This window comes from Streptosporangium sp. NPDC003464, assembly GCF_053588315.1.
This window is the reverse complement of record NZ_JBSFPS010000025.1, coordinates 1-54815: the sequence shown is the minus strand read 5'-3', so window position 1 is coordinate 54815 and position 54815 is coordinate 1. Positions and strand designations below refer to the sequence as shown.

The window sequence follows — 54815 nt, the reverse complement described above, 5'->3', positions numbered from 1 at the left end:
GCGCCAGTCCGTGGCCATCGCCCGCGCCGTCCACTTCGGCGCCCGGGCGCTCATCCTGGACGAGCCGACCTCCGCCCTGGGGGTCAAGCAGGCCGGGGTGGTGCTCCGCTACATCGCCCAGGCCCGCGACCGGGGCCTGGGGGTCGTCTTCATCACCCACAACCCCCATCACGCCTACCCGATCGGCGACCGGTTCCTGCTGCTGAACCGGGGGACCAGCCTCGGTGAGTACGGCAAGGCGGACATCACCCGAGAGGAGCTGACCGCCCTGATGGCGGGCGGGGCAGAGCTGGAGCAGCTCGCCCACGAGCTGGGCCGGCCTGCTCGGCCCCGGAGGTGACCATCTCGATTTTTCGCGTTCAGCAGCCATCTCATAATTCCCCGCAAAGCTAATTGTATCGGCCCAATTCGCGGAATTATTATGGTCGGAATTCTCCGCGCATCCGGAAAGTCTCGCGTACATTCGAATCCATGGCGCTCCTGACTTCCACCACTGATCAGTCACGACTGCGGGCCGTCTCCGCGGTGGCCTCGGCCGTGCTCGTCGCGGGCCTGATGGCGACGTCCGCGAGCCCGGCCCACGCCGCGCCGGCGAACGGCCCGGCGGCCCGACAGGAGAGCGCGGACGCTCCCCGGTGCGGTTTCTTCGTCAATCAGGTAAGAGAGACGCGATTCGCCGTATACGGCCATTGCGGGCCGACGACCATTCTCGTGCATGTCGATGTCAGTGGGGGCGGTAGTACGAACGACTACCACCTGTGCGTCGGCCCCGGAAACACACTCCTGGGCTTTTACGGCAACATACTGAACGCGTACTACATCGGTGGAGCAGGGTGCCGCCGGGGCGACCGGACAGGGCACACCCCTCACTGAGGCTCTCTCCACGATCACTCCAGGGCGGCATCGATCCATAGACTGATCGCATGTCAGCCACTGATCTCCAGCGCATCGCGGCCTTCCGCGCGTCCTTCGCCCGGCGTCAGGCCGCCGCGGTGATCGAGATTCCCGGCGGCGTGGCGGTCCTGGACCAGGAGTACGCGGCATCCCGCGAGCACAACCAGCTCGTCATCGAGGGGCCGACGGCCCCCTCCGACCTCCCGGCTCTGGCCGATAAGGCACTCGGCCACCTGCGCCACCGTCGGATCACGGTCCTCGACGACGCCGTCGGCGCCTTCTGCGCGCCCGCCCTCACCGCAGCCGGCTATGCCCACGCGATCGAGCTCGTCATGACCCACTCCGGCACCGCTCCCGTCCCTGGTGCGCTCGCACAGACCGTCGCCCCCGCCGACCTGCGGCCCGCGATGATCCGCCAGCTCCGCATCTGGATGCCCCAGGCCGATGACGCTGTTGTCCACCAGCTCGCCGACCGCCGAACAGCCCGGCTCCGCGGTGCCGAGCAGGTCCGCTTTCTCGCCGTCCGCGACGAGAACGGCACTGTCGGCGCCTGGGCCGACCTCTACCTCGACGCGGCCCAGGGGATCGCCCAGATCGAGGACGTCGTCACCGCCGACACCCACGTCCGGCGCGGTTACGCGGACATCATCCTCGGCACCGCCCTGCGACACGCTTCGGTCCACGGCCTGGTCTTCCTGCTCGCCGACCCCGACGACTGGCCGCACACCTGGTACGCCCGCCGGGGCTTCAGCCCGATCGGCCGCTCGCATGTCTTCACCCGCGCCGAAGCCGGGAGCTGAGCGGACCTCAGCCTCGTGACGGTCCGGTGTCGTTGCCGAGAGACGCAGAGCCTCCGGTGGGGACGGGCGTCAAACCGATGGTGAGCGGCAGGCCGGCGGTCACTCGTCGCCGGGGCACCGCGGGCGCCCCGGCGACGGTGGACACGGTGGGTCAGACCTGCTGGTCCAGGATGCTCGTGACGGAGCCCCAGTCCGCCTGGATGTCGCCCGTCGTGCGCCAGAGGTTGCCCGTCGACATCCCCCAGGTCCAGACGCTCTCCTCCCCCCAGTTGCACAGGCTGTGCACGATCGGGCGCCCGGTGGCCGCCAGCGCGTCACGCATGGCGGTGACGTCGCAGCCCGGTGATCTTCATGGCGACCGGCCGACCCTCGGGCTCGCCCGCCTCCGGCGCGAGCGTCTGCGCGAGGTCCTCGGCCGGGTCCGCCTGCTCGGACTTGGGCCGGGGCTTGGTGAAGGTGACGCTCACCCGGCGGTTGCGGCGCTTGCCCTCGTCGGTGTCGTTGCCGTACAGGGGGCGGCGGGAGCCGTACCCGCGAGCCTGGAATCGCACGCCCCCACGTGTCAGCAGCGCCGCCAGGGCGCTCTGTACCGCCTGGGCGCGGCGCTGCGACAGCGGGTCGTTGACGGCGTCGGTGCCGGAGGAGTCGCCCTCGGGCGCCGCGTCGCTGATGGGCACGTCCGGCATGGGCGGACCCACCGGGGTGAGGACCGTGGCGGTGGAGGGGCTGCCGGACGGGGCGGGCAGCACCGCGTACACGGTGATCGACCGGTTGGGCTCGATGAAATAGCCGAGATCGTCGCGCTCCTGGTCGCTGCACAGGCAGGGGGAGCCCTCCGGCTGGTACGGCAGGGGCCACACGCGGGCCGCCGTGTCGAGGACGCCGATGCCGGAGGCCCACAGGAGCCGGCCGGGCGTGGCGCGGATCCCGCCACGCTCGGAAGGCCGGGCATCCATCAGCCGGGAATCACCGCCGTGGCCTCGACCTCGACCAGTTGGTCCTTGTAGCCGAGGGCGGCGACGCCGAGCAGCGTGCTGGGCACGTCGTGCCCGCCCATGTACTCGCGGTAGACCGCCCAGGCGGCGACCAGGTCGGCCTGGCGGGAGGAGGCCACGTACACGGTGGTCTTGGCGACGTCGGTCAGTGACGCGCCGGCGTCCTCCAGGGCGGTCACGAGGTTGCGCATCACCTGGTGGGTCTGGCCGGCGTAGTCGCCGACGGCGACGGTGTTGCCGTCGAGGTCGAGGGGGCACGCACCGGCCACCCAGATGGAGCGCACGGGCGCGTCCGCGACGGCGGCGTAGGCGTAGTCGACCGCCTGTGTGAGGCGGCTTCCGCGGATCAGGCGGACGCCAGAATTAGTAGGCATTCGCATATGATCTACATTGGCTTATAATCTGTCAACGCGTACCATTACTCCATGACAGACCGTCGCGACCTCGCCGCGATGCTCCACCCCCTGGTGCAGTCGCTCATCGCCGCCGAGCAGCCCGTGCTGGCCGCGCACGGGATCTCCATGTGGGCGTACGCGGTGCTCGCCGCCCTCGAGGACAACGCCGTGCGCACCCAGGCCGCTCTGGCGGAGGCGATCGGCGCCGACAAGACCCGTATCATCAGCACCCTCGACAGGCTGCAGGAGGCGGGGCTCATCACCCGCGATCCCGACCCCCGGGACCGGCGGGCACGCGTCCTCGCGATCACCGCTCGGGGCGGTGAGGTCTGCCGATCGGTACGGGCCGGCATCCAGGCCAACGAGGACCGCCTGCTCGCCCGGCTGCCCGAGGGTGAGCGCGAGAGCTTCCTGCGCGCCGTACGGACGCTGTCGCGGCTCACCCGCGAGGAGATCGTCAGCGGGACCGATCCGCGTTAGCCGCGCCGGTGCCGCGGCAGCAGCAGGCTGACCGCCGCGATGGCCAGGCCGAGCCCGGCCGCCATGAGGAAGACCAGGCCGTAGCCGGCGGCGAGGGCGTCGGCCGGGGAACTCCCGCCGGCCTCCGACGCGGCTCTGGCGCCGGCGGCCGTCGCGAGCACCGCCAGGCCGATCGACCCGCCCACCTGGCCGGCGGTGTTGGCCAGGCCGCCGATGATCCCCGCGTCGCCCTCGGGAACGTCGGCGGTCGCCGCGGCCATGAGGGTGGGGAAGGTCAGCCCGATGCCGACCGCGACGAGCAGCGTAGGACCGAGCACGCTGGTGACGTAGCCGCTGTCGGCGTGGGCCAGGGAGAGCCAGCCGAAACCGGCCAGGAAACAGGCGCTGCCGGCCAGCACCAGGGGCCGCACGCCGGTCCGCGGCAGCAGGGCGGCGGCCCATCGCGCGACCACCATGAACATCACTGCCGCGGGTGTCTGCCCGAGCCCGGCCTGGAGCGCGCTGAAGCCGAGCACGTTCTGCAGGAAGAGCGAGGTGAAGTACCACATCGCGATGGTGATCGCGCCGAACAGCAGCAGCATGCCGTTGCCGACGGCCACCCCTCGGATCCGGAACAGCCGCAGGGGCATCATCGGCTGGGCGGCGAAACGCGCCTCCACCACGGTGAAGACGGCGAGCAGGAGCAGGCCCGCCACCACCGGCCCGACGACCAGCCCGGACGACCAGCCGTGATCGGCGCTCTGCATGACCCCGTAGATCAGCGCGGCCAGTCCCGCCGTCCCCGTGACCGCGCCGGTGAGGTCGAGCGATCCCCGCCGGCCGGTCCGCGCGCCGGCCAGCGACATCACGGCCACCACGATCAGCACCGCGCCGATCGGCACGTTGATGAGGAAGACCCACCGCCACGACAGGCCGGTTGTGAGGGCACCGCCCGCGACCGCGCCGGCCATCCCGCCCACACCGCCCGAGGCGGACCACGCGCCGAACGCCTTGGCGCGCGCGCCCGGCTCGGTGAAGAAGGTGTTGATCACGGCCAGCGTCGCCGGGGCCATCATGGCCGCTCCGACGCCCTGCGCGACGCGGGCCGCCACCAGGACCTCCGGAGTGGTCGCCAGGCCGCCGACCAGACTCGAGGCGGAGAACAACAGCAGCCCGGCGGCCAGCATCCGGCGCGGGCCGGCCAGGTCGGTGGCGCGGCCGCCCAGCAGCATGAAGCCGGCGAAGGCGAGCAGGTAGCCGTTCACCACCCAGGCCAGGCCGGTCGGTGTGAAGCCGAGGTCCTCGCGGACCGAGGGCAGGGCGACGTTGACGATGGACGCGTCCAGGATCACCATGAACTGGCAGGCACACGCCAGCGACAGGACCAGCCAGGCGGGGCCGGCGTGCGGCCTGGCCCGCTGGGGTGCGGTGCTGGTGCTTGTCATGACTTCCTCCTCGTCGATCCGCCGCTCACGCGGTGCGGGAGGTTGTCCCGGCCATGGCTTCGCGGGGGTTCCCGTCGTCCGCGGCGGCGCGGCCGTCCCCCAGCAGCCGGATCGTGATCCGGGCCAGCCGCCGTCCCTGGTACCTGGCCGCCTCCAGTGCCGCGGCGTCCGGGCCGTCCCCGGTCGGGCCGGTCACGAACGACGTGCCGTAGGGGTTGCCGCCGGCGGCGTACACGGCCGGATCGGTGAATCCGGGCGGGACGATCAGTGCCCCCCAGTGGTAGAAGACATTGCCCAGCGACAAGATCGTGGCCTCGCTGCCGCCGTGCCGGTTGAACGCCGAGGTGAATGCCGTCACCGGCTTGTCGGCCAGTCCCCCTTCCTGCCACAGCCCGCCGGCCTGGTCGATGAACTGCTTGAGCTGCGCGGCCGGCGCGCCGAACCGCGTCGGCGTCCCGAACGCGAACGCGTCGGCCCACGCCAGGTCCTCGACCGAGGCCTGAGTGATCGACGTGGTGGCGTCGGCGTGCCGCCGCCACTGCGGGTTCTGGGCGATCGCGCTGTCGGACGCCAGTTCGGCGACCCGCCGCAGCCGCACCTCGGCCCCGGCCGAGGCGGCGCCCTCGGCGACGGCCTGCGCGAGTGCGTGCACATTGCCTGTCGAGCTGTAGTAGATGACGGCGACCTTCGCGGTCATATCGGCTCCCTCGATGTCATGTAAGATTAGTTACGCGGATAAATATTACGCACATAACTAATCTGGTCAAGGAGAGCCCATGGACTTCGAGCAAGCCGACGCCCTCAACCAGGCCATCCGCCTGCTGAGCCTGCGCCATCGGGCCAGGGCCGCCGCGCTGCTGGCCCCGCTCGGCCTGCACCCCGGGCAGGAGGCGCTCCTGCTCGAACTCGCCCGGACCGGCCCGATGATCCAGGCCCAGCTCAGCGAGGCGCTCGGCTGCGAGCCGCCCAGCGTCACGCTCATGACGCGCAAGCTCGAAGCCGCCGGCCACATCCGTCGCAGACCCGCCCCCTCCGACAAGCGCGCCAGCGTCGTCGAACTCACCGACAGCGGCAGGGCGCTCGCCGACCAGGTCAAGCAGCTGTGGTGCGCCCTGGCGGAGGAGACCGTGACCGGTCTGCCCGCCGAAACGGTGGCGGAACTACCCGGCGTCCTCAAGACCTTGACCGGCAACGTGGACACCAGGCGCCCCGCCCCCCGTGCGGCTGCCGGCGCGGTCCAGGCGGGTGAGTCCTGAGCTGTTCGGGGTGCGGGAACGGCGGAGGGCGTTGACGGCATGTCTGTGCCGGCAGGCATCGGCCGGCGTCGCGTGGAGCCGCCCGGGCGCCGGACCTCCTACGATGGATCTACTTTGTAAAGGGGAGGGGGCGCTCCGGTATACCCATACCGTGTGAAGACAACCACTCTGCAAGGGAGATGTGAAAGTGGCACGCGAAGCCGCCTGGGCGGTCATCACCGCGATGTACGACGCCTACGGGCGTGGTGACCGGGCCGGGATCGACCGGCTGCTGCACCCGGAGGCGACGATCTGGGACTCGGCGGACCCCACGCTGATCACCAGCCTGGCGCAGCTGGACAAGGTCCGGGACGCCCGGCCCGCCGACGGCCCGCAGGAGACCGGGGTACGCGCCCACGACGAGGTCGTCGACGTCTGGGGGGAGACGGCGCTGGCCCGCTACCTGCTCCGCGTGGACTTCGCCGAGGGCGAGCCGGAGATCGTGCGGACCACCGCGGTGCTGCGGCTCGTCGAGGGGGAGTGGCTCATCGTGCACATCCATGAGAACACGGTCTGACCTGCGGATATCCTGAAGCGGCAGGGCCTGCTGCACGCCTGGTGCCCGGTCCGGCGGGCGGAGTGCACAGTTCTTCCGGAGGGGGCTGGACCTATGGTGCGGCAAGACTTCGCGCCCCCCTCCCGAGGAGCCCCATGACCGCCACCGAAACCCGGACGCTGCCCATCGGCGCCGCCTTCGACCGGATGCCGTTCACCCGCAGACACGTCCTGATCGCGCTGGCGCTGTTCGTCGCGTTCGTCATCGAGTCCTGGGAACAGCTCGCCCTCATCTACGTGTCCGGAGATCTCGGCACGGCCTTCGGCGTCGACGAGGCCGGGATCGGACTGGTGCTGTCGGCCGTCGCGTTCGGCATGATCCCCGGCGCGCTGGTGTGGGGGCCGGTCGCCGACCGGATCGGCCGCCGGCCCGCCTGCTTCTGGTCCCTGGCCGCCTACGGGGTGATCGCGCTGGCCTCGGCGTTCGCGCCGAACGTGGAGACCCTGATCGCGCTGCGGGTGGCCTCGGGGCTCGCCCTGGCGGGTGTCTACACCGTCACCTTCCCCTACTTCCTGGAGCTGCTGCCCACCAGGAGCCGGGGCCGGGCGGCGGTCTACCTGTCGATCGGCTGGCCGATCGGCATGCTGGCCGCCATCGGCGCCTCGGTCTGGCTGGGCGACCTCGGATGGCACGTGGTCGTCGTCGCCAGCGCGGTGGCGGGCCTGTGGGCGTTCGCGATCAGGGCCTGGGTGCCCGAGTCGCCCTACTGGCTGGCCGCCAGGGGCCGCCAGGACGAGGCGCGGGCGGTGCTGCGCGCGCTGGGCAGCCCCGACGCCGACGCGGTCTTCACGGTCACCACCGAGCGCGCCGGCCACCCGCTGGACCTGCTGCGCGGCAGGCTCCGCATGATCACCGTGGTGATGCTGCTGCTCAATTCCGCCTTCAACTGGGGTTACTGGGGCCTGCAGACCTGGCTGCCCACGTTGCTGCAGCAGAAGGGCCTGAGCATGGACGCGAGCCTCGGCTTCGCGGCGCTCAGCGCGCTCATGATGATCCCCGGCTACGTCAGCGCGTCGCTGCTCACCGGACGCTTCGGCCGCAAGAAGGTCTTCCTGGTCTACGTGGTGGCCGCGGCCCTCGGCGGGCTGGGTTTCGCCACCGCGTCCACGATGACCGGCCTCTACGTGGGCAACTTCGTCCTGTCGTTCTTCAGCCTGGGCGCCTGGGGCGTGTGGAACACCTGGAACGGCGAGTTCTACCCGACCGCGCTGCGCGGCACCGGCTACTCGTGGGCGACGGCCTCCCAGCTGGTGGCCACCACCGTCGCCCCGTCCGCGGTGGGGGTGCTGCTGGCCCACGCCACCGGCTTCACCGCGACCATGCTGGTGATCAACGCGTTCATGGTGGTGACGGCGCTGCTGGCCGTACCGCTGCCGGAGACCGAGGGACGCGGCCTGGAATGATCCTCGGTGTCGATCTCGGAGGGCCCGCGCCGGTGGTGGCGGCCGTCCGGGACGGTGCCCTGACGGAGCCGGCCGGCGCGGCCCGGGCGGTGTCGGTCGCGGTGGACCTCGACACGGTACGGCGGGCGCGGGTCGCGGCGATCAGGGTCGCCGGGCCGTGCCCGCCGGGCCTCGGCCCCCTGGTGGGCTGGCCGCCGGATTCGGGGGCGGCGACGGTCGTCCGGGGCGGTCACAGCCTCACCGGGCGGCCGATCGCCGAGCTGGACGTCGGCGCGGTGGCCCGCTTCGCCGCCGGATGCGGCCTGACGGACTTCGCGGTGACCGCGACCGGCTCGCCGGTGGTGGCCGATCACGAGCTGGCCGTCGCGGAGATCATCACGGCCGAGGTGCCCGGGGCGCGGATCACCCTGTCGTACGAGTTCGGCCGGGCCGGGCTGCGGGAGCGGGAGAACAGCGCGATCCTGAACGCGGCGCTCGGCCCGGAGGCCGACCGGATCGCGGACCGGATCACCGGCCGGATGGCCCGTGACTTCCCGGGGACGCCGCTGCTGTTCGCCAGGACCGGGACGGGCCTGGTCTCCGCCCCCTACTTCCGCCGCTACCCGCTGGTCTGCTATCTGGGCGCCTTCACCTGCGCGCTGCGCGGCGGCGCGGCGCTGGCCGGGCTGGCCGACACCGCGGTCCAGGAGCGGGGGACGAGGGTGCGCACCGGTCTCGTGGCCGGGGGAGTACCCAGGACCGGGGGGCGGCGCGACACCGGCGTCCCGGTCAACGTGCCGCTGCCGATGTCCGTGCAGGCTCCGGGGGGCGTCGCGGTGGGGCCCCGCGCGCGGGAGGCGGGCCCGGGCTGGCAGGTGCCGGAGCGGGCGGAGCTGGCCGTGGCCTACGGGGCGGCGCTGGCCGGGCCCACCGCCGAGGTGGAGCGGATCGTGCACGCCCGGGGCCGCGCCGAGCTCGACCGGGCGATCGACGACGCCCGCGACGAGGCGCTGACCCGCGTGGTGAGCGCCGGAGCGGCCCCCGGATCCGCCCGTGTCGCCACCACGGTCGTGAACCCGCTCTCCTACCTGCCCGACGGCCTCTACCGGGTGCAGGTGAAGGCGGAGGGAGCGCCCCCATGAGCCACCGTCTGCGTGGTGACGCCGGGAGCTCCATGGTGACGCCGGGAGGGGGATCGGCGTGATCGACTCCGGCTCGCTCGCCGCCTTCGCCGCCGGGTCGCGGCTGTTCGCCACCGGCGCGGCCGATTCGTCCTTCCAGGTCGCGCTCGACTGGGCCGCGTCGGTGCTGGGCGCCGGGGTGCCGGTGGTCGACGCGGGAGCCCTGCCGCCGGAGACGCTCTGCGTCGCGGTCAGCCTCTACGGCTCCACCACGGCGCTCGGCGAGCAACTGCCCCGGGGGGACGAGCCCCGCCGGGTGGTCCACGCGCTGGAGCGCCGGCTCGGCCGGCGGGCCGGCGCGGTCGTGGCGCTCAACCTGGCCGCGGAGAACGCGCTGCTGCCGGTGATCACCGCGGCGCTGCTGGGCGTGCCGCTGGTGGACGGCGACGGCACCGGGCGGGTGTTCCCGCTGATCGAGCAGACCACCTACACCCTGGGCGGGGTCGCCGCCACGCCGCTCGAACTCGCCGGTCCCACCGGGGACCTGGTCGGGCTCGACACCGGGTCCGGCCGGGTGGAGGAGCTGGCCCGCCCCCTGGTCCTGGCCCTGGGCGGCTGGGCGCTGGCCGCCTGTTACCCGATGCCCGCCGAGGTCCTGTCGCGCGTCGTGGTCCCCGGCACGGTCGGCCGCCTGCTGGCGGCGGGCGTCCCGGGTGCCCCGCGTTCCCTCGCCGCGCCGTACGGCGTGCGGACCCTGTGCAGGGGCCGGATCGCCGAGGTGGGGGGAAGCACCGGCTACGGCGGGGACCGGTCGCTGCCGTCGCTGCCGTCCAGCATCGTGGTCCAGGAGACCGAGGGGCTGGGCAGGCTGGTCCGGCTGGAGGCGCACAACGAGGTCGTGCTCGCGCTCGCCGACGGCGCGGTGGCGGCCATGGCGCCCGACCAGATCTGCATGATCTCGACGCTGGACGGGGTGGTGGTGGACGTCGACAAGGCGTATCCGGGCCTGGAGGTGGAGGTCATGGTGGTGCGGGCCGCGCCGGTCTGGCACACCGAGGAGGGCCGGGCGCTGGGCGGGCTGCGGGCGTTCGGGGTGCCGTTGTGAGGCGGGACGGGAGGTCGGGGGAGGCGCGATGGCCGAGCTGAGGGAGCGTCCGGGGTGGGCCACCCCGGTCACGGTGGCCGAGTTGGTCAACGGCGGCCCACTGGCCGGGGCCCGGATGTACGGCACGGGCGAGAACCCGGTGCGTCAGGTCCGCATCGTCGACGACCTGGCGGTGTTCGGGGCGGTGCTCCCGCACACCGCGGTGGTGCTGATCGGCGCCGCCGCCAGCGGCGGCTGGGCGGTGGAGATGGCCATGCGCCGGGCCTGGGAGCAGGCCGCGGCGTGCGTGATCACCTCGTCGGCGGGAGGGCTGGCCGGGTCCGGCGCGGTGCTGGCCGAACGGCTCGGCGTAACGGTGATCTTCGTTGACGAGGATCCGCTGGTGACAGCGGTGCGGGTGGCGTCGGCCGCGGCCCGCCCGGAGGCGGCCAGGACCCAGCTGGTGGCCCGCTGCGCCACCCGGCTGGCGGAGGCGGGAGGGTCGGCCCGGCGGGTGCTCGGGGTGCTCAACGCCGAGCTGGCCGGGACCGCCGTGGCATTCCTGGATCCCTACGGTTCGCACCTGGCCGGCCGCCGGGGACAGGGGAGCCCGCTCGCGGAGGTGGAGGTGCCCGACGCGGAGGGCAGGCCGCTGGGGGTGCTGGTGGCCTGCGGTCCCTTCCGCTCGCCCGGCTGGCCGTCCGTGGTGGGCGCGGTCCTGTCCCTGGCGGCCGCCCCGCTGGCCGCCTGGGCCGCCACCGGACGGCTCGCCGCCGAGCGGGACGCGGCCGTCCGGTCGGCCCTCGCCACCCGGCTGCTGGCCCAGGCCGCCTCGCGGCCGCAGGCCCCCGCGGTGGCCGGGGGCGGGACGGTGACCGGCCAGGACGCGGGGACGGCCGGGCCCGCCGGCGACGGGCCCGGCCCGGGTGAACCGGATGAAGCGGCCGGTGACGAGAGGGCGGCCGGTCAAGGGGCGGGCGGACCGGTCGGCGGCGCGGGGAGCGCGGGCGACGGGCCCGGTGCGGAGGCGGACGGGGCGCTCGCCCGCGCGGTCGCCCTCGGCTGGCCGGTCGGCGGGCCGCTCACCGGATACGCCGTCCGGCCCGTCGGCGGCGGGCGGGACGAGACCGGGACGGCCGGATCGGTCATCGCCACGATCCTCGGCCCCGGCCCCGTGCTGTCGCGGGGCGGGAGCTGGGCGGGCTGGTCGGACCTGCCTCCCGACCGGCTCGCCGGCCGCCTGGCCGAGTGCCTCGCGGCCATGCCGATCCCCTGCTCGGCGGGGGTCGGCGCCCGGGTGCCCGATCTGAGCGGCATGCAGGAGTCACTTCTCGGGGCGGAGGCCGCCGCGGCCGCCTCCCCGGCCGGCGAGGTCGCCCGCGCCGACCGGCTGGGGCCGGCCAGGCTGCTGGCCGCGCTGCCCGCCGGTGTGCTCCGCGCCCAGGCGCGGGTGATCCTCGGCCCGCTGCTGGAGGTGGACCGGGAGGGGACGCTGCTGGAGACCCTCGCCGCCGTCCTGGACGAGGGAGGGGCCTCCCGCGCGGCCGAGCGCCTCGGCGTCCACCGCAACACCGTCACCACCCGCCTCGACCGGATCCGCGCGGCCGGCTTCGACATCGACGACCCGGCCTCCCGTCTCGCCCTTCACCTGGCCTGCCACGTGCTGCGCTGACGGCCCCGGGACGGGCCGGCGGCGGTGACCACGCCCTCGGCGAGGTCGCGGGCCGTGGCCGAGCGGTCGCGGAGTCCGGCCGGGCCGTACCCGCCGCCGCCGCCCGACTCGCAGCGCAGCACGTCGCCCCTGCGGACCGGCAGGGCGTTGACCTTGAGCATCTCGCGCTCGCCGGCGGTGCCCGGGTTGAGGGTGACCCGCGGCGGGGCCCCGGCACCGCCGCCGGCCAGCCCCCAGGCGGGCGTGACCGAGCGCTCGAACCACAGCGACAGCGAGGTGTCCGCGTCGAACTCGTACTCCCGGACGACGCCGTGGCCGCCACGCCAGCGGCCGGCGCCACCGGTGTCCGGACGGATCTCGTACCGGGTGACGCGGACCGGGAAGAGGGTCTCCAGGACCTCGATCGGCATGTCGCGCAGGGAGCCGTTGACGCTGTTGATCAGGCAGGTCTCGCCGTCGCCGCCCTCCCAGGCGCCCCAGCCGCCGACGGTCGCCTCCTGGGAGACGTACAGCTTGCCGGTGCGCGGGTCCACACCGGACATCTGGACGATGAGGGAGTCGCCGTAGCTGGCAGCCGCGGCCCTGCCGGGCAGCGCCGGGGCCAGGGCCCTGACCACCAGGTCGATGACCAGGCCCAGGTGGGAGTAGTAGTACTGGCAGGCGGCGGGAGACTCGGCGGCGAGCATCGAGCCGGGGCGGGTCGCCACCGACAGCGGGCGGAAGGAGCCTCCGTTGAGCGGCACCTCGCCGCTGACCAGGAGCTTGTAGGCGACCCGGACGGCTGCCACGGCCTGGGCGGCGCCGCAGTTGACCGGGCCGGTGGCCTGGTCGGCGCAGTCGGTGAGGTCCACCGTGACGTTCTCGCCGGCCACGGTCACGGTGACGTTCACCGGCAGCGGGGTGGCCAGGTCGATGCCGTCGTTGTCCAGGAACCCGCCGGCCCGGTAGACGCCGTCGGGGACGGCGGCGATCGCGGCCCGCTCCAGCCGCTCGGTCTGCGCGAAGATCTCATCCCGGGCGGCCGTCACCGTGTCGAGGCCCCAGCGGGAGACGATCTCGGCCAGGCGCCGCCGCCCGGTCGTCACGCAGGCCACCTGGGCCCGCATGTCGCCGAGGGTGGCGTGCGGGAAGCGCACGTTGCGGGCGATCACCTGGTGCAGGTCCGCGCAGGCCGCGCCGTCCTCGTAGATCTTGACCGGGCCCAGGCGCAGCCCCTCCTGGAAGATCGAGGTGGAGTCCATCGACCCGCCCGGGTCCTTGGAGCCCATGTCCAGCCAGTGCGCGCGGGAGGCGGCGAAGCCGGCCAGCTCGCCGTCGACGAAGATCGGTCCGTAGACGGTGACGTCGTTGAGATGCGTACCGCCGATGTAGGAGTCGTTGAGCATCCACACGTCGCCCTCGCGCCACACCTGGCGGCCGTGCAGGCGCTCGGTCTCGCGGGTGCAGACCTCCAGGTTGCCCAGGAAGATCGGCAGGCCGGAGGACTGGCCGAGCACGTTGTGGTCGCGGTCCAGCAGGGCGACCGCGCAGTCCTTCGCCTCGTAGATCACCGGGGTGTAGGAGGACCTGATCAGGGTGGTGTTCATGTCCTCGGCCGCCTGCAGCAGCGCGCAGCGGATGATCTCCGTGGTCACCGGGTCGATCATTTGGCCCCTCCCACCTTGATGACCAGAAATCCGTTGTCGTCCACCGAGGCCACGCAGCCCGGCGGGATCACCGTGGTCGCCGTCTCCTCCACGACGATCGCCGGGCCGGTGAGCTCCCCCTCCAGCGCGCCGCGGCGCAGCACGGGGGTGGGATGCGCCTCGCCGTCGAAGATCACATCCCGTACGGTCCGCGGCCCGTCGTCCGGCTGGGCGGCGTGGGTGGCGGCGGCCCGGGGGAAAACGCCGAAACCGGTGCTGCGCAGCGCCACGAACTCCACCGGCGCCTCAGGGGTGGCATGGCCGTACCGCCTGGTGTGCGCCTCGGCGTAGCGGGCCGCGATCCGCTCCGGGAAGCCGGGCGCGCCCGGCTCGTCCGCGCCTTCCAGGGGGATGGTCAGGGTGTAGTCCTGGCCCTCGTAGCGCATGTCCACCGCGTGCTCGACCCGCATCCGGCCGCCCGCCACCCCCTGCCCGGCCAGCGCGTCGAGCGCCTGGGCCTGCAGGTCCGCCAGCCGGGCCGCCATGTCGGCGCCGTCCAGCTTCTCGCCCGCGCGGAAGTAGGGGTGGCTCAGGTCGCGGCGGACGTCGGCCTCCAGCATGCCCCAGGCCGAGAACGCGCCGGGGAAGCGGGGGATGACCACCTCGGAGACGCCGAGCTCGCGGGCGATGAAGACCGCGTGCATGGCGCCGGCGCCGCCGAAGGCGACCAGGGCGAACTCGCGCGGCTCGACGCCGTGCTCCACGGTGAGGGTCCGGATGGCCTGGGCCATCTTGGCGTTGGCCACGCTGCAGACGCCCTCGGCGGTCTGGAGCGTCTCCAGGTGGAGTTCGTCGGCCAGGCCGGCCACGGCCCGGTGGGCGGCCTCGACGTCCAGGGTCATCAGCCCGCCGGCGAACCAGGCCGGGTCCACCCGGCCGAGGACCACGTTGGCGTCGGTGACGGTCGGCTGGACGCCGCCCCTGCCGTAGCAGGCCGGCCCGGGGACGGCCCCCGCCGACTCGGGGCCGACCCGCAGCGCGCCGGCCTCGGCGTAGGCGATGGAGCCGCCGCCCGCGCCGATCGTGTGGAGGTTCACGATCGGCATCAGCACGGGGAAGCCCTCGACGCGTGCCTCGGCGCTGATGTCCGGCCTGCCGTCGACCACCAGGGACACGTCGAAGGAGGTGCCGCCCATGTCCACGCAGATGGCGTTGGGCCGGCCCAGGAGCCGGGCCGCCGCGACGCCGCCCATGGTGCCGCCGACCGGACCGGACAGCAGGGTCTGCAGCGGCCGCCGCATCGCGTAGGAGGCGTTGACCAGGCCGCCGGAGGACTGCATGACGTGCACCGGGACCGTCAGGCCCCGCTCGGCGAACCGTTCCTCGATGCCGGCCAGGTAACGGCGGACCACCGGCCCGGTGTACGCCTCCAGCACCGCGGAGGAGGTCCGCTCGTACTCGCGCCATTCGCGGGCCACCTCGTGGGAGAGGACGACGAGGACGTCCTCGCCCAGTTCCTCGGCCAGGATCTCGCCCGCGCGGATCTCGTGGGCGGGGTTGACGTAGCTGAACAGCAGGCAGAGGGCGACCGCGTCGAAGCCCCCGTCGCGGGCGCGCCGGCCCGCGGCCCTGACGGCGTCCTCGTCCAGGGGGACGATCTCCTCCCCGCGCCAGTCCAGCCGCCCGGCGACCTCCACCACGTCCGAGCGGGGGACCAGCGGCTCGGGCTTGCGGTAGCGCAGGTCGAACATCCGGTCCCGGTTGCCGCGGGCGATGCGGTAGACGTCCCGGGCGCCCTCCCCGGTGACCAGCAGCACCCGGGCGCCCTTGCGCTCCAGCAGCGCGTTGAGCCCCTGGGTGGTGCCGTGCACGAAGAAGGAGATCTCGGCCGGGTCGTCCACGACCCGGCCCAGTGCGGAGAACACGCCCTCGGCGAGGTTCCCCGGCGTGGTCGGCGCCTTGGAGGCCACCACGCCGCCGGTCCGTTCGTCGTAGCGGACGACGTCGGTGAAGGTGCCGCCGATGTCCATGGCGGTTCGGAAGCTCATGCGGCGAAGGTATGCCAGGGCGCCGCGCCGCCCCTGGGCGCTCCGCACAGCCCGGGCCGTCCGCCCGGGCGATCCGCCCTCGCCGGTAGCCTGTCGGGATGGCCGCGCCGTACCTCACGTTGGAAGACGTCATGGAGCACGAGATCGAGATCAAGCGGTCCCGCTTCATCTGCGCGCTCGCCCCGGCGGCCTCGGAGGAGGCGGCCCGGCGGTTCGTGGCCGGGCGCAGGCGGCTGTACGGCGACGCCACGCACAACTGCTCCGCCTACGTGATCGGCGGGGACCGGCTGGTCCAGAAGGCCGACGACGACGGGGAGCCCGGCGGCACCGCCGGGACCCCGATGCTGGAGACGCTGCTGCGCCGCGGGCTCGGCGACGTGGTGGCGGTGGTCACGCGTTACTTCGGCGGGGTCAAGCTGGGCGCGGGCGGTCTGGTCCGGGCGTACGGCTCGTCGGTCGGCAAGACACTGGACCTGACGCCCCTGGTCGAGATGGTGCCGGCCAGGGTCATGTCGGTGACCGTGGACCATGTTCAGGCCGGGCGCCTGGAGAACGACCTGCGCGCCTCGCCGTACGAGGTCAGGGAGGTCGTCTACGGCGCCGAGGTCGGTTTCCGGATCGCGGTGCGGGAGGCGGAGCTGCCCGTCTTCCCCGGCTGGGTCGCCACGCACACGGCCGGCCGGGCGGAGGTCGGGGCCGGGGAGAGGGTCTATCTCAGGAAGATCTGAGCCTCCCCGGCGAGGGCCGGGGCGGCCTTCCGCCGACCGGCCGCCTCCGGGGCAGCCGCCCGGCCGGGCGGAAAAATATGGGATGGATCACAGGCGATCGCGGAACTTTACGGCGACCGGCCGGTCGGGGCCCGCCCGGCCGGGGACGGCGCCCGGTCCCCGGGCCGGCCCGCCGTCCGGCCGGTGGCGGCAGGTGGGGCGCTGACGTGCGGGAACCCCGGGGACCCCCTGATCACCTGCGCGGACGGTCCGGATATCGGGACCGCGCGGCCGGGACCTGAGGTTTTCCGCACCCCGCGTGGTGGGGTGCTGCGGGGCGGGTCCGACGGTCGCCCTCATTTCTGGCGTATTCAAACCTCTTTAGCCTTGTCGCCATGAGTGCAACCAACGTTGGCGGGATCGCCGGGTGGGCGATCAATCTTATGGAGACCCTGGGCGCGCCCGGGGCCGGGGTGGCGATCGCGCTCGAGAACCTGTTCCCGCCGCTGCCGAGCGAAGTGATCCTGCCGCTGGCCGGGTTCACCGCCAGCAAGGGGAACATGACGTTGTTCGACGCCGTCCTCTGGACCACCCTGGGGTCCGTCGTCGGCGCGCTGGCACTCTACGGGATCGGGGCGCTGCTGGGCCGCGAACGGGTGGTGGCCATCGCTGCGAAGCTGCCGCTGATCAGCGTCTCCGACATCGAGAAGACCGAGGCCTGGTTCGCCAGGCACGGCAGGAAGACGGTCTTCTTCGGCCGGATGATCCCCATCTTCCGCAGCCTCATCTCGATCCCGGCGGGGGTCGAGCGCATGCCGATCACGGTCTTCACCCTCCTCACCACGCTGGGCAGCCTCATCTGGAACACGGCCTTCGTGATGGCCGGCTACCTGCTCGGGGAGAACTGGTCGCTGGTCGAGGACTACGCCGGGATCCTGTCCAAGGCCGTGCTGGGCGTCGTGGTGCTCGCCGTCGTGGTCTTCGTCGTGGTCCGGCTGACGGACCGGCGCAAGGGGAAGCACCACGCGTAGCGACGAACGGGGTGACAAGGGCCCGCCGGGCGCCGGCCGGACCGGTGCCGGGGGTCCCGGCGGCGCCGGCAGGCCACGCGGCGCCCGTCCGGCCCGATCCGCACTCCATCGGAACCGGTAAGCAGTAATACTGATAACCGCGGACGAGGCAGAGGGAGAATCATGCGGATCGGCGAGCTGAGCCGGCGGAGCGGGGTCCCGATCCCCACGATCAAGTTCTACATGCGCGAAGGCCTCGTCTCCCAGGGCGAGCGCACCGGCCCCAACCAGGCGCAGTACGACGAGGACCACCTCAGGCGGATCAAGCTGGTGCGGGCGCTGGTCGAGGCCGGCGGCCTGTCCATCGCCGCGGCCCGCGAGGTGCTCGTGTTGATGGACTCCCAGGTCACCGACCTCGGGGTCCTCGGCAAGGCGCAGTACGCGCTGACCCCGCGCAAGGAGGAGCCCGCCGAGCCCGACGAGGCGGGGCGGTGGGCGGCCGGCCGGGTGGAGGAGTTGATCGACGGACGTGGCTGGGCGGTGAAGCCGACCAACCCCGCCCGGCGGACCCTCGCCGACGCGCTGGCCGCGCTCCACCGCCTCGGCCAGGAGGACTTCGCGCCGATCCTGCGGGAGTACGCCGAGGTGGCCGAGCGCCTGGCGGCCGTCGAGGTGGAGGCCATCCTGCGCCGGCCCGACCCGGCCGCGATGGCCGAGGCGGTAGTGGTGTGGACCGCAGTCGGCGACACGGTGCTGGGCTCCCTCCGGCGGCTGGCACAGGAGGCCGAGTCGGCCAGGAGGCTCGGCCCGGCGGAGGGATGAGCGGCGGCTGTTTCAGCGGCCGGCGGTTCAAAATATGTGAATACAACGTGACTTCGTCGGCCAAAAAGCCTTCCCGGGCCGTTCAATATCCCACGCCGACAGGCCGTGGGCCCGGGGCCGGGTGAGAGGATCTAAGAGGCCGCGAGCCGGTGGCGGCGGAGGGCGACGGGGGGGAGAGCTCATGGGTCGGCCGGAGAAGGAGGCTGGCATGCCATGGACGGACCCCTGCGCGTAGTCGCCTCGGCGCTGGCGGCGACGTCGCTCGCGGCGGCGGGATGCGGCAGCGGCGCCACCTCGCAGGCCCCACCGGCGCCGCGGACCCCTCCGGCCACCGGGACCTCTCCGGCCACCGAGACCGCGCCGTCCGCGCCGGCCACCGGGACCGCTCCGGCCGCTCCGTCATCTCCGGCGTCCTCGTCCGCGCCGGGCCGTCCGGTCCCCGGCCGCTCCCTTCCGGCGACCACCCCCGAAGAGCGCACTTCGGCCCTGGTCCGCCCGTCCATCGTCTACATAAAGACGAACTGGTCCGGTTATCTCCGGAACCTGTCGACCGGGAAAATATGGAAGAGCCGGCTCATCGGGTTCACCTCCACCTGCACCGGATTCGTGGTCAACCCCGACGGATACATCGTCACCGCGGGCCACTGCGTCGATCCCGGTATCGATGGCGCTTCCCGCATATTCTTCGACACGGTGATAAAAGAGGAACGGAAAGAGGGGAACAAGCACACCAAAGAGGAGCTGGACAGAGAGCTCGTCGGCGACTGGGTCGTCGAGGGACAGACGGCGGGGACGCCGGCGGACCGGGAGGTCCGCGTCCAGCAGGGCGTCGACTCCCTGGACGCCAGCGACTACGTGCAGAAACGCGCCCGCGTGCTCATGTTCGAACCCGTCGGCGAGGGAGACGTCGCGCTGCTGAAGATCGAGAGCGAGAACCTGACGGGTATCGAGGTCGCCCCGGAGGGCGTGGTCGAGATAGGGCTGCCCGTCCTCGCGATCGGCTACTCCGGCAGCAAGAGCAGGGTGACGGACCGGACGCTGGAGCCGAGCAACAAGGACGGAAAGGTCAGCGCGCGGGACACCAGGGGAGGGGTGCCCGTCTACGAGATAAGCGCGCCGGTCTCGGACGGCATGAGCGGAGGACCCGTCGTGGAGACGTCCTCCGCCAGGGCGATAGGGCTGATCAGTTTCAACCTCTCGGAGGAGAGGCAGCCGTTCAACTTCGTGGCCTCCTCCGCGCTCATCCGGGAGCTCCTCGGCCGGAACGCGGTGCGGAACGACATCGGCGCCACGGGCAGGCACTACCGCACCGCGCTGGAGGACTACTGGGCCGGCGACTACGCCGGGGCGATAAGGGAGTTCGACGCCGTCCTCACCCTGGTCCCCTCGCACCGGCAGGCCCAGGAATACCGGACCAGGGCCGTGGCGCGCATGGCGGAGCGGTCCGGCCCTTCCCCCTCATGACCCGGACCCCCTCCCGCGCGGGAGGGGGCGGGCGTCCCCGGCTCCGTCCCCCCGCGCCGCATCCGCGTGCGCGCGGCGCTCAGCCCTCCAGGGCGTACTGCATCACCCGGAGCTTGGCCTGGGCCTCGGCGAGCTCCGCGGCCGGCACGGAGTCGCCCATGATGCCGCAGCCGGCGAACAGGCGGGCCCGGCGGCCCTCGATCTGGGCGCAGCGCAGCGCGATGCCCCACTCGCCGTCGCCCCGGGCGTCGATCCAGCCGACCGGGCCGGCATAGCCGGCGCGGTCCATGCCCTCCAGCTCGCGGATGACGTCGAGCGCCGTCCCGGTGGGCGTGCCGCCGACGGCGGCCGTCGGGTGCATGGCGGCCACCACGTCCAGGACCGAGGTGCCGGCCGACAGGCGCCCGGTCACCGGGCTGGCCAGGTGCTGGACGTTGGACAGGACCAGGAGCTCGGGCTCCTCGGGCACCTTCAGCTCCGAGCAGAGCGGGGCCAGTGCCTCCCGGACCGACTCCACCGCGCAGGTGTGCTCGTAGCGGTCCTTGTCCGAGGCGAACAGGGCGGCGCCCCGCGCCATGTCGTCGGCCTCGTCGGTGCCCCTGGAGACCGTGCCGGCCAGCACCAGGGAGTCGACCGTCTCACCGGTGCGCCGGACCAGCAGCTCGGGGGTGGCGCCGACCAGCCCGGCGCAGGAGAAGGTGTAGCAGCCGGGATAGCGGGCGGCCAGGCGCGACAGCAGCAGGCGGACGTCGATCTCCCGCTCGGCCGTGGCGGTCAGGTCACGGGCGAGCACGGCCTTCTCCAGGCGCCCCGACCTGATCTGCCGGACGGCCCGCGCCACGGCGTGCTCCCACTCGGGAGCGGTCAGGCTGCCGTCGCCGTAGCGGATCCTGCCGGGGTCGCGGAGCGGGGCGACCAGGTCGAGCCGCTCCTCGCCGAGGGTGGTCAGCCAGGCGCGGCCCTCGCGGCGGGCGAGGACGACCTGCGGCACGACGAGGACCGAGCCCGGGGCGTCCGGGTCGAAGGTGAACGAGCCGAAGGCGAGCGGGCCCGAGCCGGGGGCGCCCACGTCGTCGTCGACGTGGGCCTCGCCGAAGGTGGCCGACAGCCAGTCGCGAGCCCACTCGAAACGCCTGGGGCCGGGTGGCACAGCCACACGTGCGGCCTCTCCCCAGGCCACCAGACCCTCACCGTGCCTGATCCAGGCATAGGGGGCGGCCTCGGGAAGTCGCGCGAGCAGGTCGCCGGGGTCGCCGACGAGGGTGGTTCTCACCACGAGGGGACGGTTCAATCCGAGCGCGACACTCACCCGGAACACTCTATGCGGGAAACTGAACGTGTTCGGCGGGTGTCCCCCACTCTGCACGCCCGCCACGCTCTGTCAAGAAAGCCAAGGCACTCGGTCAATGGAGGGCACCGCGCTGTCCTGCGGTGATACATCCGATGCAGACCCGATCTCTCAGCCGGAGGTGCCATGGCCTGCAAGACTGTGACCGCATTCACAGGGATCGTGGTGTCCACGGTCACCTGGGCGATCCCTCCGGCGGCGCTCGCCGCCGAGCCGTGGCACCCGGTGGTGATGGCCGCGGTCGGAGACTCGATCAGCGCCGGGTTCAACGCCTGCGGCTGGTACGTCCCCTGCCTCGGCCGCTCCTGGTCCTCGGGTGACAGCCGGTCCGTCCAGAGCCACTACACCAGGCTCCGGAGCCTGGACGACGGCATCGCCGGGCACAACGTGAACCTCGCCGTCCCCGGCGCGACCAGCGCCGACCTCCCCGGGCAGATGGCCAGGGCCGTCGCCGCGCGCGCCGACTACGTGACGGTCCTGGTCGGCGCCCAGGACGCGTGCATGTCCGACGAGCAGCGGATGACCCCGGTGGCGCTCTACCAGAGCCGGGTGGCCGCGGCGCTGCAGCGGTTCCGGGAGGGGCGGCCCGCGGGCAGGGTGTTCCTGGCCAGCGTCCCCGACCTCAAGCGGTTGTGGCGCGTGGGCAAGGACAACCTGGTGGCACGCGGATTCTGGGCGATCGGCCGGATCTGCCCCACCATGCTGGCCAAGCCCACCTCGACCGCCCCGGCCGACCGGGCCCGCCGCCAGCGGGTGCACGACAGGGTCGCCGCCTACAACGCCGCCCTGGCCAGGATCTGCGCCGCCTACGGCCCGACCTGCAGGTTCGACGGCAACGCCGTCTTCACCGCCCCGTTCACGCTGAGCCACGTCAGCAAATGGGACTTCTTCCATCCCAACGCCGCGGGCCAGGAGCTGATCGCGGAGCGGACCTTCCAGGCGATCCGCGACTGGGCCGAGGGGCCCGTGTGGGAGCCGGCGGAGCCCTGAGCCCCGGCCGGGCCGCCGGACGGGTGGTCCGGTCTCGAGCTCCGGCCGGGCCGTCGGACGGCGGTCCGGCCGGATGACCGCGGCGGCGGCCTACAGCCAGCCGTTGTGCCGGGCGCTGCGGGCGGCCTCGATGCGGTTGCGGGTGCCGGTCTTGCCGATCGCGGCGGACAGGTGGTTGCGGACCGTGCTCTCCGCCAGGCGGAGCCGGAGCGAGATGTCGGCGATCGTCGCGCCGTCGGCCGCGGCGGCCAGCACGTCCCGTTCCCGGCCGGTCAGGGGGTTGGCGCCGGTGCTCAGCGCGGCCGCCGCCAGGGCGGGGTCGATCACCTTCTCGCCCGCCAGGACCCGGCGGACCGCCGTGGCCAGCTCCTCGACCGGCCCGTCCTTGACCAGGAACCCGGCTGCCCCGGCCTCCATCGCCCGGCGCAGGTAACCGGGCCTGCCGAACGTGGTCAGGATCAGCACCCGGCAGCCGGGCAGCCGGTCCCGCAGCTCGGCGGCGGCGTCCAGGCCGCTGATCCCCGGCATCTCGATGTCCAGCAGCGCCACGTCGGGACGTGTCCGCAGCGCGGCGGGGACGACCTCGTCCCCAGTGCCGACCGTGGCCGCCACCTCGATGTCCTCCTCCAGCTCCAGGAGCATGGCCAGCGCGCCGCGCATCATGCCCTGGTCCTCGGCCAGCAGTATTCTGATCATGGAATCGTCACCCTCAGCAGGAAGCCGTCCCCGGCGCTCGTCTCCAGCGTCCCGCCCAGGGCCACCGCCCGTTCGGCCAGGCCGCGCAGGCCGTTGCCGGAGCCGGAGCCGCCGGGTCCCCGGCCGTCGTCGTGGATCTCCAGGATGGTCCCGTCCAGCCTGATCTCACAGGTGCGGGCGGCGCTGTGGCGGATGACGTTGGTCACCCCCTCCCGTACGGCCCAGCCCAGTAGGGCGTCGGCCTCCGGGGCGAGCGCCGCCGCGGGAACGGCCACCGTGGCGGCGATGCCCGCCTCGGTCAGAGCCGTGCGCGCGGCGGCCAGCTCGGCGGACAGGCCACGGCCGCGGTAGCCGGTGACCGCGGCCCTGACCTCGGTCAGCGCCTGTCGGCCGATGGTCTCGATGTCGGCGGCCTGCCGTGCCGCCGCCTCCGTGTCACGGGGGGCCAGGCGCCGTACGGCCTCCGCCTTCACCACCATCACCGACAGCGTGTGCCCGAGCAGGTCGTGCAGGTCCCGGGAGAAGCGGAGCCGCTCCTCGGCCACCGCCGCGCGGGCCAGCTCCTCACGGGCCTCGTGGAGCTCGGCGATCACGGAGAAGAGCTTCAGGACGACGCTGACCACCAGGCCGCCCGCGGCCGCCCCCCAGACGGCCACGGAGATCTGCTCCCCACCGGCCCCCGCGCGCCACATCAGCAGGACCATCGCGGCCGTCAGCGCCACGAGGACGGTGTAGGCCGCCCTGCCCCGGACCACCACCCCGCAGGCGATGGTGGTCAGTGGCGCCAGGTAGAACCAGCTCTCCACGGACCGGGCCAGCAGGAAGGTCACCAGGAGGAGCGCGGCGAGCGCGACCGCCGCCGCGCCGCGACGGTCGCGGAAGGACAGGGCGACCGACAGCGTGTAGAGGGCGGCGAAGGCGGCCAGGCACAGCGCTGCCGGGACCACCGGCCGGGCCGTCCCCTCGACGAGGTCACGGACCGGCGGATAGGCGAGCAGCAGCCACGGATAGAACGCGAGCTCGCCCGGTCCCCGACGCTTGCTCTTCACCGGTCATCCCTATCACGTGAGGCGCCGCCGCGTGTGGCACCGCTGTGTGTGGCGCCGCCGTGTGACGCGCCGCCGCGTGAGGCGCCGCCGTGTGAGGCGTCCCGCGCGACCGGGCGGCCGGTGGGGTCAGCGGGCCGCAGGGCCCGCGGGCCCCGGACGCCGTCTCGCCGGCGGGGCGCCGGCCTCCCCGGCGCTTCCGGGTACGGAGGACAGCGCGGCGTACCACGCCGAGGCCATCCTGCCGTAGCCGGTGCGGTTGGGATGCACCCCGTCGGCCAGGTCGGCGGTGGTGACGGCGGCGTGCATGTCGACCAGGTGCACGTGCCCGCCCGCGGCGGCCTTGCTCCGGACGATGCCGGGGATCGCGGCGTTGTAGGCGACGGCCCGGGCCTCCAGCACGGGATCGGCCAGCGGGATGATCGTGGCGACGAACAGCTCGGCCTGCGGGGCCGCCGCGGCGATGCGGTCGATGAGGGCGGAGAGCCTGGCGGGCGCGCCGGCCAGGTCTCGGTTCTGGACGATGTCATTGGTGCCGATGTGCAGCAGCACCGTCCGCGGTGACACCGCCCCGATCCACCCGGAGACCTGGGCGTCGATCTCGTCGATCCGCCATCCGGGGTGACCCTCGTGGTCGTGGTCGGCCAGCTCGGCGGGCCCGTTGAAGCCCGAGCCCACGAAGTCGACGAGGTGGCCGGCGTCGGCCAGCGACCTCCACAGGTTGACACGGTAGCCGCCGGGGACGTTGAAGCCGTCGGTGATGGAGTCGCCGAGCGGCATGATCCGCACGCCGCCGTTGGACTCGTCCGGGGCCGCCACGGGATGGGGGAGGGCCGGGACGGCGCTGAGCACCACCATGAGCAGCGCGGCCGTCAGCCGTATGAACCGGGAAGTCATGATGGGCTCCGTCGTGGGGGGCCGGCGGTGACCGCCGGGCGCCAGGTGGGGTCAGGGTGGAGAAGCAGTTCACCAAGAAAAGACGGAAAAGCAGCGGAAATGCGGATCCGCCCGCCACGGGAGATCTGAAGCTGGAGGTGTCCGAGCAGCCCTGCTTCCGCGGAGGTCCCGATGGTGCGACGCAAAGCGAACAACGAGTTGAGCGCGGCCGAGTCCCTCAATGTCGCACTGCAGACACTCACCATCTTCCACGGCTACGTCCAGCAGGCCGACAGCAAGCTGGCCACCACGGCCACCGTCCATCTCGGCTTCACCGCCGTCGCCGCCACTCAGATCGGCAGCATGGGCAAGGCCTGGACGGGCGGTCCGCCACTGGCGGTCGCCGCGGTCATCGTGGTCCTGCTCTTCACGGCCGGGTTCCTCGTCGCGGGCCACCATCTCGTCGCCGCGCTGCGTCCCCGCCTCACCGGCCCGGCCGGGCCCAACAGGTTCGGTCTGGTGCGGACGGACGGGGTGCCGTCGCCGGCCGACGCGGTGAGGCAGCAGCGCGAGGTGTGGTCACTGATCTCCACTCTCGCCGACGTCGCGCTGCACAAGCACGAGCGGATCCGGCGGTGCCTGCCGTGGATGGTTCTGATGCCCATCGCCACCGTCGCCTGGCTGGCGCTGACGGCGCTGACCGGCTGACGCCCGCGGAGGGCGGAGCGGATCGCGGAACCCCGCTCCGCCCTCACCGGTCTCCCGGAGCCCCGCGCCACGCGGCCGCGCGGTCGCGGCCCGCGCCCTGTCCCGTGCCTGCCGGTCGGCCTACGCCTGGCCTTCACCCGGGGGAGGCGGGCCGAGGTCGGCGAAGGCCGCCAGGCCCGGAAGGTCGGTGACGGTGACTCGCCGGTGGCCGGTGCGGACCAGCCCGCGCGCCGACAGGTCACGCAGGATCTTCTGGACGGTGCTCTCCTTGGCGCCGATCAGGCCGCCGAGCTCGACCTGGGTCAGCGGGACGCCCAGATCCGTGCCCTCCGGTCCGGTCCGGCCGTGCCGGGCGAGCACGGCCAGCAACAGGCGGGCCAGGCAGATGTCGCTGTCGTATCCGGCGAACTCCAGCCGCCGCTGATTCGCCCAGCGCAGCCGGTCGCCCATCAAGGTGCTGAGGGTGAGCGCGGCGGAGGGATGCCGCCGGAGGTAACCGAGGAAGACCTCACCCTTGATCAATCGGACGACGGTCACTCCGCAGGTGACCACGTCCGCCGAGCGCGTCGACCCGTCCAGCACGGCCATGTCGCCGACCACGTCCCCCCTGACCTGCACCGCGAGCAGGGACTCCCGGCCGTTCTCCGTACGGGCGGTCACCTTGACCAGGCCGTGCACGACGACGGAGACGAGGTCCGCGGACTCGCCCTGGCGGACGATCACGTGACCGGCGGGATAGGTGTGGATGACCCCCAGCGCGAGCAGCGTCCGCCTGGACGGCTCCGGCAACCGCGCCAGGAAGGTCTCCGCCGGCCAGGGGGACGCTCCCGATGAAGCCGGAACCCACCGCATAGGAGCCCTCCCGGAGGCATGGGGCGGAAACTCTGCCAGCGCGAGAAATGCTATCCGCGGAAGGCTTTCAGCGCCCTGAGGAGCGGGGCGGCGGCATGGAGATCCCGGCTCTCCGGCGGGTGCGGGCGTCGATGTGAAGGCTCCTTGACGCGGTGCCGGTGGTGCGACATGCTCGGCTTCCGCCTCGGCGTCAAGGAGCCTTCACATGAGGGGGCAGCACGGAAGGGGCCGCCCGCCCGCGACGCGGTCACGGAGTGAACGGTGGCCGACCTGTTCCCGCTGAGTGAGACCGACCCCCGCCGGATCGGCGACTACCGCCTGAGCGCCGTCGCGGGAGAAGGCGGTCAGGGCGTGGTCTACCTGGGGCACTCCCCGTCGGGCGGCCGGGTCGCGATCAAGGTGCTGCACGCCCGGATGGCCCGCGACCCCGGCGTGCGCCGGCGTTTCCTGCGCGAGATCGACCTGGCCCGTAAGGTGGCGCCCTTCTGTACGGCCCGGGTGCTCGACACGGGCATGACCGGCGATCGCCCCTACGTGGTCAGCGAGTACGTACTCGGCCCCTCCCTGCAGGACCTGGTCACCGGCGACGGGCCGCGCACCGGGGGCGGGCTGGAGCGCCTGGCGGTCACCACGCTCACCGCGCTGGCCGCCGTCCACCGCGCCGGCATCGTGCACCGCGACTTCAAACCGGCCAACGTGGTGATGGGCCCCGAGGGTCCCGTCGTCATCGACTTCGGCATCGCCCAGGCCCTGGAACAGGTCACCACCCGCTCCGGCCCCGTCGGCACCCCCGCCTACACGGCCCCCGAACTGTTCGCCTCCCAGCCGGCCACCACGGCCTGTGACGTGTTCAGCTGGGCGGCCACCATGGTGTTCGCCGCCACCGGCCGCCGGGCCTTCCCCGGCGACGACGCCACGGCGGTGATCGGCGCCATCGTGCTGGGACAGGCCGACCTGAGCGGCGTGCCCGCCCCGCTGGACGACCTGCTGGCCGCCTGCCTGGACAAGGACCCCGCCGCACGTCCCACCCTCACCGCCATGCTGGGCGTCTTGACCGGCGAACACGCCACTCCCGCCCGGGCGGCACCCCCCGGGGCGCCGGCGGCGGCCCCCGGCCCCGGAGACTCGACCGGTCGCATCGTCGCCCGTCCCCCCGGTCCCGTGCCGCCACCGGCGCGCGGCGACCTCGACCAGCCGATGGCCCCCTCCCGCCGGCCGTCCACGATGCCCGCCGGCCCGGCCCGACGGCGCGTCCTGCTCTCCCTCGCGGCGGTGGGGGTCGTCGGCGGGGGCGCCGCGATCATCCGCACCCTGCAGCGGGAGACCCCCGCGACGCAGCGGGAGACCACCACGACGGGGTCGCCGGCCGTGGGCCGATCCGGCCGGCCGGCATCCGCCCCCGCGACGCCTCATGCCCGGGCGCAGACCTCCACACCGTCGCCGAGCACGGCGCAACCGCCGTTCGGGACCCCGCTCAGCCCCCCGCTCACCGGGCACACCCGCGAGATCAGCGCCGTGGCGATCGCCGCCGTGGACGGCAGGACCGTCGCGATCTCCGGCACCGACTACGACTACACGCTGCGGATCTGGGACCTGGCGGCGGGCCGGCAGATCCGCAGGGTCCGGGTCCCCAGCTCCGTCTGGACGATGACCACCGGCACGGTGAACGGCACACCCGTCGCCATCACCGGCGACAACGCGGGCAGAGGCGGAGACAACGGGGGCGCGCTCAACGTGTGGGACCTGACCTCGGGCAGGCAGATCGGCGAGCCGGTCACCGGTTACACCGACGCGGTCAGCGTGCTCGCGCTGGGCACGATGAACGGCAACGCCGTCGCCGTCTTCGGCTACGACGACCGCTACACGATGTGGGTCTACGACCTGACCGCGGGCCGTCGGATCGGCCGGCCCCTCACCGGTCACACCGACGCGGTGATGGGAGCGGCGATCCATCCGCTGGGGGACAGGACCATCGCCGTCACCGGCAGTTATGACAGAACCCTGCGCGTGTGGGACCTGGCCACGGGCCGACGCGTCGGCCGCCCCCTCACCGGTCCCGACCCCATCCAGTCGCTGGCGCTCGGCACGTTGGGCGGCAAGGTCGTCGCCGTCACCGGCAGCGCCAGAAAGATCCGGATATGGGACCTGGCCGCCGGCGAGTTGATAGGGTGGCCGCTCACCGGCCACACCGATTCCGTCAGCTCGATGGCCTTCGGCACCCTGGAGGGACGGCCCGTCGCCGTCTCCGGCGGCGCCTATGACCGCACCGTGCGGGTGTGGGACCTGGCCGCAGGACGTCAGATCGGCAGAGCCCTCGTCGGCGGCACCGGATGGGTCCACTCGGTGGCGGTCGGGACCCTGAACGGCGCGACCATCGCCGTGGCCGGCGGCGACGACCGCAAAGTCCGGGCGTGGAGTCTGGGCGCGACATGAGTGGAGACACCGGCCCCACAGGTCGAGGACGGGATCGACCCCTGGCCGTCGAAGCCGCGCACACCCGTTGAGGACATCCGCCCAGGGGCCCCGCCGACATGGCCCCGCTCGCCCGGCACGCGTCCGGCGACGGCCGCGCCCGTGCTGAGCCCGCTCCAGGGCGAAGTGCTACGGCTGGTCGCCGCGGGCGCGTCCGGCGGGTAGACCCAACGCGGCGATCGGCTGTGCGCCCCTCCCTTTTGCGCGCCCCGGCGGCGTGCCGGTGCGCCCGGGCGACTGTGGAATCCGCCGACACGTCCCAGATGATCGACCCGGCCGGGTCCGGGCGCGCCCGCGGACCGGTCGCGATCCCCGTCCGGGTGCCGTCCTCGGTGGCCGGCCCGCTCTCCCGCCCGGACGCAACGGTTCCGGCGCCGCCCACTGCGACCCGGCCGGATCCCCACGCCCCCACGACCGAGATCGTTCGATGTGTGACCAGAAAGGCGGGCAGACGACAATGAGGCGCTACATCCTCACCGGCACCCCCGGCGCCGGCAAGACCACGATCCTGCGGAGCCTGGCGGCCCTCGGATACGCGACGGTCGAGGAGGCGGCCACGGCGGTCATCGCGGACGGGCAGGCGTGCGGCGACGCCGAGCCGTGGACCCGGCCGTCCTTCATCGACAAGGTCGTGGCCCTGCAACGGCGGCGGCAGCTACGGCCGGTCATCACCGCGCCGCCCGTGCAGTTCTTCGACCGTTCGCCCGTCTGCACCCACGCTCTCAGCACCTATGCGGGGCAGCCGATCTCCTCGGCCCTGTCCGCCGAGATCGCCAGGATCACCCGCGAGAAGATCTACGACCGGCACGTGTTCTTCGTCCGTAATCTCGGTTTCTGTGAACAGACCGCGGCCCGCCGGATCAGCTTCGAAGACTCGCTGAGGTTCGAACACATCCACGAGCAGGCCTACCGCGCGTTCGGCTACCAGCTCATCGACATCCCCGCCGGCCCCCTGCCCGAACGGGTGACCGCGATCCGGGCCGTGATCTCCCGGCTCGCGGACTCCGACCGGCCGCCGACGCTCCCGTGACGACGTCACCGGCGGACGTCAGCGGACATGGCGGTGCTCACGGCCGTGGTGCTCCTTGAGGGCGTCGAGCAGGCGTCCGGCGGAGGAGTCCGGAGGGGGGCCGGTGAAACGGGAAGCTGACGGGCTCGCCGACGCACACCGCTCCGAGGGCGGCGAACACCGGCCGGAGCTGTTCGACGGCTCGCAGACCGCCTGAGGCCTGCCCGTAGGAGACGAAGGCGACGCGCTTGCCCCGCCACTCCTCCTGGCGCCAGTCGACGGCGTTCTTGAGCGAGGCGGGGAAGCTGTGGTTGTACTCCGGCGTCACGATCACGAAGGCGTCGGCCGCGGCCGGCCAGGGCCGCAGATCCTCCACGGCGGCGGGCCCGGGGCGCGCCGCGCCGGGAAGTCCGCGGGGAGTACGGCCGGCAGCCAGGCCTCGGCCAGGTCGATGAGGTCCACGTCGAGGTCGCCGCGGCGACAGGCCCTGGAGTGGAGCCAGGCCGCGGCGGTGGGGCCGGATCTGCCCCGCCGCACGCTGCCGATGACGATCGCCACTCGCATTCCGCCTCCTGCCGTCCCGTCGGTGGATCCCACCGTGTCGGTGGCCGCGCACGATCGGCTGGGGATCGGCTGGAGATAGCTTTGTCCGGTGCGATTTGGAGTGCTTGGTCCGCTTTCGGTGTGGACCGCCGACGGGACGCCCGTCCGGGTCCCCGAGTTGAAGGTCCGCGCGCTGCTCGCCGACCTGCTGGTGCACGAGGGGCGGCCGGTGCCGGTCGACCGGCTCCTGGACGACCTGTGGGGCGAGGACCTGCCGGGCAACCCCTCCAACACGCTGCAGACCAAGGTTTCCCAGCTACGCCGCGCGCTGGGTGATCGGGCGCTGGTGGCCTACCAGCCGACCGGATACTCCCTGGTCAGCGATTCGGTGGACGCCGTCGAGTTCGCCCGGCTGCTCGCCGGGGCGCTGGCGAGCGATGACCTGCGGGCGAAAGCCGACCTGCTGTCCGACGCGCTGGCGCTGTGGCGCGGTCCCGCCTACGCCGACTTCCGCGACTCCTTCGCGCACGCCGCGGCCTCCCGCCTCGACGAACAGCGCCTGACGGCGCTCGAGGAGCAGGCGGAGGTGCGGCTGGCGCTCGGCGAGCACAGCCGCCTGGCCGACGAGCTGGGAGAGCTGGTGGCGGCCCACCCCCTCCGGGAGCGGCTGCGAGCGGCTCATCTGCGCGCGCTGTACCGCGCCGGGCGGCAGGGCGCTGCCCTGGCCGGATACGCCGAGCTCCGTGCCCTGCTGGCCGACGAGCTGGGTCTCGATCCCGGTCCCGAGCTGGCCGCGCTCCACCAGGCGATCCTGGTGCAGGACCCGGCGCTGACGCCAGCGCCCGTGTCCTCCTCGACGAACCTTCCCGTGCAGGTCACCTCGCTCCTGGGCAGGGACGGGGCGGTGGCGGAGGTCCATGCCCTGATGGCTTCCTCCCGGCTGGTCACGTTGACCGGTCCGGGCGGGGTGGGCAAGACCCGGCTGGCGCTGGCCGCCGCGTCCTCGCTCGCCTTCCCCGACGGCGTGTGGCTGGTGGAGCTGGCCGGGGCCACCGGGCAGGTGGCCGAACTGGTGGCCGCCGCGCTGGGCGTCCGGGACGAGACCTCCTCGCCTCCTCAGGTGCCCGTGTCCGGCCTGGCGGATCGGCTGGCCGACGCGCTGCGCGGGCGGCGGCTGCTGCTGATCCTCGACAACTGCGAGCACCTGGTCGAGGAGGCGGCCGCGCTGGTGGAGCTGCTGCTGAGGACGGCTCCGGCGGTGCGCGTGCTCGCCACCGGCCAGGAGTCGCTGGCCCTGCCCGGGGAGACGCTCTTCGTGGTGCCGCCGCTGGACCAGGTGAGCGCGGTCGCGATGTTCGCCGACCGCTCGGGCACGTCGCTGGACGCGGAGAGCACCCCGTGGGCCGAGGCGATCTGCCGGCGGCTGGACGGGCTGCCGCTGGCGTTGGAACTGGCGGCGGCGCGGGTGCGGGCGCTGGGCGTACGGGGGGTGGCCGAACGGCTCGACGACCGGCCGCGCCTCACCTGTACGGCAGCGCCCAGCGGCGGTGGCTGTCGCGGCTGGACGAGGAGGCGCTCAACCTCAGGGCGGTGCTGGACTCGGCGGAGTCACCTCGACTGGTCGAGGCGCTGACCTGGTACTGGTATCTGCGGGGCAGATATCAGGAGGGGTATCGGCACACCAAGGGGACGGCCTGGGGCTCCGGGTTCGCGCTGCTGGCCGGCGCCGGCCGTACCGGGGGGACGGAGTTCCCCGACGCGAGGTCACGCTGGTTCCTCGCCCACGCCTGCATGAACTTCGGGGACGTGAGCACGGCGGCCGGGCTGCTGGAGGAGGCGCTGGCACAGTTCGGGGCGCTGGACGATCGCTGGGGTGAGGCGGCGGCCCTGGCCGGCCGCGCCAAGCAGGCGATGTTCCAAGGCGACTTCGACCTGGCCGCGCGCAGCGGCGCCGAGAGCATGGCGATCTTCGGTGAGCTCGGGGACCGGTGGGGGCGGCTCCAGGCCTCCGACATCCTCGGCTACCTGGCCGAGGTCACCGGCGACTACGCGCGCGCCGGTCGGCTGCACCGCGAGGGGCTGCGGATCGCCGAGGACCTGCGGCTGTGGACGGATGTGTCCTACCGGCTGTCCAGCCTGGGGCGGATCGCCCTGCTGACCGGCGAGCTGGAGCGTTCGGCGGAGTTCCACGAGCGGGGGATGCGGCTGGCCGGCGAGCAGGCGAACAGGTTCGCCGAGGAGTTCGCCAGGGTGGGGCTCGGGCTGGTGGCCCGTCGGTCGGGTGACCTCGACCGGGCGGAGGAACTGCTGCTGGAGTCGCTGGCCTGGAACCGGCGGTTGAGGACGGAGTTCGGTGTGCCGTTCTACGGGGTGACGTTGATCCTGGCCGAGCTGGGGTTCATCGCCTCGGGGCGGGGGGAGGCGGCCGCCGCCCGTGCGCTGCATCTGGAGGGGCTGGCCGCCGCCCGCGAGGTCGGCGACCCGCGCTCGGTGGCGTTGGCGCAGGAGGGGCTGGCGGAGGTGGCGGCGCTGGAGGGCTCCTTCGAGGAGGCGGCCCGACTGCTGGCGGAGGCGGCGGCGCTCAGGGAGTCGGTCGGCGCGCCCCTGCCGCCGTCCGAACGCGGCGATGTGGACCGCGTCCTTCGGATGATCGCTTCGGGGCCGTAGGCCGACCATCAGCCGATCGTGTGTGGCGGTCGGCACAGTGGGACGCATGAGAGCACTGATCCTCAGCCCTGACCTGTCCTCCGGCGTCATCCCCGACCCGGTTCCCTCGCCCTCGCAGGTGCTGATCCAGGTGTCGGCCGTTCCGCTCGACTACGGGGAGATCGCCTACCGGCCCGCCCGGCCGTCGATCCCACCGGTCACACACCGCACCGGGTCCTGTTCCGTGGATCACTGAACGTTGGATGGCGCGCCGCCCCCTCCGGTGCGGGGCTCTCCCTTGCCAGGCACTGAACGCATGTATAGCATCCTAAACATGTGTTCAGCATCGTCGGACCTGACCGCCCAGGCCAAGATCCGCAACGCGGCCATCGCGCACTTCGCCCGGGACGGCTTCCAGAAGACCAACCTGCGTGCCATCGCGGCGACCGCGGGAGTGAGCGCCGGCCTGGTCATCCACCACTTCGGCAGCAAGGACCGACTCCGGAGCGTCTGCGACGACCACGTCCTGCGCATCTTGGTCCAGCGGGCCGACAGCGCCCGCCCGAGCGGCATGCAGGACCTCTTCCGCGAATATCTGTCCAACCCGGAGGAATACCGCCTCCAGGTGCAGTACATGCTGCGCGCGATCGAGGAGGACACCCCCACCGCGGCCACGTTCGTCAACACGCTGGTGGACGAGTCCGAGGAGATCCTGCGGGCCGGGATCGCCGACGGCTCCATGCGGCCGTCCTCGGACGTGCGGGCGCTGGCGGTGCTGAGCGTGCTCAACAGCGTGGCCACGCTGACCATGCCGCCGGCCCTGGCGCGGGCGCTGGGCTACGAGCGGTTCGGCCCCGACGCGCTGCGCCGCCTCGCACTGCCCACGCTGGAGCTCTACACCCACGGGCTGTTCACCGACGACGCCGCGCTGAAGGCGGCCAGGGCCGCACTGGACGGATCACCACAGGAAACGGAGTGACACGATGGCCATCACCCTCCCCGACCTCACGCCACTGGAGAGCACGCTCTGGCTCACCCTGGCGGGCAAGGCGCTCGACTACCAGGCCAAGCACCCGATCCTGCGCGACAGAACGACCTACGACGTCGTCAGGAAGCTCGACTACGACGCCGGGCAGTTCAAGCTCTCCGCCAGCCCCATCGTGGGCATCGCGCACCGCTCGCTGGTCATGGACAACATCGTGCGGCAGTTCGTCGTCAAAAATCCCGACGCGGTCGGGCTCGACCTGGGCGCCGGCCTCGACACCCGCGTCTACCGCGTCGACCCGCCCGCCACCGTCGAGTGGTACGACGTCGACCTGCCCGGTGTGGCCAAGGCCAGGCAACTGCTGCTCCCCGAGCGCCCCCACGCCCACACCATCGGCTCGGACCTCAACGACCCCGACTGGATCGACGAGATCCCCGCCGACCGCCCCGCCGTGATCGTCGCCGACGGCCTGATCGGGTTCCTGTCCAAGGAGGAGCTGGCCACCCTCCTCGACCGCCTCATCCGCCACTTCCCCACGGGGGAAATCTGCTTCAACGGCTACACGCGCTTCCACGTGTGGGCGGCCAGAAAGTACGCCGGCACCCGGTCCGTCGCCCCCTACCTGAGGTCTCCCGGCTTCGACACCCCGCAGGACATCGAGCGCATGGAGCCCCGCATGAAGTTGGTACGCGAGATCTTCCTGAGCCGCGAGCCCGAGGTCGCCGACTATCCGTGGATCACCCGCCTGGCCGGCTTCCTGACCGCCTGGAGCACCTCCATCTCGCGCAAGGGCACCGCCATCCAGCACTACCGTTTTTAAAGCCTGTACGGACTCGGATCTTCAGATGGGCCGAAGGCTCCGGATCCACATGATGGCACCACGTAGGTGGAGGCCGGCGAGGTGACTTTCGGGAGCCTTGTCGAAGCGGAAGGCCGGCCCGCGAGAACAACGGGGCCGGAACCGCCCCCGCCCCCGGCCCACGACGGGCCGGGGGCGGGAGCGGCACTCGGGTCAGGGGTTGGACGGGCGCCACATCGGGTACATCGGCGGGCCGTCGGGCATGAATATCGGGTCGCCGAGGTCCTGATAGCCGTGGCGCAGGTAGAGCCTGCGGCTGCGGGTGCTGCTGGCCTCCAGATACGCGGGTATGCCCGCCTCGTCGAGCCCGCGGTGGTACTCCTGGAGCAGCCGGGTCCCCGTCTTCCGTCCCTGGTGCCCGGGGAGCACAGCGAGGAACGCCAGGTAGTGGTGCGGGTCGTGGGGATGGCGCTTGTCCATCTCCTCGCCCATCTGCCCGATGCGCTCCGCGTGGGGACCGGCGAACGCCTCCACCCGGGCGTCCCGGTCGGGGATCTCGGGAAGCGGCTCGGCGCCCTTGTGGAACCACACGGCCACGGCGGACATGTCGGCCGTCGCGTGGACCACGCCGTGGATGAGGGCGCTCTCGGTGGTCATGGAGAAGAAGGGGGGCATCACCCGGCGGCGGTCGTCGTCCGGCGGGATCATCCAGGCCGAGATCTCCTGCTCGTGGAAGGAGGTGGCGATGATCGCGCCGATGGCCTCGGCGGCTCCGGGAACGTTCTGAACGCGAATGATCTCTGTCATTCGGTCCCTCCCACGGCAGCCCGGGCGCCCCGCCCGATGTTCGCGTACACCTTCGGCCGGTTGGCCCGCAGGGCGAGTCCCCACATGACGCCGAGCCCCACGGCGACGAAGTAGACGGCGGGCATGATCCAGCGCAGCGGGGAGTCGGGGGCCACGCCGAGCACGGTGTCGAAGTTGGCCATGACGAGCATGATGACCACGACCAGCAGGACCGAGGAGATACCCGGGGCGATCCTGGTCCGCCAGGCGTTCTCCTCGTTGGGGTTCTTGGTGAAGAAGACCAGCACGGAGATCGAGGTGGCCGCCAGCATCATGAGCAGTCCCAGGCCACCGAACGATCCGACGGTGAAGAACAGTTGGATGACCGGATCCAGGCCGAAGACCGCGTATATGACGATCGTGACCAGCCCGATGACACTCTGCGCCAGCGAGCCGTTGATCGGGGCACCGGTCCGGGGGGAAGTACGACCGAAGGTCTCGGGCAGCACCCTCTCCCTGCCGAGGGCGAAGATGTAGCGGGAGATCGTGTTGTGGAAGGCGATCAGCGCGGCGAAGAGGCTCGTCACGAAGAGGAGGGAGCCGATGGTGGCGATGGTCGCCCCCAGGTGCTGCCCGGCCAGGTTGAACAGGAGGGCCGAACTCTGCTCGCGCGAGGTCTCGATGATCTTGTCCGAGCCGATCGGCACGGTCATCGCCCAGGACGACACGGCGTAGAGCCCGGAGATGACGGCGAGTGCGACGTAGGTCGCGATCGGCACCGTGCGCCTCGGGTCCTTGCTCTCCTCGGAGAACACCACCGACGACTCGAAGCCCGCGAAGGACGCGATGCAGATCGCGACCACCGCGCCGATCCCGGGGACGAAGAGGTTCGACGGGTCGAAGACGTCGAGGCTGTAGCCCGAGGCCGCCGGGTTGATCAGGTCCGCGAGGTCGAACACGACGACGACGGCTATCTCCGTCAGCAGCAGGACCGACAGGACCTTCCCGTTCACGTCGACCCGCATGAGGCCGAGCACCCCGGTCAGCACCCAGGCGCCCAGCCCGATGACCCACCAGGGCGGAGAGCTTCCGAACCAGTCGGCGACCAGCGGCTGGGCGGCCGCACCGATCATGCCGTAGAGACCCACCTGGAGCGCGTTGTAGGCCAGCAACGCGACCCACGCGGTCGCCACCCCCACCGGCCTGCCGAGTCCTTTCGCGGTGTACGCGTAGAACGCCCCGGCGTTGACGACGTAACGGGCCATCGTCACGTAGCCGACGGCGAACAGGCCCAGGATGGCTCCGAGCAGGATGAAGGCGAGCGGCACGCCGGTCACGCCGGTCGCGGCGTAGGCGGCGGTCACCGAGCCACCGATGACAGTCAGCGGCGCCGCCGCCGAGATGACGAAGAACACCACCGACGGCACACCGAGGCGGTCCTGGGCGAGCGCGGCGGAAACGGCGCTGGCCCTTCGTTCTGTCACGGACATTGGGATCCTTGGAATGAGGGGGGTGGGTTCACCGGCGGCTGATGACGGAGTCACCTACGGCAGCCTCGGTCTGGGCGATCAGTTCCTGGAGCGGCGCCGGGAGGGCGGTGATCGAATCGGAGAGGTATCCCGGGTTCTGCTCCCACAGGACGAGCTGGCTGCCGCCGGTCGCGACGAGCAGCCCCAGCAGGACGCTGTCCTGGACGTTGAGTGGCTCACGGCGCTGGATCGCCAGGTTGACGCGTCCACCGGGCCACGCCGCGATGTTCACGTCGACCGGTGCCTGCCTCCGCGACAGGCGTCTGCCGGGCGGGCGCAGCAGCCCGTCGGCGGTCATCCGGGCCGCCACGTCGGCGAGTGCCGTACGGGCGAGGAACTGCAACCAGGTATGGAGGCGATGCGAGGGTTCGGCGATGATGTGGTCCAGAGCGGTCCTGGTGAGCGCGTCTCCGGGCGGCGCCGCGTCGAGAACGACGAGCCGTATCTGCCCCGCCGCCAATCCCACGGTTGTCCGCCCGGCGAGCATCAGTTCTCCCAGGATGGCGGCGGCCAGCCCCAGACCGGTCAGGCGGGCATGAAGCCTCATCCGGCCGGTCGCGTTGTCATGCATGGCAAAGAACAGGTCGTTGGCCAATCGGGTTCTTGAGAGATCAACTCCAACCACGAACGGCGATCGTATAGCTAAGTCATTAAATTTGTCATTACGAGAACGGAGTTCCGGCGCCGAACATAGGTCGGCCAGACGAGAACCGAAGAAACGGACAAATGGCCAACAATCTGGAGCTATGTCGAGAGGCGTCCTGAAGATTTCGGCGAATCCAAGAATTTACATATTTTCGGCCAGTTGCGGGCGAGTGTCGGGAAGCGGCCCGCAAGGCTCACCGAGCCGGAACAACCCCGGTCAGACGGCTCCCGAAAGCGCGGCCCCGTGAGTCCCGATGAATCTCCATGGGATTTTAATGCAGGGATTTTTGGCAGTTTGAGACTGGCGTAATACCGCGCAGGCTTCCTCGCCCCCGACGCAGTGGTAGCGGGCGTCGTACGCGTCCGTGTGGAGCAGCACGTCGACGCGCTGTTCGGCGACAACGCCGTCGACCGGGGCCTGATCAAGAGGCGCTGAGCCTTCTCCAGCCTGATCTTGCAGGTGAGAGCGGGTGCGGCAGACCCGGACATCGATCGTTTTCGGAAACGGACACTCGCAGCCTGCGTCACCATCGAGACCGGCTGCTGTCTGCCTGCTGGGCGAGGACCGCTCCGAGACTCGGCCCAGGCCGACCGTCAGGTGCCCTAGTGTTCGCTGTCGTGCCTCAACGATCATCGATCCTCTGGGCCGCGGCGCTGCTGACCGCACTGTTTCCCACCCTCCTGTTCTGGATCGAAACACTCCTGTCCGGGAACGACGGCAGCCAGAGCTACGTGTGGATGTCCTCGGGACAGTGCCTGGGCAACCAGATCAACGACCTGCTCCGATCCCCGCAACGTACGCTCGAGGACTTCCCTCTTCTCGAGTACGGCGGCGCACCGATGATCGCCCTGGCCTTCACGGGCTGGTGCCTGAGCCTCCGATCCGGCCGCGCCCGGCTCGGCCGGATCATCGCCCGCTGCGCCGCCGCGGCACTGCTCCTGTCCCCCCTCTGCGGACTCCTGCTGGTCACGCTCGACGCCGCACTCGACGCCCACTGCCTGGACGCATGGGGTCCACCGGACCTGCTGAACGGGGCTGTGGGAACCAACCTCTACCGTCTGGCACCCCCGATTCTGGTCCTGGCCGCGGCCCGCGCCCCCCGGCGTGCGTTCATACGACGAGGTCGCCCCGCCCGCACGGCACTCGCGATCCTGGCACTGAGCGTGACAGTCCTGACCCTGGCGGAGGCGGCCCCCGCCGGCACGGTGAGCAGCGAGGGGGAACTCGACTGTGCGGGATTCGGCGACGGCACGGTCAGGGGGCTGAGCACGGGAGAGAAGGGCTTCCTGTGTCAGGTACGCGGCTACAACTCCTTCTACGCCGAGGGAGGCATCGAGGGATGGGAGCAGGCACCCGACCGAGTGGTCCTGGCCCATGGACACCACCTGTGCGGCCTGGCCACCCGGCAGGGCGGCAATCTCGAAGCGCGAGCCGTACAGCAGGCACCGCACGCCTCCCTGGGCCGCGCGCTGGCACCGCTGTGTCCGGCGGTGGCCCGATGGCAGGAACAAGAGGGCAAGCGGAAGCAAGAAGAAGAGGCGGCGTACGTCGCGGAGAAGGAGAAAGCCTGTGCCGCGCACCGCACACACCGCCCGAAGATCAAGCCGGTACGCCAGCGCCGCGCCACCATGTGGACCGAGTTCTGGACCATCAACGCATGGGAGGACGGGTATGAGGGCACCGTCCCCGAGACGGTCGAAGACCTGGTCGGCAGCGAGCGAGGCGCACTGACGATCTGGGCGGCCGACGAGATCGGGCACGCCTGTGTGACCGTCGAGTCCTACACCCGACGGCCGCCCCTGGAGATCAGGGGGTGGGAGGAGGTGGTCGAGGTCGGCTACGACAGCCCGAAGGGTTCGCTGGCCCTCGTCGATGGTTGGGGCAACCGCCTGCCTGCGCTCACACCCGCCGGCCCGGGGTCCTACCGCGTCCGCGTCCACCTGCGCGGACGCAAGCTCGTCCACCAGAATCCCGACGCTCCGGACGGCGCGGTGCAACTGTTGATCATGGTGTTTCCCGGCGAGCAGAAGAAGCCGACGGTCTACCGGTGAGTCCGGTCACGTACAGGTCCTCGGCCCGGACGGTGACCCAGGACTGGCGCGGGTCGGCGGAGTGCCCGCGAAGCATCCATCCAGGAGATGACTGCGGCATTGGATTTTCGGGAGTCCCCGGCGAAGGACCCGGAGCAGGTGATCGGGATCGGTGAAGGCCACGTCGGCCGAGGGGCCGCGACGCAGCAGGGACTAGACGAGTAGTTCCGGATACTGACGTGCCAGGTCATACACGTCACGCTCGAAGAGCGCGTGAGCGTGCGACAGTTGGGCTGCTGTTGCAGCCGAGGCAGAACGGACTCCTTGACCAGGTGCCTGGCGGAGCCGCGAGCCGCTCCGACTGGATGGGGCCGCACGGCGCATCGGCTTCCGTGGCGAGGTGACGACGGTGGACGGACGCTTTCGCGTCTTAGCTGTCTTGGCCGGCGGGAATGAAGTTCGCGTATTCCTCGATGCGCACCGGCAGGTGGTCGCCGGGCGGCGCAAGGGGGCAGACGAACACCTCCGGGTTCAGGTGGTGACAGGAGAGCGCGGCCTGGTTGAAGTCGACGGTCAGCGTGCTGCCGGGCTCCAGGAGGGGCAGTACGAGCCGGCGGCCGATCTCGGGGGTCTGTTCCCCGTTGGTCCCGTCGGTGAAGATCACTAGCCGGTGGCCGGGGAATTCCTGGAGGACGGCCAGGATTCAGGCGCGGCGGGCTGCCCAGACGGTGCGCTCGGTGCGTACGGCGAGGTCGTCGCGGCGCAGGATGCTGTGCGGGCTGTTGGCGTCGAGCAGCTCGTCGAGTGCGGCGAGGTCTTCGGGGCTGAGCGCTGGTGCGGCGGCGCCGCGGATGCGCTGCAGGCTCCCGTGGGCGTAGCGGCCGACGGCTCCGCTGCGGTCGCCTTCGATGTTCACGGTGATGGTGCGCTCGTCTTCGACGGTGAAACCGGCGGCGGACAGCATCGGTCCCCAGTCGGCGCCGCGGTGCGGGACGTGCTCGGCGTGGAAGCTGTCGGTCGCCCTGTGGCAGCGTTCTTCGAGACCGGGCCGATTCTCGGGGGCGTCGGCGGGCAGGAAGCGGGGGAAGCCGTCCAGCTCGACGACGGCGAACAGGCCGCCCGGGGCGAGCAGGTCGTGGACCCTGGTCAGGGCGCGGTCGGGGTGGGCCATGTGGTGCATCGAGGCCGAGGCCCACACCAGGTCCGGCGTCCCGAGATCGGGCCAGTCGGCAGCGTCGAGGTCGGCCTGCACGGTGCGCACGCGCTCCTCCACTCCACGGGCGCACGCCTTCTCGCGCAGGCGCTGCAGGTGTCCGGCCGAGGTGTCGACGGCGGTGACGTACGCCTCAGGGAAACGCTCGAGGAGCGCGAAGGTGCCCGCCCCCGTGCCGCAGCCCAGATCCACGATCTGGCGCGGCTCGGTCTTCAGCGGCAGCCAGGCGGTGATGAATGCGATGTGCCCGGCGAGCACCTCGGCATCCAGGTCAAGGATCTCCGCCTTGCCGCCGTCATCGTGCGCCTGGTGGTGGCCGCCTTCGCTGGGACCATGGCGGTGGCCGCCTTCGCCGTGAGGGGTGTGCTGGTGCGCTTGGGTCATGGCAACACCGTAGGACGCTCATGCGCCTACAGCGCAGCCACTTGCGGTTTACGCAAGAAGGTCGCTTCGCCTGCTGCCCATCACGCAAGATTTCGCGTGCGCCGGGCCTCTGGCGCCGTCACTCACAGGGGGTCTGGGCGTCGCCGCAGTCGCCGGCCTCGGCGACGTCGCGTTGGTGGCCGCGGCGGGCGTCGCGGTCGAAGATGCCCATGATCTCGCACGGCCCACCCTCGGCGCCGATCGCGTGCGGCATCATGGTGGGGAACTCGGCGGCCTGGTTGGTCTCGATGCGGAACCGGCGATGGCCGAGCATGAGGACGGCGGTGCCGGACAGGACCACAAGCCATTCGCGGCCGGGATGGGCGCGCATGCGGGCAGGGTTGTCGGGCGGCGGTCCGGTCATCCGCTGACGCATCACGCTCATGCCGGGGTCACCCTTTATGGGCCAGCGCATCAGACCGTGGGTGCTGTCGATCATCGGGCTGATGACGACATCGTCGGCGGCGTTCTCCACCAGCTGGTCCAGGGTGGTGTCCAGAGCGCGGGCGAGGGTGACGAGCTGGTCCAGGGCGAGGCGGCGCCGGCCGTTCTCGATGCGGCTGAGCGAGGACTGGCTGAGGTTGGCGCGGGTGGCCAGTTCTTCCAGGGACCAGCCCTGGGCGACCCGCAGGGCGCGGATCCGTTTGCGTACGAGGCTGTCCAGCTGCCCATCTTCTTGCGTCATGGGCAACATGGTATGCCTCTGCTGCAATGCGGGCTTAACGTCGACCACAGGTGGTCCGGAACGGGGGGCCACGCACGACGAGAGGGCGCGACATGTCTGCGCAGACTTCCCACTACGAGAGCGACGAACTGCCCGCTGGGACCGGGACCGTGGATGTGGTGGTGATCGGCGGCGGCGCCGCGGGCCTGAACGGGGCCCTGGTGCCGGCCCGCCGGCCGCACGGTGACGGCGCGCCGGGTGCTGGTGGCCACCGGCCTGCGCGACGTGCTGCCCGAGGTGCCCGGCCTGGCCGGGCACCGGGGTCACAGCGTGGTGCACTGCCCCTACTGCCACGGCTGGGAGGTACGCGATGAGCCGATCGGCATCCTCGCCACCGGGCCCGCCTCGGTCCACCACGCCTGGGTGTTCCGCCGGCTGACCGACGACCTCATCTACTTCACCCGCGGCACCGAGCCGGACGCGGACACCCGCGCCCGCTCCGCCGCCCGCCACATCCGCGTCATCGAGACCCCCGTGCAGGAAGTCGTCAACGACGAGGGCGGCGCCCTGGCCGGCTCCCACATCAACGCCCTCCTGGCCGCCGCGGACACCGACGCGGCCCGCGCTGCGGCACAGAGCGAGAACACCACCGCCTGAACCCCTCCGCCGCTGAGCCGCGCGGCCGCACCCAACGGTCCGCGCGGTGAGCGAGTACGGGCCTTCACCTCATCAATTCGGCGACCGGCCCTGCTCCGGCGCTGATCCCGCATGCCCTTTATCGGAGGAAGACATGAGTACGGACCAGCCTCCCCAAGCGACGGCACCAGCGAGCGGCGGGGGTGCACCGGATGCGCGTCAGCTGCGCACGATCCTGATCGCCGTCTCCGTCGCGCTGATGGCCGTCATCGCGTCGGTGCCCGGGCTGAACGTCGCCCGGACCCACATGGCTGTGGAGTTCGGCGCTTCGCAGAACACCGTTCTGTGGATCATCAATATCTACACCCTGGCCCTGGCCGCGCTGCTGCTGCCGCTCGGCGCCATCGGTGACCGGCTGGGCCGTAAGCCCATGCTGATCACCGGACTGACCATCTTCGGTGCCGCCGGCATCGTCGCGGGGCTGGCTCCGTCGGCCGGGGTGATGATCGCCGCGCGCGTGGCCGCCGGTGTGAGCGCTGCGATGATCATGCCGATCACGCTGGCCGTCATCACGAGTACGTTCCCTGAGGAGCAGCGGGGCAAGGCGATCGGTGTGTGGACCGGTGTCGCCGGGGGCGGCGGCATCCTGGGCATGTTCCTGTCCGCGCTGCTGGTCGATGTCGCCGACTGGCGCTGGCTGTTCGTCCTGCCCGTGGTCCTGGCCGTCGTAGCTCTGGCGATGACGCTGAAGTCGGTGCCCAACTCCCGCGAGCACTCCGCTCATCCCTTCGACACCACGGGCGCATCGCTGTCCGCCGTCGCTGTGATCGGTCTGATCTTTGTTCTGCAGGAAGGCCCCGAGCGCGGCTGGGCCGCCCCGGTGACTCTGATCAGCCTGATCGTCGGTGTCATTGCCGCTGTCGGATTCGTGGCCTGGGAGCTGCACCGCCGCGACGCCTCGCTGCTGGACGTGCGCCTGTTCCGTGAGCGCGGCCTGGCCGGCGGCTCGATCACGCTGCTGGTGGTCTTCGGGGTCCAGGCGGGTATCGCCGTGGTTCTCTTCCCGTTCTTCCAGGCCCTTCTGGGCTGGTCCGGGCTGCTGTCCACCGTGGCGGTGATGCCGATGGCCGTCATGATGATGACGTCCGGCCTGGCCCCCAAGATGGCCGCACGCATCGGCGCCCGCTCCACCATGACCGTGGGCGTCGCCCTGGCCACCCTCGGCCTGGTATTGATGGCTCTGTTCGTCTCCGTCGACGGCGGATACCTCTCCGTCCTGGCCGGCATGCTCGCCATGGGCGTCGGTATGGGTCTGTCGATGACGCCCTCCACCGAGGCCGTCACCAGCTCCCTGCCGCGGGAGAAGCAGGGCGTTGCCTCCGCCCTCAACGACGTCACCCGCGAGTTCGGCACCGCTCTCGGTGTCGCCCTGCTCGGCGCGCTTCTGTCCGCCGGCTACCGCAGCGCCATCGACGGCAGGCTGCACGGCATCCCGAAGGGGACCGCGGACACCGCTCGGGAAGGCATCGCCAACGCAGTCGAGGCTGCGGGGGGCGCGGGCCCGCACGCACAGGACCTGGTCCACGCCGCCCAGCTGTCCTTCGTCGACGGCTGGCAGCAGGCCATGTGGGCAGGCGTCGCCGTCATGGTCGTGCTGCTCGTCCACATCGATTTTCGCGGCCCGAAGGACTCGGCTTCCGCCACCGCGGACGAGACGGAGACCACAGAGACCGTCGCCGCCCGATGACCGCGTGACAACTGGGCGGATCATCCGTCAGGTGTCAGGCATCGCGATACCGCGATGCCTGACACCCAGCTCGGCAGTGCACGCCGCAACCGGGACACCCATGCCGAACGAGCACCCGGACACCTTCGTCACCGGACTGTACGTGAAGCATCACCGGACTGTACGTGAAGATCGACGACGAGATCAGGGAGACCCGATCCTGGCGTGCACGCCGTCCGGGACGCCGAGTCACTCCGCCCGTCCTTCAAGCGGGAGAAGCACCGAGACCCCGATTCGGCGTTGGTGGTCACGGCGCCTCCTTCAGATCGTGACGGCGAGCTTGCCGACGGTTCCGGCGGTGAAGTCGGCGATCGCGCGCGGCACCTCGGCCAGCGGGTAGGAACGGGCCACCGGCACCCGCAGGCGTCCTTCGGCAGCGTCGGCGGCGAGCCGGGCGAGGGTGACCGGGTTGGGGTCGGCCATCACCGCCGTGGCCTTGATGTCGCGGCCGGGCTCGTCGGGCAGGTAATGCAGGGTGGAGGCCAGCCGCCCGCCGTCGGCCAGCAGGGCGGCGACGGTGGGGCCGTCGCCCGCCAGGTGCAGCGCGGCATCCACCCCGTCGGGCGCGATCGCGCGTACCTGCGCCTGCAGGTCGGTGTGGTCGACGGCCCAGGTGGCGCCCAGGCCGGTGACGAAGGCGGCTTCGGCCCCGGGCCTGGCGGTGGCGATCACGCTGGCGCCGCGCGCGGCGGCCATTTGGACGGCGAACGCGCCCACGCCGCCGGTCGCACCTGAGATCAGGACGGTTTCCCCCGGTGCCGGGGCGACGGCGTCGATGGCGTTGAGCGCGGCGCTACCGGCCAGTCCCAGCACACCCGCGCGGGTGCGGTCGAGCCCGTCGGGGATCTTGGCCAGGCCGTACTGCCCGCTCACCACCACGTACTCGGCGAAGCCGCCTTGCCCCAGGGTCGGGCGCACGACCACGCCGAACACGTCCTCACCCGGCGTCAGGCCGGTCACGCCGGCGCCGACGGCCGCCACGGTGCCGGCGAAGTCCTTGCCGAGCACGACGGGGAAGTCGTAGTCGTACACGCCCTTGAGGTAGCCGCCAAGCACGCCCAGGTCAAAGCCGTTGACCGAGGAGACCAGCACCTGGACCAGCACCTCGCCGGGACCGGGCTCAGGCACGGGCAGGTCGGTGGCCGCCAGGTCGGCGCCGAAGTCGGTGAAAGCCATGGCACGCATAAGGATCACTCCGTTTCCGTAGAAGATGCGGTGGCCTGCCGCCAGGAGGCGCGCAGGACGGCGCGGGCGACGGCCAGTTCGGCCTCGTCGCGGGGGGCGTACAGCATCACGATCGTGTCCGGCCACTCAGGACGACGGCTGATCGGATGCGGCTCGATCCACCCCGCCCGCCCAAGCGGCTCGATGAGCGGCACGGGCACGGTGAGATGGAGGAAGCCCGAGCGGTGGATGTGCCCGAACTCGTCGCGGCTGGGGTGCAGGAACGCCGCCCATGGCCCGGCGGGCTCGTGCAGCCGCAGCGCCAGCGAGGCGGGCTCGGACACCTGGCTGGGGCCGGTGAACACGCCCGCCAGCGCCTGCGCGTCCGCCACCAGGGCGGCCCTGATGTGCGGCGGGGAGAACTGGTCGAGCTGGTCGTGCGGGATCTCCAGGCCCGTGGTCCGTGGACGAGGGCCGGATCGGAGTGGGGGATCGGTCAGGTCGATGCTCATCGCAACAGCACTTTCTGTGCGCTGGTTACTTCTTGTGCGCTCATGGAGTCTGGTCCACAATGCCGCCATGACGGAAGAAGGCACTTTGACCCGCGCAAGGCACACCGATGTGCGCGAAACGATCGGCGAGGATCACCCGACCTGCCGGCTGCGCGACATCCTCGACCGCGTCGGGGACAAATGGAGCGTCCTGGTGATGAACCTGCTCGGCAGCGGGCCCAAGCGCTACTCCGAACTGCAGCGCGCCATCGAGGGCATATCCCAGCGGATGCTCACCCTGACCCTGCGCAGCCTGGAGCGCGACGGCCTGGTCGAGCGGACCGTCACCCCCACCTCTCCGCCCCGGGTGGACTACGCCCTCACCCCCGTCGGGCAGACGCTCTCGGCCCAGGTCTCTGGGCTCATCACATGGGCCGAGCAGCACCGCGAGCACGTGGCCGCCTCCCGCCTGCGCTACGACGCGTCGTGACCCGCCGAACCGGCGCCGCCCCCCGCGCGCCTGCAGTCTCCGGGAGGGCTTTCTGCGGTGTCTGCCGGGTCGAGTCGGCGCAAAGCGCTCTGCCGTGATTGCTCACGGCGGGGCTCCGGCGTCCCCGGCGACCTCACGAGTACGTCTCCGGTATCCACAAGACGCCCGGGACGTATCGGTCGGGACGGCGGACGGAGTCGCGCAACGATCGGGAGGTCATGGAGGCCACCGATCACTGGGTTGAACGCCGGGTGGAGGGGACCGACTCGGAGCTGGCCGTACGCGTTCACCGAACAGCGCCATCCGTCCTTTCGGCTGTTCGCCCAGCGCGCCTCGGCTGTTCGCCCAGCGCGCCGCCGACCGGGTCCGGTACATCGACCTGTTTCGCGCAAGCGTGGTCGTGTTCGATAGGCGGGAGGGCGGAGTCCTCCGACGGTCACACCGGTTGGTGAGAGGCTGACGAGAGTCAGCGAAAAGTCGGCGACCCCGCTGACACGAGGACGTGGCCGAGATCATTCGAATCCCCTCATCCCCCAAGGCCTTCACCTCGGCTGGGTGTCCGGACCGGCGAGATGCGGGGCTGGGATGAACGGTTCGACAGCCTGGACAGAGACCTGACATCCCTGGCGCGCAACCCTGACGCGTGATGAAGTAGCATGATCTCCGTGACTGCCGGGTCGGCCTTGGGCCACGCACCAGAGAGCAGCCCGGCTGACGCTTGATCGCCGGGCGGGCCCGCGGCCCGCCGTCTTCTTCTCCATTCAGTACGGCACGGCAGGAACCACCAATGGAGAAGAATGGATTTCAACAAGCAGGTCATCGACGAGTTCCGCGCCAACAACGGCCAGGTCGGTGGCTCTTTCGAGGGAGCGAGGCTGCTCCTGCTCACCACCACGGGCGCCCGCTCGGGCAAGCCGCACACGACCCCGCTCGCCTACCTGCCTGACGGCGTCGAGCGCATGCTGGTCATCGCCTCCGCCGGGGGAGCGTCGAACAACCCGGCCTGGTACCACAATCTGAAGGCCAACCCGCGCGCCACCGTCGAGACCGGCGTCTTCATCTTCGATGTCGAGGCGGAGGTCCTGGAGGGCACCGAGCGTGACGCGGCGTTCGCCCGCGCGGTGGAAGGCGATCCTGGCTGGGCCGACTACCAGGCCAAGACGGCGCGCACCATCCCGGTCGTCGCTCTTCGGGTGATCGGCCCGCCTCGGGGCAGCGCACCGTCGGGCGGTGCGTACCTCAAGCTGGTGCACGACGGCTTCCGCCGTGAACTCGCGCTGATCCGCAAGGAGCTGTCCGGTTCAGGTGGGCCAGGCCTGGGCGTGCAACTTCGGATCAACTGCTTGACCGTCTGCCAGGGCCTGCACCATCACCACACGGGCGAGGACACCATGATGTTCCCCGGCCTGGCCGAGCAGCATCCCTCGCTCGCTCCGACCTTGGAGCGGCTGGCCAAGGAGCACGAGCGCATCACCGTACTCCTGGAAGAGCTGAAGCAGGCCCTCTCCGGTGAGGATCCGTTGAAGGTACGGGCCGAGATCGAACGGCTCGTCGATGAGCTCGAAGCGCACCTGACGTATGAGGAGGAGCAACTGATCCCGATTCTCGACCTCGCCTGAAGTCCGAGGAGTTGGGGAACGATCACGGACCAACTGGGAAGCGATCTTCTTTGCCCCGCTGAGCACACAGCTCGCTGAGTAGGCCCGGGAACACCCCACCCAGGTCAGAGGCCGCTTCCGAGAGATCGGGAGCGGCCTTCTGCGTTGCCGGGTGACTGGCTGAGTGACTATGAGCCCCTGAGGCACAGGGGCGAGCTCTTCCCGCTCATGGATTCCAGCCCTCCAAGAGGAACAGGAGACCGGTCAGATCGTCGCCGTGGGGCGCGGGCATGCAGGCTCCGCGTGCGATGAGCTGTTCGGTGATCTCCCAGATCAGTTCGTGGGAGATGACCACGGTGGCCACGGCCCGATCATCGGCGGGCACGTGGCTGCGCGCCTCTTCGGAGGCGCGACTCATGAGGAAGGCCGAGACCGGGGCCGCGACTGCGGCGGCCAGGTCGTCGAGGACATCGCCCACGCCGACGAGCGGTATCGCGGAGCGGCCGTCGTCGAGCCGTAGACGCCAGCCGTGTCCATCCGAATCCGTGACCGAGGACACGCGGTGATCTCGCAGTGCCTCCGCCGTCCCAGGGGTGGTGGCCAAGGTGTGGAGGCGGCTCAACGTCTCGTCCGACCAGACGGTCACCAGGGTGAGGTCGTCGGCGAAGCGGTAGAAGTTCGCGCCCGAGCTGCCCGTGCGCGGTGGGTGGATGGCCCAGAAGGCACCGTTCCACCATGGACGCTCGGTGGTCAGCGCTGTGTCGGGAACGGCCTCTTCGGCGCGTAACTGTCGCCACAGCACCAGGTCCAGCGCGTAGCCGAACACCATGGCGTACAGACTGTGACCGATCCCGCGCCGATGCAGTTCCACGGCGATGTCGTGCACCGGCTTCTCGACGGCGTCCACGAGGGAGCTCGCCGGCCACCGTAGAGCTGCCCGCAGCGGGGCCGTCTCAGGTGAGCCCAGCACGGGGAAAGCGGTCCGGACCCATTCCCCGTCGCGTTCCAGGAGCCGGAACTCCAGGAGCTGGGAGAGCTGTGCGTCGGAGACGTCCAGATGGTCTCTCGGGGCACCGTGACGTGCCGCGTACAGAACGCGCCCGTTGTTTCCGTCGGCCACCACGTCATGGGGCGTGCGTTTCGCGTTCGGGCAGTAGCAGTGCAGGGCCCAGAGGGAGAGGTCCTCGGGATCGGACATCCCGTCCGCTGCATGATCCATACAGCGAGTATCCGGCGTTTTTTGATCTTTGTCATTACATCGGAAGCTTCGCTGCATCCCCTGTCGCGACTTGTCGTTCCCGTGGCCGGCCCACGCCGGAGCGGGCTGAATTAGTGTGATCTCCGTGAGCCCGCCCGAGGTGGATGCCGGCCGGTTGTCGCGCCTGGCCGCCCGTGCCCGGTCAGCCGTACTGGTCGGAAGAGGGGACGGGCGCCCCGCCCCGCTCGTCGAAGTGGCCGGTCTGCTGCTCGTGATCCTGACCTTCTCGCGGCTGCATGCCGCCGCCGGGAAGGACGTCGCGGCGGCCGCCACCGCCAACGCACATACCGTGCAATCCATCGAGCGCGCCCTCCACCTGGACATCGAGTTGGGGGCGGACCGGTGGCTGACCGACCATCCGGCCCTGATCATGCCGGCGGTGTACTACTACCGCCTGTACTACATCGTGATCATCGGTGTGCTGGTGTGGGTCTTCGTCCGGCATGCCGAGTCCTACGCCAAGGTCCGCCGGACCCTTGTCGTGATGGCCTTTCTCGTCCTCCCCGTCTTCTGGGCGCTGCCCATGTCGCCCCCGCGGTTCGCCCTACCGGGCATCGCGGACATCATCGCCGAGTACGACATCCTGGGCAGCGGCCATGCCACACGAGACGTCAACAGCGGCCGGAATCTGTTCTCCGCGATGCCCAGCATGCACGTGGGATGGTCGTTGTGGTGCGGGTATGCCGGGTGGTCCGCTCTGCGGGGCTCACGCCTGCGATCGGCGTTGCTGCCGTGGGCCTTCCCGCTGGGTATGGCGGTGGTCGTGCTCGTCACGGGGAACCACTACGTGCTCGATATCGCCGGAAGCGTCGCGTTGCTCGTCGTCTCCATCGCTGTTGTCTCAGCCCTGGGCCACCTCGCCAAGCGCCGGCGGACAGCCGCAGGGAGGTCGCGGGAACCTGTGCCCCTTCGTCCTGCGGGCAACCAAGCTCATCAGACAACTGCCGAGTGACTGCGGCTTCTGGCCTCGCACTTCCGTACACCTACCGATCACAGACAGGTTGATCGTGCTCGCCTGGCGGGGTGTCCCGTTCGGAGGGGACGGCGCGGGCCGTCCCGGTGGTGGAGCTGGTGCGTCCGTGAGCCGCGTTTCGGCCCGTGAGGGGCGGAACGCGGCGGGCCGGGGCGGTCAGCTGTGCACCGGGACGTCGTGGTCGCCGATCCGGATCGTGTAGGTGTGCGGTCCGGCGACGTGGAGGTTGTGGACGGTGGCGTAGCGGGTCGCACGCCGGACGGCCGTGACGACCGGCCCGTCGCCGAGCCGGTGGCCGGGGCGCAGCGCCTCGGCGGGCATCCAGCCGTGTCCGCTCACCCAGAACAGGTGACGCGCGGTGGCCGTGACCGTGGCACCGTCGGCGGTGATCTCGACGAGGTCCTTGACACCGGTGCCCGTGATCACGGCGAGTACCGGCTGGGCGCTGTCGCCGCCGGTCACCCGGTCGCCGGTCCGGACGTCGCCGATGGGCCGGTCGACGCCGTCGGCCATGACGACCGGGGTGTCGGGGGTGAAGCTGTTCATGCTCCCCGGACTGCAGCTACCGGTCGGGCAGGGGGCGGTCGCGACGAGGTCGCCGGCGCGCAGCTCGCCGATTGGGCGGTGCCCGCCGTCGGCCGTCACCACCGGGGTGTCAGGGGTGAAGCTGTTTCCGGTTCCACCTGTATCGCAGTTACCGCTCGGGCAGTTTCCTTGCGAGGCCGCCGCCAGGCTCGGCTCCCGGCCGTCGTCCGGGCAGCCCTCATCCGTCCGCAGGCGGAAGGAACGGTCCGCGCCTCCGTGCTGGGCAGCGCAGGCGCGGATCTTCAGGAGTCCTTCGGTTGTGACCGCCGCCTTCCCCGATCCGCTCATCAGGAGGCCGGCGACGACTCCGGCTGCCGCGTACGCCGCCCACATCGATCTCGGTCCCATCGCTTCCCTTTCGTGCGTCTGTGGTGTCCGGCGCCGACGATGGCAGACGCCTCTTGGGAATGAGCGGTGACTCACAAGGAGATCCCGACCGCGCGGCGGACATGTCACCGGCATCCGGGTCGGCTCGGACATCCACCTCGGCGGTGCGCCGGCATGCCGTTCGAGGAGAAGTTCGACTCCGTCCACCGAGTGCGCGCCCAGACCTGTGTCCCCGAAGGGGGCCGCCCGGAGTGCGGCCACCCCGTTGACGTGATTCCCGCAGGTCAGGAGGCCCTGCTTCACTCGCCCAGACGAGTTCTCGGACGCGTCGTCTCCCCGGCTCAAGCCGTTGCGGATCGCCCGTCCGCGATGAACGCCTGCGCCGTTCGGGAGCGCGCTCCACCGGCCCGTGTCATCACGGCGTGTCGCCGGTGTCGCCGGCGCGGTCGATCTCGTCGACAAAGGTGAGGACCCGGGCGTTGACACGCTCGGGGAACTCGCCGTTGATGGCGTGGGAGGCGTCCGGCCACAGCTCGACGGCGCCACGGGCGAGCAGACGGCGGGCACGCAGGGTGGCCTTGCGCGGATCGTGGATGATGCTGCGCCCGGCGATCAGGGCGAGCACCGGCACGCCGACTCCGGCCACCTGGTCGTCCGGGGGGTACGTCGGTGGCGGCAGGAAGGCGGTGAAGTCCCGCATCCCGGCCGATATCAGGTTGGCGACGGGTTCGTCGTCGGAGGCGTCGGCTCCGCCGGAGATCCAGCTCAGCAGCCTCCGGCGCCACGACTCGGGGAAGAACGGCACCACCGAGCCCAGCGAGACGACGACGACCTTCCAGGTGATCCGGCCGAAAAGGCTGGCGGGATCGAGCAGGCTCACTGAGGCGATCTTCTCCGGGGCACGCAGGGCGAGGTGAAAAGCGCTCCACCCGCCGATGGACACTCCGACGAGGTGCACCCGGTCAAGGCCGAGCCGGGCCAGTAGTTCCGCCAGCCAGTCGGCCTGGTCGGCCGCGCTCGCGAACGCCCGGGTCTGTACCGAGAGGCCGGGCTCGCCGAGCAGGTCGACCGTGTAAACCGGCCGGTGGGCGGTGAGGCCGATCAGGTTCGACTCCCACATCGGGGTGGACGCGGTGCGTCCTGGCAGCAGGAGAAGCGGTACGCCGTCGCCGGTGCCGAAGCGATAGACCCGGACGGTCCCGAAGCGGGTCGCCACGTCCTGGATCTGATCGGGTTCGGGAAGCTCGGCCATGGCCCGGTCGTAGGCGTTCCGGTAGCGCGCGAAGGCGGACGCGTCGCGGAAGTGGCCGAGCCGCCGCCGGCGGAACGCGGCTCCGATGTTGGGCTCCACGATGTCGTTCACGTACGGGATCCTCCGTTCACCTTCGCGATACGATCGTATCGCACCAATATCACGATACACTCGTATTGCGAAGAGGGAGGGCCGGACCGTGCCGAAGCAGGTGGACCACGCGGCGCGGCGGGCGGAGATCGCCCATGCCGCACTCAGGCTGTGTGCTCGGGACGGCCTGGCCGGTGTGAGCATCGGGGGGGTCGCCCAGGAGGCCGGCGTCTCCAAGGGGCTCGTGCAGCACTATTTCGCGGCGAAGGCCGACCTGCTGCGCGCGAGCGCACATCTGCTCAGGCAGGAGATCGAACGCCATGTTCGCGCGGCGCTGCGGGACGCCGACAGCCCGGCCGACACGCTGCGGCGCGCGCTGCTCGCCGTCGTCGAGCTGGGCGCGCGCGCTCCCGTGCTCCTGCTCGCCGGGCATGCGTTTCTGGCCAGGGCCGTCGCCGACCCTGATGTACGCGGGCTGTACCGCGCGGGAGGCGACGCGGTCCATCGCGAGATCACCGCGCTCGTGGCCGCCACCGCTCCGGAACCCGGCGTCGATGCCGGCGCCGAGGCCCACGTGCTTCTCGGGCTCGCGCGCGGCCTGGCCGACGGCGTGCTGGTCGGGGAACTGGACGTCGCGGAGGCGGTCGCGGTCCTCGACCACCAGCTCGGCCGGATCGGCTTGCCGGCGGACCTGTGATGAGACGGAGAGATCATCGGTATCATCGGGGCCTCGTGCACAGGGCGCCGCGTGATCGCCCGCCTGGTCGCGGCCGGACATCAGATACTGCTCCACGATCCCTGCGTGAACGCCAAGGAGTCGGCAAGTATGAAGGTGGAGGGCGTCACCCTCGACGAGTTGTGCCGACGTTCTGACATCCGCAGCGTGCACGCCCCTGACCTGCCAGAGACCAGGCATCCGCTCGACCCGTGGCGGCTCGGCCTCATTCATGACGGCGGGGAGGATCGTGGCGCGGGGACGGCCGGCCGCGCGCGCGACCACTACCAGGAGCTGTACACGGCCGCGCGGATGGCGGAAGGCGCCTGCGCCGTCCACGAGACCGTCGCGCGGTGAGCGGGCACGGTGGCAGGGGGAGGTTGATCTGGCAGTCCGCCGGGCTGGTCGTCCTGCTGGCCTTGACCTGGCTGATCGTGGAGGCTTCCCTGCGCGACGCGAGCACCGCGATCGTGTCGGGCGGCCGTACCGGTTTCACCGTCCTGGGCCTGCTGGCGCTCACCTGGTGGTCACCCGCCGGCGCCGCACCGGTCACGAAAGACACGCGGGACACCGGGTACCGGTGGTGGCAGGTCGTGCTGCTCGCGCTGACGGGCGTAACCGCGTACACGGTGCTCTCGACCATCGCGATCAGCCTCGCCGGACCGGCGCTGCCCGCGCTGGCCCTCTCCCTCACCCCGGCCGTGGTCCTGATCGCCGAGAGCGTCCTGCTACGCACGTGGCCTGCGCCGCGCACCGTCGCCGGAACGGTGATCGCGGTCGCCGGCGCCGCGATCTACGCGATCCCCAGGCTGGCGGGGACGCTGGGCGACGACGTCGCGCTCGGGTCGCTGGTCGCGCTCGCGGCGATGTTCTCCATGGCCTTCTACGGCCTGTACTTCAGCAGGACGAACCGCGGCTACCAGGGGGCGATGGCGCCTCGCATCCTGCCGATCTTCGCGGTGGGGACGATCCCGCTCGCCGCGTGGGCGGCGGCGGACGTCGCGGCGGGCGAGCGGATCAGCTGGTCAGCGCTGGGCATGCTCGTCATGCTCGGGATCGTGATCTACGTGCCCGCCTACCTCCTGCAGCACCGCATCCTGCTGACCGGCGGGCCGTCCTACTCCGCCCTGCTCGGCCTCGCCGTACCGCCGCTGGTGGGGGCCGGCTCGGCGCTGTTGCAGCTCGTCGGTGCGCCCGCGCCGATGCAGATCGTCGGCATGGGGCTCACGCTGGCCGGGATGGCTCTCGTCATCCGGAGCAAGCTCACGCGGACGGACGAGGACAGGCCCGCCCGCGTCACGCTGTCGCGGCCTTCAGACGCCTGATCTCCGACCACTGCCCGGCGGGCCGTGGTCGCTGCGCCTGCCGACGACGGGAGACCGGCGTCGCGGAGCACGGCGGGTGGGCATCGCCCT

The 54815-nt window shown here is 71.7% G+C and carries 57 protein-coding genes and 1 pseudogene (1 of these 58 running past the window's edge); 32 read left to right on the top strand and 26 right to left on the bottom strand.

Translation table 11 applies throughout. The features are described 5' to 3' along the window. Nucleotides 1-340 carry the end of an ATP-binding cassette domain-containing protein gene (locus ACWDS7_RS08650; RefSeq protein ID WP_306875890.1) on the top strand. It extends 440 nt beyond the left edge of the window, so only the last 340 of its 780 coding nucleotides appear in the window; its start codon lies off the left edge, out of view; it ends in the stop codon at nt 338-340. A 157-nt stretch (nt 341-497) separates the two neighbouring features. On the opposite strand, the gene ACWDS7_RS08645 is transcribed toward ACWDS7_RS08650, so the two are convergent. Continuing rightward, entirely contained in the window at nt 498-653 is a 156-nt protein-coding gene (locus tag ACWDS7_RS08645) for a hypothetical protein (protein ID WP_451928732.1), read from the bottom strand. A gap of 40 nt (nt 654-693) precedes the next feature. Here ACWDS7_RS08645 and ACWDS7_RS08640 point away from each other — a divergent pair. Next, nucleotides 694-873 (top strand): annotated as a pseudogene (locus tag ACWDS7_RS08640) (DUF6355 family natural product biosynthesis protein); the annotation flags it as partial. Nucleotides 874-923: 50 nt separating this feature from the next. Further along, on the top strand, nt 924-1694 hold the full coding sequence (locus ACWDS7_RS08635; RefSeq protein ID WP_451928729.1) for a hypothetical protein: 771 nt from the start codon (nt 924-926) through the stop codon (nt 1692-1694). 151 nt (nt 1695-1845) lie between these two features. Here the strand turns inward: ACWDS7_RS08635 and ACWDS7_RS08630 are convergent, their stop codons facing one another. The 3 genes from ACWDS7_RS08630 to ACWDS7_RS08620 are packed head-to-tail and all read right to left on the bottom strand — an operon-like array spanning nt 1846 to nt 3063. Continuing rightward, on the bottom strand, nt 1846-2016 hold the full coding sequence (locus tag ACWDS7_RS08630; protein WP_451928728.1) for a hypothetical protein: 171 nt from the start codon (nt 2014-2016) through the stop codon (nt 1846-1848). Continuing rightward, the gene (locus ACWDS7_RS08625; protein ID WP_451928727.1) at nt 2009-2650 is read right to left on the bottom strand and encodes an OmpA family protein; all 642 of its coding nucleotides are present in this window, start codon (nt 2648-2650) and stop codon (nt 2009-2011) included. Before ACWDS7_RS08625 ends, ACWDS7_RS08630 begins: the two co-directional genes overlap by 8 nt. Beyond that, entirely contained in the window at nt 2650-3063 is a 414-nt protein-coding gene (locus tag ACWDS7_RS08620) for a RidA family protein (RefSeq protein WP_451928726.1), read from the bottom strand. The genes ACWDS7_RS08625 and ACWDS7_RS08620 overlap by 1 nt, the downstream gene beginning before the upstream one ends. A 51-nt stretch (nt 3064-3114) precedes the next feature. On the opposite strand from ACWDS7_RS08620, the gene ACWDS7_RS08615 reads away from it, so the two are divergent. Next, a complete protein-coding gene (locus ACWDS7_RS08615) occupies nt 3115-3564 on the top strand; it encodes a MarR family winged helix-turn-helix transcriptional regulator (protein WP_306874474.1) in 450 nt (149 codons plus the stop codon). On the opposite strand, the gene ACWDS7_RS08610 is transcribed toward ACWDS7_RS08615, so the two are convergent. After that, nucleotides 3561-4988 carry an MFS transporter gene (locus ACWDS7_RS08610; RefSeq protein WP_451928725.1) on the bottom strand — a complete coding sequence of 476 codons (1428 nt, stop codon included), beginning with the start codon at nt 4986-4988 and terminating at the stop codon, nt 3561-3563. The two genes, ACWDS7_RS08615 and ACWDS7_RS08610, sit on opposite strands and share 4 nt — an antisense overlap. 25 nt (nt 4989-5013) lie before the next feature. Next, on the bottom strand, nt 5014-5685 hold the full coding sequence (gene wrbA, locus ACWDS7_RS08605) for an NAD(P)H:quinone oxidoreductase (protein ID WP_451928724.1): 672 nt from the start codon (nt 5683-5685) through the stop codon (nt 5014-5016). A gap of 79 nt (nt 5686-5764) precedes the next feature. Between wrbA and ACWDS7_RS08600 the strand changes: the two genes are divergently transcribed. The 6 genes from ACWDS7_RS08600 (at nt 5765) to ACWDS7_RS08575 (ending at nt 12098) form a co-directional block, all read left to right on the top strand. After that, nucleotides 5765-6244 carry a MarR family winged helix-turn-helix transcriptional regulator gene (locus ACWDS7_RS08600; protein ID WP_451928723.1) on the top strand — a complete coding sequence of 160 codons (480 nt, stop codon included), beginning with the start codon at nt 5765-5767 and terminating at the stop codon, nt 6242-6244. Nucleotides 6245-6431: 187 nt separating this feature from the next. Further along, nucleotides 6432-6800 (top strand): nuclear transport factor 2 family protein, encoded by a 369-nt coding sequence (locus ACWDS7_RS08595; RefSeq protein ID WP_451928722.1) that lies wholly within the window; start codon nt 6432-6434, stop codon nt 6798-6800. A gap of 134 nt (nt 6801-6934) precedes the next feature. Next, nucleotides 6935-8242: an MFS transporter gene (locus ACWDS7_RS08590; protein WP_451928721.1), complete on the top strand. Its 1308-nt coding sequence runs from the start codon at nt 6935-6937 to the stop codon at nt 8240-8242. Continuing rightward, nucleotides 8239-9363, top strand: coding sequence for a hypothetical protein (locus tag ACWDS7_RS08585; RefSeq protein WP_451928720.1), 1125 nt, complete (start codon nt 8239-8241; stop codon nt 9361-9363). The genes ACWDS7_RS08590 and ACWDS7_RS08585 overlap by 4 nt, the downstream gene beginning before the upstream one ends. A gap of 58 nt (nt 9364-9421) precedes the next feature. Beyond that, a complete protein-coding gene (locus ACWDS7_RS08580; RefSeq protein WP_451928719.1) occupies nt 9422-10447 on the top strand; it encodes a DUF917 domain-containing protein in 1026 nt (341 codons plus the stop codon). A 28-nt stretch (nt 10448-10475) separates the two neighbouring features. Beyond that, the gene (locus ACWDS7_RS08575; RefSeq protein WP_451928718.1) at nt 10476-12098 is read left to right on the top strand and encodes a PucR family transcriptional regulator; all 1623 of its coding nucleotides are present in this window, start codon (nt 10476-10478) and stop codon (nt 12096-12098) included. Here ACWDS7_RS08575 and ACWDS7_RS08570 read toward each other — a convergent pair. Both ACWDS7_RS08570 and ACWDS7_RS08565 read right to left on the bottom strand, forming a co-directional pair. Continuing rightward, nucleotides 12071-13744 (bottom strand): hydantoinase B/oxoprolinase family protein, encoded by a 1674-nt coding sequence (locus ACWDS7_RS08570; RefSeq protein WP_451928717.1) that lies wholly within the window; start codon nt 13742-13744, stop codon nt 12071-12073. The genes ACWDS7_RS08575 and ACWDS7_RS08570 overlap by 28 nt on opposite strands. Further along, nucleotides 13741-15771 (bottom strand): hydantoinase/oxoprolinase family protein, encoded by a 2031-nt coding sequence (locus ACWDS7_RS08565; RefSeq protein ID WP_306874448.1) that lies wholly within the window; start codon nt 15769-15771, stop codon nt 13741-13743. The genes ACWDS7_RS08570 and ACWDS7_RS08565 overlap by 4 nt, the downstream gene beginning before the upstream one ends. Before the next feature lie 98 nt (nt 15772-15869). On the opposite strand from ACWDS7_RS08565, the gene ACWDS7_RS08560 reads away from it, so the two are divergent. The 4 genes from ACWDS7_RS08560 to ACWDS7_RS08545 all read left to right on the top strand — a co-directional run bounded on the left by ACWDS7_RS08560 (nt 15870) and on the right by ACWDS7_RS08545 (nt 19774). Further along, nucleotides 15870-16499 (top strand): YigZ family protein, encoded by a 630-nt coding sequence (locus tag ACWDS7_RS08560; protein WP_451928716.1) that lies wholly within the window; start codon nt 15870-15872, stop codon nt 16497-16499. Nucleotides 16500-16873: 374 nt separating this feature from the next. Continuing rightward, nucleotides 16874-17509: a DedA family protein gene (locus ACWDS7_RS08555; protein ID WP_306874444.1), complete on the top strand. Its 636-nt coding sequence runs from the start codon at nt 16874-16876 to the stop codon at nt 17507-17509. Between the two features lie 162 nt (nt 17510-17671). Then, a complete protein-coding gene (locus ACWDS7_RS08550; RefSeq protein ID WP_306874441.1) occupies nt 17672-18310 on the top strand; it encodes a MerR family transcriptional regulator in 639 nt (212 codons plus the stop codon). A 213-nt stretch (nt 18311-18523) separates the two neighbouring features. Continuing rightward, nucleotides 18524-19774: a S1 family peptidase gene (locus ACWDS7_RS08545; protein WP_451928715.1), complete on the top strand. Its 1251-nt coding sequence runs from the start codon at nt 18524-18526 to the stop codon at nt 19772-19774. A gap of 79 nt (nt 19775-19853) precedes the next feature. Here the strand turns inward: ACWDS7_RS08545 and ACWDS7_RS08540 are convergent, their stop codons facing one another. Continuing rightward, a complete protein-coding gene (locus ACWDS7_RS08540; RefSeq protein ID WP_370879764.1) occupies nt 19854-21083 on the bottom strand; it encodes an isochorismate synthase in 1230 nt (409 codons plus the stop codon). A 180-nt stretch (nt 21084-21263) separates the two neighbouring features. Here ACWDS7_RS08540 and ACWDS7_RS08535 point away from each other — a divergent pair, with 180 nt between their 5' ends. Continuing rightward, the gene (locus ACWDS7_RS08535) at nt 21264-22112 is read left to right on the top strand and encodes an SGNH/GDSL hydrolase family protein (protein ID WP_451928714.1); all 849 of its coding nucleotides are present in this window, start codon (nt 21264-21266) and stop codon (nt 22110-22112) included. A gap of 90 nt (nt 22113-22202) precedes the next feature. Here ACWDS7_RS08535 and ACWDS7_RS08530 read toward each other — a convergent pair whose 3' ends face one another. The 3 genes from ACWDS7_RS08530 to ACWDS7_RS08520 form a co-directional block, all read right to left on the bottom strand. Next, nucleotides 22203-22808, bottom strand: coding sequence for a response regulator (locus tag ACWDS7_RS08530; protein WP_451928713.1), 606 nt, complete (start codon nt 22806-22808; stop codon nt 22203-22205). After that, on the bottom strand, nt 22805-23857 hold the full coding sequence (locus ACWDS7_RS08525; RefSeq protein ID WP_451928712.1) for a sensor histidine kinase: 1053 nt from the start codon (nt 23855-23857) through the stop codon (nt 22805-22807). Before ACWDS7_RS08525 ends, ACWDS7_RS08530 begins: the two co-directional genes overlap by 4 nt. 126 nt (nt 23858-23983) lie before the next feature. After that, the gene (locus ACWDS7_RS08520; RefSeq protein ID WP_451928711.1) at nt 23984-24751 is read right to left on the bottom strand and encodes an SGNH/GDSL hydrolase family protein; all 768 of its coding nucleotides are present in this window, start codon (nt 24749-24751) and stop codon (nt 23984-23986) included. Between the two features lie 171 nt (nt 24752-24922). On the opposite strand from ACWDS7_RS08520, the gene ACWDS7_RS08515 reads away from it, so the two are divergent. Beyond that, complete coding sequence (locus ACWDS7_RS08515) at nt 24923-25438, top strand: hypothetical protein (RefSeq protein ID WP_451928710.1); 516 nt, start codon at nt 24923-24925, stop codon at nt 25436-25438. A 120-nt stretch (nt 25439-25558) separates the two neighbouring features. On the opposite strand, the gene ACWDS7_RS08510 is transcribed toward ACWDS7_RS08515, so the two are convergent. Next, the gene (locus ACWDS7_RS08510) at nt 25559-26290 is read right to left on the bottom strand and encodes a Crp/Fnr family transcriptional regulator (RefSeq protein WP_451928709.1); all 732 of its coding nucleotides are present in this window, start codon (nt 26288-26290) and stop codon (nt 25559-25561) included. 261 nt (nt 26291-26551) lie between these two features. On the opposite strand from ACWDS7_RS08510, the gene ACWDS7_RS08505 reads away from it, so the two are divergent. Both ACWDS7_RS08505 and ACWDS7_RS08500 read left to right on the top strand, forming a co-directional pair. Beyond that, complete coding sequence (locus tag ACWDS7_RS08505; RefSeq protein WP_451928708.1) at nt 26552-28723, top strand: WD40 repeat domain-containing serine/threonine protein kinase; 2172 nt, start codon at nt 26552-26554, stop codon at nt 28721-28723. A 496-nt stretch (nt 28724-29219) separates the two neighbouring features. Continuing rightward, entirely contained in the window at nt 29220-29792 is a 573-nt protein-coding gene (locus ACWDS7_RS08500; protein ID WP_451928707.1) for an AAA family ATPase, read from the top strand. Between the two features lie 37 nt (nt 29793-29829). On the opposite strand, the gene ACWDS7_RS08495 is transcribed toward ACWDS7_RS08500, so the two are convergent. Next, nucleotides 29830-30147: an NADPH-dependent FMN reductase gene (locus tag ACWDS7_RS08495; RefSeq protein ID WP_451928706.1), complete on the bottom strand. Its 318-nt coding sequence runs from the start codon at nt 30145-30147 to the stop codon at nt 29830-29832. Continuing rightward, nucleotides 30102-30335, bottom strand: a complete 234-nt coding sequence (locus ACWDS7_RS08490; RefSeq protein ID WP_451928705.1) for an NADPH-dependent FMN reductase — start codon at nt 30333-30335, stop codon at nt 30102-30104. Before ACWDS7_RS08490 ends, ACWDS7_RS08495 begins: the two co-directional genes overlap by 46 nt. 88 nt (nt 30336-30423) lie before the next feature. On the opposite strand from ACWDS7_RS08490, the gene ACWDS7_RS08485 reads away from it, so the two are divergent. The 5 genes from ACWDS7_RS08485 (at nt 30424) to ACWDS7_RS08465 (ending at nt 34765) form a co-directional block, all read left to right on the top strand. Beyond that, nucleotides 30424-31947, top strand: coding sequence for an AfsR/SARP family transcriptional regulator (locus ACWDS7_RS08485; RefSeq protein WP_451928704.1), 1524 nt, complete (start codon nt 30424-30426; stop codon nt 31945-31947). After that, nucleotides 31905-32981: a hypothetical protein gene (locus ACWDS7_RS08480; protein WP_451928703.1), complete on the top strand. Its 1077-nt coding sequence runs from the start codon at nt 31905-31907 to the stop codon at nt 32979-32981. The genes ACWDS7_RS08485 and ACWDS7_RS08480 overlap by 43 nt, the downstream gene beginning before the upstream one ends. A gap of 46 nt (nt 32982-33027) precedes the next feature. Next, on the top strand, nt 33028-33216 hold the full coding sequence (locus ACWDS7_RS08475; protein WP_451928702.1) for a hypothetical protein: 189 nt from the start codon (nt 33028-33030) through the stop codon (nt 33214-33216). A 78-nt stretch (nt 33217-33294) separates the two neighbouring features. Beyond that, entirely contained in the window at nt 33295-33939 is a 645-nt protein-coding gene (locus ACWDS7_RS08470) for a TetR/AcrR family transcriptional regulator (RefSeq protein WP_306874396.1), read from the top strand. 4 nt (nt 33940-33943) lie between these two features. Further along, entirely contained in the window at nt 33944-34765 is an 822-nt protein-coding gene (locus ACWDS7_RS08465; RefSeq protein WP_451928701.1) for a class I SAM-dependent methyltransferase, read from the top strand. Nucleotides 34766-34957: 192 nt separating this feature from the next. Here the strand turns inward: ACWDS7_RS08465 and ACWDS7_RS08460 are convergent, their stop codons facing one another. From ACWDS7_RS08460 to ACWDS7_RS08450, 3 genes are read right to left on the bottom strand one after another with little or no spacing between them, the layout of a single operon-like run. Continuing rightward, complete coding sequence (locus tag ACWDS7_RS08460) at nt 34958-35551, bottom strand: GNAT family N-acetyltransferase (protein ID WP_451928700.1); 594 nt, start codon at nt 35549-35551, stop codon at nt 34958-34960. After that, on the bottom strand, nt 35548-37020 hold the full coding sequence (locus tag ACWDS7_RS08455; protein ID WP_451928699.1) for an APC family permease: 1473 nt from the start codon (nt 37018-37020) through the stop codon (nt 35548-35550). Before ACWDS7_RS08455 ends, ACWDS7_RS08460 begins: the two co-directional genes overlap by 4 nt. Before the next feature lie 28 nt (nt 37021-37048). Further along, nucleotides 37049-37684 (bottom strand): GOLPH3/VPS74 family protein, encoded by a 636-nt coding sequence (locus tag ACWDS7_RS08450; protein ID WP_451928698.1) that lies wholly within the window; start codon nt 37682-37684, stop codon nt 37049-37051. Nucleotides 37685-38322: 638 nt separating this feature from the next. Here ACWDS7_RS08450 and ACWDS7_RS08445 point away from each other — a divergent pair. Further along, on the top strand, nt 38323-39756 hold the full coding sequence (locus ACWDS7_RS08445; protein WP_451928697.1) for a hypothetical protein: 1434 nt from the start codon (nt 38323-38325) through the stop codon (nt 39754-39756). Between the two features lie 409 nt (nt 39757-40165). Here the strand turns inward: ACWDS7_RS08445 and ACWDS7_RS08440 are convergent, their stop codons facing one another. The 3 genes from ACWDS7_RS08440 to ACWDS7_RS08430 form a co-directional block, all read right to left on the bottom strand. Continuing rightward, nucleotides 40166-40435, bottom strand: a complete 270-nt coding sequence (locus ACWDS7_RS08440; protein ID WP_451928731.1) for a DUF1684 domain-containing protein — start codon at nt 40433-40435, stop codon at nt 40166-40168. A gap of 3 nt (nt 40436-40438) precedes the next feature. Next, nucleotides 40439-41332 carry a class I SAM-dependent methyltransferase gene (locus tag ACWDS7_RS08435; RefSeq protein ID WP_451928696.1) on the bottom strand — a complete coding sequence of 298 codons (894 nt, stop codon included), beginning with the start codon at nt 41330-41332 and terminating at the stop codon, nt 40439-40441. Between the two features lie 118 nt (nt 41333-41450). Further along, nucleotides 41451-42056, bottom strand: coding sequence for a helix-turn-helix domain-containing protein (locus tag ACWDS7_RS08430; RefSeq protein ID WP_451928695.1), 606 nt, complete (start codon nt 42054-42056; stop codon nt 41451-41453). 222 nt (nt 42057-42278) lie between these two features. Between ACWDS7_RS08430 and ACWDS7_RS08425 the strand changes: the two genes are divergently transcribed. Then, entirely contained in the window at nt 42279-42692 is a 414-nt protein-coding gene (locus tag ACWDS7_RS08425) for a hypothetical protein (protein WP_451928694.1), read from the top strand. A gap of 46 nt (nt 42693-42738) precedes the next feature. Beyond that, nucleotides 42739-44418 (top strand): MFS transporter, encoded by a 1680-nt coding sequence (locus tag ACWDS7_RS08420; protein WP_451928693.1) that lies wholly within the window; start codon nt 42739-42741, stop codon nt 44416-44418. 300 nt (nt 44419-44718) lie between these two features. Here the strand turns inward: ACWDS7_RS08420 and ACWDS7_RS08415 are convergent, their stop codons facing one another. Next, complete coding sequence (locus tag ACWDS7_RS08415) at nt 44719-45642, bottom strand: NADP-dependent oxidoreductase (protein ID WP_451928692.1); 924 nt, start codon at nt 45640-45642, stop codon at nt 44719-44721. 5 nt (nt 45643-45647) lie between these two features. After that, nucleotides 45648-46133: a luciferase domain-containing protein gene (locus ACWDS7_RS08410; RefSeq protein ID WP_306874352.1), complete on the bottom strand. Its 486-nt coding sequence runs from the start codon at nt 46131-46133 to the stop codon at nt 45648-45650. Between the two features lie 109 nt (nt 46134-46242). On the opposite strand from ACWDS7_RS08410, the gene ACWDS7_RS08405 reads away from it, so the two are divergent. Beyond that, nucleotides 46243-46602 (top strand): winged helix-turn-helix transcriptional regulator, encoded by a 360-nt coding sequence (locus ACWDS7_RS08405; RefSeq protein ID WP_451928691.1) that lies wholly within the window; start codon nt 46243-46245, stop codon nt 46600-46602. Between the two features lie 797 nt (nt 46603-47399). Next, on the top strand, nt 47400-48221 hold the full coding sequence (locus ACWDS7_RS08400) for a nitroreductase/quinone reductase family protein (RefSeq protein WP_451928690.1): 822 nt from the start codon (nt 47400-47402) through the stop codon (nt 48219-48221). A gap of 205 nt (nt 48222-48426) precedes the next feature. Here ACWDS7_RS08400 and ACWDS7_RS08395 read toward each other — a convergent pair whose 3' ends face one another. After that, the gene (locus tag ACWDS7_RS08395; protein WP_451928689.1) at nt 48427-49419 is read right to left on the bottom strand and encodes a hypothetical protein; all 993 of its coding nucleotides are present in this window, start codon (nt 49417-49419) and stop codon (nt 48427-48429) included. 124 nt (nt 49420-49543) lie between these two features. Between ACWDS7_RS08395 and ACWDS7_RS08390 the strand changes: the two genes are divergently transcribed. Then, nucleotides 49544-50410, top strand: a complete 867-nt coding sequence (locus ACWDS7_RS08390; protein WP_451928688.1) for a phosphatase PAP2 family protein — start codon at nt 49544-49546, stop codon at nt 50408-50410. A 177-nt stretch (nt 50411-50587) separates the two neighbouring features. On the opposite strand, the gene ACWDS7_RS08385 is transcribed toward ACWDS7_RS08390, so the two are convergent. Both ACWDS7_RS08385 and ACWDS7_RS08380 read right to left on the bottom strand, forming a co-directional pair. Beyond that, a complete protein-coding gene (locus tag ACWDS7_RS08385; RefSeq protein WP_451928687.1) occupies nt 50588-51364 on the bottom strand; it encodes a Hint domain-containing protein in 777 nt (258 codons plus the stop codon). Nucleotides 51365-51758: 394 nt separating this feature from the next. After that, on the bottom strand, nt 51759-52706 hold the full coding sequence (locus tag ACWDS7_RS08380) for an alpha/beta fold hydrolase (protein WP_451928686.1): 948 nt from the start codon (nt 52704-52706) through the stop codon (nt 51759-51761). Nucleotides 52707-52794: 88 nt separating this feature from the next. Here ACWDS7_RS08380 and ACWDS7_RS08375 point away from each other — a divergent pair, with 88 nt between their 5' ends. From ACWDS7_RS08375 to ACWDS7_RS08365, 3 genes are read left to right on the top strand one after another with little or no spacing between them, the layout of a single operon-like run. Beyond that, the gene (locus tag ACWDS7_RS08375; protein ID WP_451928685.1) at nt 52795-53382 is read left to right on the top strand and encodes a TetR/AcrR family transcriptional regulator; all 588 of its coding nucleotides are present in this window, start codon (nt 52795-52797) and stop codon (nt 53380-53382) included. 12 nt (nt 53383-53394) lie between these two features. After that, on the top strand, nt 53395-53757 hold the full coding sequence (locus ACWDS7_RS08370) for an NAD(P)-dependent oxidoreductase (RefSeq protein WP_451928730.1): 363 nt from the start codon (nt 53395-53397) through the stop codon (nt 53755-53757). After that, nucleotides 53754-54725 (top strand): DMT family transporter, encoded by a 972-nt coding sequence (locus tag ACWDS7_RS08365; protein ID WP_451928684.1) that lies wholly within the window; start codon nt 53754-53756, stop codon nt 54723-54725. Before ACWDS7_RS08370 ends, ACWDS7_RS08365 begins: the two co-directional genes overlap by 4 nt. The last annotated feature ends 90 nt before the right edge of the window (nt 54726-54815 follow it).

What these genes read in the sequence shown, in the direction of transcription:
- ACWDS7_RS08635 (WP_451928729.1), top strand. Translation starts at nt 924, where the DNA reads ATGTCAGCCACTGATCTCCAGCGCATCGCGGCCTTCCGCGCGTCCTTC.
- ACWDS7_RS08630 (WP_451928728.1), bottom strand. Translation starts at nt 2,016, where the DNA reads ATGCGTGACGCGCTGGCGGCCACCGGGCGCCCGATCGTGCACAGCCTG.
- ACWDS7_RS08625 (WP_451928727.1), bottom strand. Translation starts at nt 2,650, where the DNA reads ATGGATGCCCGGCCTTCCGAGCGTGGCGGGATCCGCGCCACGCCCGGC.
- ACWDS7_RS08620 (WP_451928726.1), bottom strand. Translation starts at nt 3,063, where the DNA reads ATGCCTACTAATTCTGGCGTCCGCCTGATCCGCGGAAGCCGCCTCACA.
- ACWDS7_RS08615 (WP_306874474.1), top strand. Translation starts at nt 3,115, where the DNA reads ATGACAGACCGTCGCGACCTCGCCGCGATGCTCCACCCCCTGGTGCAG.
- ACWDS7_RS08610 (WP_451928725.1), bottom strand. Translation starts at nt 4,988, where the DNA reads ATGACAAGCACCAGCACCGCACCCCAGCGGGCCAGGCCGCACGCCGGC.
- wrbA (WP_451928724.1), bottom strand. Translation starts at nt 5,685, where the DNA reads ATGACCGCGAAGGTCGCCGTCATCTACTACAGCTCGACAGGCAATGTG.
- ACWDS7_RS08600 (WP_451928723.1), top strand. Translation starts at nt 5,765, where the DNA reads ATGGACTTCGAGCAAGCCGACGCCCTCAACCAGGCCATCCGCCTGCTG.
- ACWDS7_RS08590 (WP_451928721.1), top strand. Translation starts at nt 6,935, where the DNA reads ATGACCGCCACCGAAACCCGGACGCTGCCCATCGGCGCCGCCTTCGAC.
- ACWDS7_RS08585 (WP_451928720.1), top strand. Translation starts at nt 8,239, where the DNA reads ATGATCCTCGGTGTCGATCTCGGAGGGCCCGCGCCGGTGGTGGCGGCC.
- ACWDS7_RS08575 (WP_451928718.1), top strand. Translation starts at nt 10,476, where the DNA reads ATGGCCGAGCTGAGGGAGCGTCCGGGGTGGGCCACCCCGGTCACGGTG.
- ACWDS7_RS08570 (WP_451928717.1), bottom strand. Translation starts at nt 13,744, where the DNA reads ATGATCGACCCGGTGACCACGGAGATCATCCGCTGCGCGCTGCTGCAG.
- ACWDS7_RS08565 (WP_306874448.1), bottom strand. Translation starts at nt 15,771, where the DNA reads ATGAGCTTCCGAACCGCCATGGACATCGGCGGCACCTTCACCGACGTC.
- ACWDS7_RS08560 (WP_451928716.1), top strand. Translation starts at nt 15,870, where the DNA reads ATGGCCGCGCCGTACCTCACGTTGGAAGACGTCATGGAGCACGAGATC.
- ACWDS7_RS08555 (WP_306874444.1), top strand. Translation starts at nt 16,874, where the DNA reads ATGAGTGCAACCAACGTTGGCGGGATCGCCGGGTGGGCGATCAATCTT.
- ACWDS7_RS08550 (WP_306874441.1), top strand. Translation starts at nt 17,672, where the DNA reads ATGCGGATCGGCGAGCTGAGCCGGCGGAGCGGGGTCCCGATCCCCACG.
- ACWDS7_RS08545 (WP_451928715.1), top strand. Translation starts at nt 18,524, where the DNA reads ATGGACGGACCCCTGCGCGTAGTCGCCTCGGCGCTGGCGGCGACGTCG.
- ACWDS7_RS08530 (WP_451928713.1), bottom strand. Translation starts at nt 22,808, where the DNA reads ATGATCAGAATACTGCTGGCCGAGGACCAGGGCATGATGCGCGGCGCG.
- ACWDS7_RS08520 (WP_451928711.1), bottom strand. Translation starts at nt 24,751, where the DNA reads ATGACTTCCCGGTTCATACGGCTGACGGCCGCGCTGCTCATGGTGGTG.
- ACWDS7_RS08515 (WP_451928710.1), top strand. Translation starts at nt 24,923, where the DNA reads ATGGTGCGACGCAAAGCGAACAACGAGTTGAGCGCGGCCGAGTCCCTC.
- ACWDS7_RS08510 (WP_451928709.1), bottom strand. Translation starts at nt 26,290, where the DNA reads ATGCGGTGGGTTCCGGCTTCATCGGGAGCGTCCCCCTGGCCGGCGGAG.
- ACWDS7_RS08500 (WP_451928707.1), top strand. Translation starts at nt 29,220, where the DNA reads ATGAGGCGCTACATCCTCACCGGCACCCCCGGCGCCGGCAAGACCACG.
- ACWDS7_RS08490 (WP_451928705.1), bottom strand. Translation starts at nt 30,335, where the DNA reads ATGCGAGTGGCGATCGTCATCGGCAGCGTGCGGCGGGGCAGATCCGGC.
- ACWDS7_RS08475 (WP_451928702.1), top strand. Translation starts at nt 33,028, where the DNA reads ATGAGAGCACTGATCCTCAGCCCTGACCTGTCCTCCGGCGTCATCCCC.
- ACWDS7_RS08470 (WP_306874396.1), top strand. Translation starts at nt 33,295, where the DNA reads ATGTGTTCAGCATCGTCGGACCTGACCGCCCAGGCCAAGATCCGCAAC.
- ACWDS7_RS08465 (WP_451928701.1), top strand. Translation starts at nt 33,944, where the DNA reads ATGGCCATCACCCTCCCCGACCTCACGCCACTGGAGAGCACGCTCTGG.
- ACWDS7_RS08460 (WP_451928700.1), bottom strand. Translation starts at nt 35,551, where the DNA reads ATGACAGAGATCATTCGCGTTCAGAACGTTCCCGGAGCCGCCGAGGCC.
- ACWDS7_RS08455 (WP_451928699.1), bottom strand. Translation starts at nt 37,020, where the DNA reads ATGTCCGTGACAGAACGAAGGGCCAGCGCCGTTTCCGCCGCGCTCGCC.
- ACWDS7_RS08435 (WP_451928696.1), bottom strand. Translation starts at nt 41,332, where the DNA reads ATGACCCAAGCGCACCAGCACACCCCTCACGGCGAAGGCGGCCACCGC.
- ACWDS7_RS08430 (WP_451928695.1), bottom strand. Translation starts at nt 42,056, where the DNA reads ATGACGCAAGAAGATGGGCAGCTGGACAGCCTCGTACGCAAACGGATC.
- ACWDS7_RS08415 (WP_451928692.1), bottom strand. Translation starts at nt 45,642, where the DNA reads ATGCGTGCCATGGCTTTCACCGACTTCGGCGCCGACCTGGCGGCCACC.
- ACWDS7_RS08410 (WP_306874352.1), bottom strand. Translation starts at nt 46,133, where the DNA reads ATGAGCATCGACCTGACCGATCCCCCACTCCGATCCGGCCCTCGTCCA.
- ACWDS7_RS08400 (WP_451928690.1), top strand. Translation starts at nt 47,400, where the DNA reads ATGGATTTCAACAAGCAGGTCATCGACGAGTTCCGCGCCAACAACGGC.
- ACWDS7_RS08395 (WP_451928689.1), bottom strand. Translation starts at nt 49,419, where the DNA reads ATGGATCATGCAGCGGACGGGATGTCCGATCCCGAGGACCTCTCCCTC.
- ACWDS7_RS08385 (WP_451928687.1), bottom strand. Translation starts at nt 51,364, where the DNA reads ATGGGACCGAGATCGATGTGGGCGGCGTACGCGGCAGCCGGAGTCGTC.